This is a genomic window from Roseovarius mucosus (assembly GCF_002080415.1).
GTDB classification, from domain to species: domain Bacteria; phylum Pseudomonadota; class Alphaproteobacteria; order Rhodobacterales; family Rhodobacteraceae; genus Roseovarius; species Roseovarius mucosus_A.
In genome coordinates this window covers 170,198-223,994 of sequence record NZ_CP020474.1, presented here as the reverse complement: position 1 = coordinate 223,994, position 53,797 = coordinate 170,198, and the positions used below count along the sequence as shown (strand labels likewise).

At 60.3% G+C, this 53,797-nt stretch carries 55 protein-coding genes and 1 tRNA gene (2 of these 56 cut by a window edge); 34 read left to right on the top strand and 22 right to left on the bottom strand.

All coding sequences use genetic code 11. The annotated features are described in order from the left end of the window. The 3 genes in view from nuoL to nuoN are tightly spaced (at most 17 nt apart) and all read left to right on the top strand, a layout consistent with a single transcriptional unit that may run on beyond the window. A protein-coding gene (gene nuoL / locus ROSMUCSMR3_RS01085; RefSeq protein ID WP_008280982.1) for an NADH-quinone oxidoreductase subunit L crosses the window boundary here: on the top strand, positions 1–1,406 show its 3' portion. It extends 679 nt beyond the left edge of the window; the window shows 1,406 of its 2,085 coding nt (coding positions 680–2,085); its start codon lies off the left edge, out of view; it ends in the stop codon at positions 1,404–1,406. Then, a complete protein-coding gene (locus ROSMUCSMR3_RS01080; RefSeq protein WP_081506174.1) occupies positions 1,406–2,953 on the top strand; it encodes an NADH-quinone oxidoreductase subunit M in 1,548 nt (515 codons plus the stop codon). Before nuoL ends, ROSMUCSMR3_RS01080 begins: the two co-directional genes overlap by 1 nt. 17 nt (positions 2,954–2,970) lie before the next feature. Then, complete coding sequence (gene nuoN, locus ROSMUCSMR3_RS01075) at positions 2,971–4,404, top strand: NADH-quinone oxidoreductase subunit NuoN (protein WP_008280980.1); 1,434 nt, start codon at positions 2,971–2,973, stop codon at positions 4,402–4,404. A gap of 56 nt (positions 4,405–4,460) precedes the next feature. Here the strand turns inward: nuoN and ROSMUCSMR3_RS01070 are convergent, their stop codons facing one another. The 3 genes from ROSMUCSMR3_RS01070 to ROSMUCSMR3_RS01060 are packed head-to-tail and all read right to left on the bottom strand — an operon-like array spanning position 4,461 to position 7,059. Further along, positions 4,461–4,973 (bottom strand): NADH dehydrogenase, encoded by a 513-nt coding sequence (locus tag ROSMUCSMR3_RS01070; RefSeq protein WP_081506173.1) that lies wholly within the window; start codon positions 4,971–4,973, stop codon positions 4,461–4,463. Between the two features lie 2 nt (positions 4,974–4,975). Next, entirely contained in the window at positions 4,976–5,740 is a 765-nt protein-coding gene (locus ROSMUCSMR3_RS01065) for a DsbA family protein (protein ID WP_008280978.1), read from the bottom strand. Next, complete coding sequence (locus ROSMUCSMR3_RS01060) at positions 5,737–7,059, bottom strand: M48 family metalloprotease (RefSeq protein WP_081506172.1); 1,323 nt, start codon at positions 7,057–7,059, stop codon at positions 5,737–5,739. The genes ROSMUCSMR3_RS01065 and ROSMUCSMR3_RS01060 overlap by 4 nt, the downstream gene beginning before the upstream one ends. 62 nt (positions 7,060–7,121) lie before the next feature. Between ROSMUCSMR3_RS01060 and ROSMUCSMR3_RS01055 the strand changes: the two genes are divergently transcribed. The 5 genes from ROSMUCSMR3_RS01055 (at position 7,122) to fabZ (ending at position 12,107) form a co-directional block, all read left to right on the top strand. Next, positions 7,122–8,288: a pyridoxal phosphate-dependent aminotransferase gene (locus tag ROSMUCSMR3_RS01055; RefSeq protein WP_081506171.1), complete on the top strand. Its 1,167-nt coding sequence runs from the start codon at positions 7,122–7,124 to the stop codon at positions 8,286–8,288. Positions 8,289–8,403: 115 nt separating this feature from the next. Then, positions 8,404–8,529 carry a hypothetical protein gene (locus tag ROSMUCSMR3_RS21765; protein ID WP_257788536.1) on the top strand — a complete coding sequence of 42 codons (126 nt, stop codon included), beginning with the start codon at positions 8,404–8,406 and terminating at the stop codon, positions 8,527–8,529. A 94-nt stretch (positions 8,530–8,623) separates the two neighbouring features. After that, positions 8,624–10,960, top strand: coding sequence for an outer membrane protein assembly factor BamA (gene bamA, locus ROSMUCSMR3_RS01050; protein ID WP_081506170.1), 2,337 nt, complete (start codon positions 8,624–8,626; stop codon positions 10,958–10,960). Positions 10,961–10,962: 2 nt separating this feature from the next. Then, entirely contained in the window at positions 10,963–11,568 is a 606-nt protein-coding gene (locus tag ROSMUCSMR3_RS01045) for an OmpH family outer membrane protein (RefSeq protein ID WP_081506169.1), read from the top strand. A 74-nt stretch (positions 11,569–11,642) separates the two neighbouring features. After that, positions 11,643–12,107: a 3-hydroxyacyl-ACP dehydratase FabZ gene (fabZ, locus tag ROSMUCSMR3_RS01040; protein WP_008280972.1), complete on the top strand. Its 465-nt coding sequence runs from the start codon at positions 11,643–11,645 to the stop codon at positions 12,105–12,107. A 9-nt stretch (positions 12,108–12,116) separates the two neighbouring features. Here the strand turns inward: fabZ and ROSMUCSMR3_RS01035 are convergent, their stop codons facing one another. Next, a complete protein-coding gene (locus ROSMUCSMR3_RS01035) occupies positions 12,117–12,590 on the bottom strand; it encodes a DUF2059 domain-containing protein (protein ID WP_081506168.1) in 474 nt (157 codons plus the stop codon). 158 nt (positions 12,591–12,748) lie between these two features. Between ROSMUCSMR3_RS01035 and ROSMUCSMR3_RS01030 the strand changes: the two genes are divergently transcribed. Beyond that, positions 12,749–13,834, top strand: a complete 1,086-nt coding sequence (locus tag ROSMUCSMR3_RS01030) for an ABC transporter ATP-binding protein (RefSeq protein ID WP_008280969.1) — start codon at positions 12,749–12,751, stop codon at positions 13,832–13,834. A 10-nt stretch (positions 13,835–13,844) separates the two neighbouring features. Here ROSMUCSMR3_RS01030 and ROSMUCSMR3_RS01025 read toward each other — a convergent pair whose 3' ends face one another. Further along, entirely contained in the window at positions 13,845–15,488 is a 1,644-nt protein-coding gene (locus ROSMUCSMR3_RS01025) for a CTP synthase (RefSeq protein ID WP_081506167.1), read from the bottom strand. A gap of 169 nt (positions 15,489–15,657) precedes the next feature. Next, positions 15,658–16,020, bottom strand: a complete 363-nt coding sequence (gene secG, locus ROSMUCSMR3_RS01020; protein WP_008280967.1) for a preprotein translocase subunit SecG — start codon at positions 16,018–16,020, stop codon at positions 15,658–15,660. Between the two features lie 203 nt (positions 16,021–16,223). Here secG and ROSMUCSMR3_RS01015 point away from each other — a divergent pair, with 203 nt between their 5' ends. Both ROSMUCSMR3_RS01015 and ROSMUCSMR3_RS01010 read left to right on the top strand, forming a co-directional pair. Continuing rightward, a complete protein-coding gene (locus tag ROSMUCSMR3_RS01015) occupies positions 16,224–17,519 on the top strand; it encodes an adenylosuccinate synthase (RefSeq protein WP_008280966.1) in 1,296 nt (431 codons plus the stop codon). Positions 17,520–17,528: 9 nt separating this feature from the next. After that, positions 17,529–17,753 (top strand): DUF2842 domain-containing protein, encoded by a 225-nt coding sequence (locus ROSMUCSMR3_RS01010; protein WP_081506166.1) that lies wholly within the window; start codon positions 17,529–17,531, stop codon positions 17,751–17,753. A gap of 73 nt (positions 17,754–17,826) precedes the next feature. Here the strand turns inward: ROSMUCSMR3_RS01010 and ROSMUCSMR3_RS01005 are convergent, their stop codons facing one another. Then, the gene (locus ROSMUCSMR3_RS01005; RefSeq protein WP_081508510.1) at positions 17,827–20,235 is read right to left on the bottom strand and encodes a GcvT family protein; all 2,409 of its coding nucleotides are present in this window, start codon (positions 20,233–20,235) and stop codon (positions 17,827–17,829) included. Between the two features lie 253 nt (positions 20,236–20,488). On the opposite strand from ROSMUCSMR3_RS01005, the gene ROSMUCSMR3_RS01000 reads away from it, so the two are divergent. Beyond that, positions 20,489–20,857, top strand: a complete 369-nt coding sequence (locus ROSMUCSMR3_RS01000; RefSeq protein WP_008280963.1) for a hypothetical protein — start codon at positions 20,489–20,491, stop codon at positions 20,855–20,857. A 184-nt stretch (positions 20,858–21,041) separates the two neighbouring features. Continuing rightward, positions 21,042–23,468: a GcvT family protein gene (locus ROSMUCSMR3_RS00995; protein WP_081506165.1), complete on the top strand. Its 2,427-nt coding sequence runs from the start codon at positions 21,042–21,044 to the stop codon at positions 23,466–23,468. A 4-nt stretch (positions 23,469–23,472) separates the two neighbouring features. Here ROSMUCSMR3_RS00995 and ROSMUCSMR3_RS00990 read toward each other — a convergent pair whose 3' ends face one another. Further along, on the bottom strand, positions 23,473–23,736 hold the full coding sequence (locus ROSMUCSMR3_RS00990; protein WP_081506164.1) for a hypothetical protein: 264 nt from the start codon (positions 23,734–23,736) through the stop codon (positions 23,473–23,475). A 10-nt stretch (positions 23,737–23,746) separates the two neighbouring features. Continuing rightward, entirely contained in the window at positions 23,747–24,400 is a 654-nt protein-coding gene (locus tag ROSMUCSMR3_RS00985) for an alpha/beta hydrolase (RefSeq protein ID WP_008280960.1), read from the bottom strand. Positions 24,401–24,558: 158 nt separating this feature from the next. Here ROSMUCSMR3_RS00985 and ROSMUCSMR3_RS00980 point away from each other — a divergent pair, with 158 nt between their 5' ends. The 11 genes from ROSMUCSMR3_RS00980 to ROSMUCSMR3_RS00930 all read left to right on the top strand — a co-directional run bounded on the left by ROSMUCSMR3_RS00980 (position 24,559) and on the right by ROSMUCSMR3_RS00930 (position 33,117). Next, positions 24,559–25,020, top strand: a complete 462-nt coding sequence (locus ROSMUCSMR3_RS00980; RefSeq protein WP_008280959.1) for an Rrf2 family transcriptional regulator — start codon at positions 24,559–24,561, stop codon at positions 25,018–25,020. Positions 25,021–25,085: 65 nt separating this feature from the next. Next, positions 25,086–26,129: a cysteine desulfurase family protein gene (locus ROSMUCSMR3_RS00975; RefSeq protein ID WP_081506163.1), complete on the top strand. Its 1,044-nt coding sequence runs from the start codon at positions 25,086–25,088 to the stop codon at positions 26,127–26,129. A gap of 17 nt (positions 26,130–26,146) precedes the next feature. After that, positions 26,147–27,670, top strand: coding sequence for a Fe-S cluster assembly protein SufB (sufB, locus tag ROSMUCSMR3_RS00970; protein ID WP_008280957.1), 1,524 nt, complete (start codon positions 26,147–26,149; stop codon positions 27,668–27,670). Positions 27,671–27,693: 23 nt separating this feature from the next. Then, complete coding sequence (locus tag ROSMUCSMR3_RS00965; protein WP_037297626.1) at positions 27,694–28,008, top strand: heavy metal-binding domain-containing protein; 315 nt, start codon at positions 27,694–27,696, stop codon at positions 28,006–28,008. A gap of 1 nt (position 28,009) precedes the next feature. Next, complete coding sequence (locus ROSMUCSMR3_RS00960) at positions 28,010–28,615, top strand: hypothetical protein (RefSeq protein WP_081506162.1); 606 nt, start codon at positions 28,010–28,012, stop codon at positions 28,613–28,615. 32 nt (positions 28,616–28,647) lie between these two features. Continuing rightward, positions 28,648–29,403, top strand: coding sequence for a Fe-S cluster assembly ATPase SufC (sufC, locus tag ROSMUCSMR3_RS00955; RefSeq protein ID WP_008280954.1), 756 nt, complete (start codon positions 28,648–28,650; stop codon positions 29,401–29,403). Then, on the top strand, positions 29,403–30,692 hold the full coding sequence (sufD, locus tag ROSMUCSMR3_RS00950; protein WP_008280953.1) for a Fe-S cluster assembly protein SufD: 1,290 nt from the start codon (positions 29,403–29,405) through the stop codon (positions 30,690–30,692). Before sufC ends, sufD begins: the two co-directional genes overlap by 1 nt. Next, the gene (locus ROSMUCSMR3_RS00945) at positions 30,692–31,177 is read left to right on the top strand and encodes a hypothetical protein (protein ID WP_008280952.1); all 486 of its coding nucleotides are present in this window, start codon (positions 30,692–30,694) and stop codon (positions 31,175–31,177) included. The genes sufD and ROSMUCSMR3_RS00945 overlap by 1 nt, the downstream gene beginning before the upstream one ends. After that, positions 31,174–31,770, top strand: coding sequence for a Yip1 family protein (locus ROSMUCSMR3_RS00940; RefSeq protein ID WP_232279195.1), 597 nt, complete (start codon positions 31,174–31,176; stop codon positions 31,768–31,770). Before ROSMUCSMR3_RS00945 ends, ROSMUCSMR3_RS00940 begins: the two co-directional genes overlap by 4 nt. Before the next feature lies 1 nt (position 31,771). Then, positions 31,772–32,992, top strand: coding sequence for a cysteine desulfurase (locus ROSMUCSMR3_RS00935; RefSeq protein WP_081506161.1), 1,221 nt, complete (start codon positions 31,772–31,774; stop codon positions 32,990–32,992). A 48-nt stretch (positions 32,993–33,040) separates the two neighbouring features. Further along, positions 33,041–33,117: transfer RNA gene (locus ROSMUCSMR3_RS00930), tRNA-Arg, on the top strand. On the opposite strand, the gene hpt is transcribed toward ROSMUCSMR3_RS00930, so the two are convergent. Beyond that, positions 33,118–33,666 carry a hypoxanthine phosphoribosyltransferase gene (hpt, locus tag ROSMUCSMR3_RS00925; RefSeq protein ID WP_081506160.1) on the bottom strand — a complete coding sequence of 183 codons (549 nt, stop codon included), beginning with the start codon at positions 33,664–33,666 and terminating at the stop codon, positions 33,118–33,120. Positions 33,667–33,737: 71 nt separating this feature from the next. Here hpt and ROSMUCSMR3_RS00920 point away from each other — a divergent pair, with 71 nt between their 5' ends. Then, complete coding sequence (locus ROSMUCSMR3_RS00920; RefSeq protein WP_081506159.1) at positions 33,738–34,190, top strand: type II toxin-antitoxin system RatA family toxin; 453 nt, start codon at positions 33,738–33,740, stop codon at positions 34,188–34,190. 15 nt (positions 34,191–34,205) lie between these two features. Here ROSMUCSMR3_RS00920 and ROSMUCSMR3_RS00915 read toward each other — a convergent pair whose 3' ends face one another. Genes ROSMUCSMR3_RS00915 through ROSMUCSMR3_RS00905 form a run of 3 tightly spaced genes read right to left on the bottom strand, consistent with a single transcriptional unit; the run spans position 34,206 to position 36,303 of the window. Then, complete coding sequence (locus tag ROSMUCSMR3_RS00915) at positions 34,206–34,676, bottom strand: CinA family protein (protein ID WP_081506158.1); 471 nt, start codon at positions 34,674–34,676, stop codon at positions 34,206–34,208. Further along, positions 34,673–35,170: a phosphatidylglycerophosphatase A gene (locus ROSMUCSMR3_RS00910; protein ID WP_081506157.1), complete on the bottom strand. Its 498-nt coding sequence runs from the start codon at positions 35,168–35,170 to the stop codon at positions 34,673–34,675. The genes ROSMUCSMR3_RS00915 and ROSMUCSMR3_RS00910 overlap by 4 nt, the downstream gene beginning before the upstream one ends. Next, positions 35,161–36,303, bottom strand: coding sequence for a bifunctional 2-C-methyl-D-erythritol 4-phosphate cytidylyltransferase/2-C-methyl-D-erythritol 2,4-cyclodiphosphate synthase (locus tag ROSMUCSMR3_RS00905; protein WP_081506156.1), 1,143 nt, complete (start codon positions 36,301–36,303; stop codon positions 35,161–35,163). Before ROSMUCSMR3_RS00905 ends, ROSMUCSMR3_RS00910 begins: the two co-directional genes overlap by 10 nt. Before the next feature lie 161 nt (positions 36,304–36,464). Here ROSMUCSMR3_RS00905 and dusB point away from each other — a divergent pair, with 161 nt between their 5' ends. The 8 genes from dusB to ROSMUCSMR3_RS21395 all read left to right on the top strand — a co-directional run bounded on the left by dusB (position 36,465) and on the right by ROSMUCSMR3_RS21395 (position 46,141). Continuing rightward, entirely contained in the window at positions 36,465–37,466 is a 1,002-nt protein-coding gene (dusB, locus tag ROSMUCSMR3_RS00900) for a tRNA dihydrouridine synthase DusB (protein ID WP_081506155.1), read from the top strand. Continuing rightward, the gene (locus ROSMUCSMR3_RS00895) at positions 37,463–38,536 is read left to right on the top strand and encodes a two-component system sensor histidine kinase NtrB (RefSeq protein WP_008280943.1); all 1,074 of its coding nucleotides are present in this window, start codon (positions 37,463–37,465) and stop codon (positions 38,534–38,536) included. Before dusB ends, ROSMUCSMR3_RS00895 begins: the two co-directional genes overlap by 4 nt. A gap of 2 nt (positions 38,537–38,538) precedes the next feature. Then, positions 38,539–39,900: a response regulator gene (locus ROSMUCSMR3_RS00890; RefSeq protein WP_008280942.1), complete on the top strand. Its 1,362-nt coding sequence runs from the start codon at positions 38,539–38,541 to the stop codon at positions 39,898–39,900. Positions 39,901–39,952: 52 nt separating this feature from the next. Next, a complete protein-coding gene (locus tag ROSMUCSMR3_RS00885; RefSeq protein ID WP_420541225.1) occupies positions 39,953–42,268 on the top strand; it encodes an ATP-binding protein in 2,316 nt (771 codons plus the stop codon). 7 nt (positions 42,269–42,275) lie between these two features. Then, on the top strand, positions 42,276–43,685 hold the full coding sequence (locus ROSMUCSMR3_RS00880; RefSeq protein WP_081506153.1) for a sigma-54-dependent transcriptional regulator: 1,410 nt from the start codon (positions 42,276–42,278) through the stop codon (positions 43,683–43,685). A 195-nt stretch (positions 43,686–43,880) separates the two neighbouring features. Further along, a complete protein-coding gene (locus ROSMUCSMR3_RS00875; RefSeq protein WP_037297623.1) occupies positions 43,881–44,822 on the top strand; it encodes a sulfurtransferase in 942 nt (313 codons plus the stop codon). Positions 44,823–44,870: 48 nt separating this feature from the next. Continuing rightward, positions 44,871–45,974 (top strand): YeeE/YedE family protein, encoded by a 1,104-nt coding sequence (locus ROSMUCSMR3_RS00870; RefSeq protein ID WP_081506152.1) that lies wholly within the window; start codon positions 44,871–44,873, stop codon positions 45,972–45,974. Then, positions 45,971–46,141 (top strand): hypothetical protein, encoded by a 171-nt coding sequence (locus ROSMUCSMR3_RS21395; protein WP_008280937.1) that lies wholly within the window; start codon positions 45,971–45,973, stop codon positions 46,139–46,141. Before ROSMUCSMR3_RS00870 ends, ROSMUCSMR3_RS21395 begins: the two co-directional genes overlap by 4 nt. 12 nt (positions 46,142–46,153) lie before the next feature. Here ROSMUCSMR3_RS21395 and ROSMUCSMR3_RS00865 read toward each other — a convergent pair whose 3' ends face one another. From ROSMUCSMR3_RS00865 to ROSMUCSMR3_RS00850, 4 genes are all read right to left on the bottom strand, one after another. Beyond that, the gene (locus tag ROSMUCSMR3_RS00865) at positions 46,154–47,356 is read right to left on the bottom strand and encodes a M23 family metallopeptidase (RefSeq protein ID WP_081506151.1); all 1,203 of its coding nucleotides are present in this window, start codon (positions 47,354–47,356) and stop codon (positions 46,154–46,156) included. A gap of 104 nt (positions 47,357–47,460) precedes the next feature. Then, positions 47,461–48,120 carry a protein-L-isoaspartate(D-aspartate) O-methyltransferase gene (locus tag ROSMUCSMR3_RS00860; RefSeq protein WP_081506150.1) on the bottom strand — a complete coding sequence of 220 codons (660 nt, stop codon included), beginning with the start codon at positions 48,118–48,120 and terminating at the stop codon, positions 47,461–47,463. Further along, positions 48,117–48,899, bottom strand: a complete 783-nt coding sequence (gene surE / locus ROSMUCSMR3_RS00855) for a 5'/3'-nucleotidase SurE (RefSeq protein WP_008280934.1) — start codon at positions 48,897–48,899, stop codon at positions 48,117–48,119. The genes ROSMUCSMR3_RS00860 and surE overlap by 4 nt, the downstream gene beginning before the upstream one ends. Positions 48,900–48,972: 73 nt before the next feature. Continuing rightward, entirely contained in the window at positions 48,973–49,626 is a 654-nt protein-coding gene (locus ROSMUCSMR3_RS00850) for an SDR family NAD(P)-dependent oxidoreductase (protein ID WP_081506149.1), read from the bottom strand. A 107-nt stretch (positions 49,627–49,733) separates the two neighbouring features. On the opposite strand from ROSMUCSMR3_RS00850, the gene ROSMUCSMR3_RS00845 reads away from it, so the two are divergent. Beyond that, positions 49,734–50,303, top strand: a complete 570-nt coding sequence (locus tag ROSMUCSMR3_RS00845; protein WP_008280932.1) for a biotin transporter BioY — start codon at positions 49,734–49,736, stop codon at positions 50,301–50,303. Positions 50,304–50,380: 77 nt separating this feature from the next. On the opposite strand, the gene ROSMUCSMR3_RS00840 is transcribed toward ROSMUCSMR3_RS00845, so the two are convergent. The 5 genes from ROSMUCSMR3_RS00840 to radA all read right to left on the bottom strand — a co-directional run. Beyond that, positions 50,381–50,641 (bottom strand): hypothetical protein, encoded by a 261-nt coding sequence (locus ROSMUCSMR3_RS00840; RefSeq protein WP_081506148.1) that lies wholly within the window; start codon positions 50,639–50,641, stop codon positions 50,381–50,383. A 155-nt stretch (positions 50,642–50,796) separates the two neighbouring features. Next, on the bottom strand, positions 50,797–52,251 hold the full coding sequence (purF, locus tag ROSMUCSMR3_RS00835) for an amidophosphoribosyltransferase (RefSeq protein ID WP_037297727.1): 1,455 nt from the start codon (positions 52,249–52,251) through the stop codon (positions 50,797–50,799). Between the two features lie 123 nt (positions 52,252–52,374). Continuing rightward, entirely contained in the window at positions 52,375–52,824 is a 450-nt protein-coding gene (locus tag ROSMUCSMR3_RS00830) for a DMT family transporter (protein ID WP_008280929.1), read from the bottom strand. 3 nt (positions 52,825–52,827) lie between these two features. Continuing rightward, a complete protein-coding gene (locus ROSMUCSMR3_RS00825; RefSeq protein WP_008280928.1) occupies positions 52,828–53,388 on the bottom strand; it encodes a CvpA family protein in 561 nt (186 codons plus the stop codon). Positions 53,389–53,414: 26 nt separating this feature from the next. After that, a protein-coding gene (gene radA, locus ROSMUCSMR3_RS00820; RefSeq protein WP_081506147.1) for a DNA repair protein RadA crosses the window boundary here: on the bottom strand, positions 53,415–53,797 show its end. It continues 982 nt past the right edge of the window; the window shows 383 of its 1,365 coding nt (coding positions 983–1,365); the start codon falls outside the window, past its right edge — the gene reads right to left on this strand; it ends in the stop codon at positions 53,415–53,417.

The window sequence follows — 53,797 nt, the reverse complement described above, 5'->3', positions numbered from 1 at the left end:
TTGCCGTGTTGCTGTTCATCGGCGCAATGGGTAAATCGGCGCAGCTGTTCCTGCACACCTGGTTGCCGGACGCGATGGAAGGCCCGACCCCGGTGTCGGCCCTTATTCACGCGGCGACAATGGTGACGGCGGGCGTGTTCCTTGTGTGCCGCATGTCGCCGTTGATGGAATACGCGCCGGAAGCGATGACCTTTGTCGTCTTCCTTGGGGCCACCACCGCGTTTTTCGCGGCAACCGTGGGTCTGGTGCAGAATGACATCAAGCGCGTGATCGCATATTCGACCTGCTCTCAGCTTGGCTATATGTTTGTGGCGGCTGGTCTGGGCGTCTATTCGGTGGCGATGTTCCACCTTTTCACGCATGCGTTCTTCAAGGCGATGCTGTTCCTTGGCGCGGGGTCCGTGATCCACGGGATGCATCACGAACAGGACATGCGCAACTATGGCGGTCTGCGCAAGAAGTTGCCCTATACGTTCTGGGCGATGATGATCGGCACGCTGGCCATTACCGGCGTGGGTATTCCCCTGACACATATCGGCTTCGCCGGGTTCCTCAGCAAGGATGCGGTGATCGAGAGCGCGTGGGCGGGCACGGACGGCGGATATGCGTTCTGGATGCTGGTGATCGCGGCGCTGTTCACGTCATTCTATAGCTGGCGTCTGATGTTCCTGACGTTCTTTGGCGAGGCGCGGGGCGACAAGCACACACATGAGCACGCCCATGAAAGCCCGATGGTCATGCTGGTGCCCCTAGGGGTGCTGGCGCTTGGCGCGGTCTTTGCCGGGATGATCTGGTTTAACAGTTTCTTTGGCAGCCATGAGAGTGTGAACAAGTTCTTTGGCATCCCGGCGCATCATGCTGAGGCGTCTGAGGGGCATGGCACAGAGGGTGCTGCGGATCACGCGGAAGAAACGGCAGAGGCGCATGCCCCGGCCATAGGTCAGGGTGAGGCACCTCAGGGGGCCATCTTCATGCATCCCGACAATACCGTGATGGATGACGCGCACCATGCCCCGAAATGGGTCAAGGTCAGCCCCTTTGTTGCGATGCTGACCGGGTTCCTGATGGCAGTTTGGTTCTATATCTGGGATCCGGCGATGCCACGCCGTGTCGCCGAGACAAATCGCCCGCTCTACCTCTTTCTGCTCAACAAGTGGTATTTCGACGAGATCTTTGATTTTCTCTTCGTGCGGCCCTCTAAGGCGCTTGGCCATCTGTTGTGGAAGCGCGGCGATGGCGATGTGATCGACGGGTCGATCAATGGCGTGGCAATGGGGATCATCCCATGGTTCACCCGCCTCGCCGGTCGGGCGCAATCCGGCTACATCTTTACCTATGCCTTTGCCATGGTGATCGGGATCGCGGTTCTGGTGACGTGGATGACGATCTTCGGGGGAGCCAACTGATGGACAACCTGCTTTCCATTGTGACCTTCATCCCGGCGGTCGCGGCGGCCATTCTTGCGGTGTTCCTGCGTGGTTCGGATGAGGCGGCACAGCGCAATGCCAAATGGGTGGCGTTGATTGCCACCACGCTGACATTTGTCGTGTCGCTGTTTATCCTGTTTGATTTTGACGCCTCCAATACCGGGTTTCAGTTCGTTGAAGAGCGCGAGTGGCTTTTGGGCCTGAAATACAAGATGGGCGTGGACGGGATCAGTGTTCTGTTCGTGATGCTCACAACCTTCATGATGCCTCTGACTATCGCGGCGTCGTGGGGTGTGACTACGCGCGTCAAAGAATACATGATCGCCTTCTTGCTTTTGGAAACGCTCATGCTGGGCGTGTTCATGGCGCTGGATCTGGTGCTCTTTTACCTCTTCTTTGAGGCGGGGCTGATCCCGATGTTCCTGATCATCGGGATCTGGGGCGGCAAGGAACGGATTTACGCCTCGTTCAAGTTCTTCCTCTACACCTTCCTTGGTTCTGTGCTGATGTTGGTGGCGATGGTGGCGATGTTCTCGGATGCGGGCACCACGGATATCGTGGCCTTGCTCAAGCATGAATTCGAGAGCGAGACATTCTCGATCCTCGGAGTTCAGGTGATTGGCGGGATGCAGACGCTGATGTTCCTGGCGTTCTTTGCCAGCTTTGCGGTCAAGATGCCGATGTGGCCGGTGCATACCTGGTTGCCGGATGCCCACGTGCAGGCGCCGACCGCCGGGTCGGTTGTGCTGGCGGCGATCCTCTTGAAGATGGGCGGCTATGGGTTCTTGCGCTTTAGCCTGCCGATGTTCCCGGTGGGGGCTGAGGTGCTGACGCCACTGGTGCTGTGGATGAGTGCCATTGCCATTGTCTATACCTCGCTGGTGGCGCTGGCGCAGTCCGATATGAAAAAGCTGATCGCCTATTCGTCGGTGGCGCATATGGGTTACGTGACCATGGGGATTTTCGCGGCCAATCAGCAGGGCGTGGATGGGGCGATTTTCCAGATGCTGAGCCACGGCTTTATCTCGGGCGCGCTCTTTCTTTGCGTCGGCGTGATTTATGACCGGATGCACACGCGCGAGATTGACGCCTATGGCGGTCTGGTGAACCGGATGCCCGCGTATGCGCTGATCTTCATGTTCTTCACCATGGCGAATGTGGGCCTGCCGGGCACCTCTGGCTTTGTGGGTGAATTCTTGACGCTTGTGGGTGTGTTTCAGGTCAATACTTGGGTTGCGGCGGTGGCCACATCGGGTGTGATCCTGTCGGCGGCCTATGCGCTCTGGCTTTATCGCCGGGTGGTGATGGGCGACCTGATCAAGGAGAGCCTGCGCACGATCACCGATATGACCAAACGCGAGCGGGCAATTTTTGCGCCGCTGGTGGTGATGACGCTGTTGCTTGGGGTCTATCCCCGGCTTGTGACCGATATCACCGGCCCCTCGGTTGAGGCGCTGATTTCCAACGTTGAGACGGCACAGGCGATGGCGCAGACCACGACGCAACTTGCCGAAACCTCGCATTGAACCGGAGGCCCTGAGACATGCAGGCTGATCTAACCATAATCCTGCCCGAGATCGTGCTCTCGGTCTATGCGATCTTGGCGCTGTTGGGCGTGGCCTATACCGGGCAAGACCGCATGGCGGGCATGTTGGTCTGGGTGACGGCGGGGCTGTTTGCCTTGTTGGCGATCTGGATCGGTGCGTCGGGCGAGGGCACTCGTACGGCCTTTGGCGGAATGTTCAACGACGATGGCTTTGCGCGCTTTGCCAAGGTTACGATCCTGTTGTCGGCAGCGGCGGTGCTGGTGCTGGGGCAGGATTACATGCAGCGGCGCGGTATCCTGCGGTTTGAGTATCCGCTCTTGGTGGCGCTTGCTGTGGTTGGCATGATGGTCATGGTCAGCGCGGGCGATCTTATGGCGCTTTATATGGGCCTCGAATTGCAATCCCTGTCGCTTTATGTTGTGGCGTCGCTGCGTCGGGACAGCGCCAAATCAACCGAAGCGGGCCTTAAGTATTTCGTTTTGGGCGCGTTGTCGTCGGGCCTCTTGCTCTATGGCGCGTCGCTGACCTATGGCTATGCGGGCACGACGCTGTTTTCCGGGATCATTGCGGCGGCTGAAGGTCAGGCGCCCGTGGGCCTTTTGATAGGTCTGGTGTTCGTCATCTCGGGTCTTGCGTTCAAGATTTCGGCGGTTCCGTTCCATATGTGGACCCCGGATGTTTATGAGGGCGCGCCGACACCCATTACCGCATTCTTCGCCACCGCCCCCAAGATGGCGGCAATGGGGCTATTTGCCCGTGTGGTCCATGATGCATTCGGCGGTGTGGTCGCGGATTGGCAGCAGGTGCTGGCGCTTCTGGCACTGCTGTCGATGTTCCTTGGGGCCTTTGCGGCGATTGGCCAGACCGATATCAAGCGTCTGATGGCCTATTCGTCGATTGCGCATATGGGCTATGCGCTGATGGGGCTGGCGGCAGGCACGGTCTTTGGCGTGCAGGCGATGCTGATCTATATGGCGATCTATGTCACTATGAATGTCGGCACCTTTGCCTTTATCCTTTCGATGGAGCGGGATGGCCAGCCGGTGACGGATATTCGCAGCCTTGCCATGTATTCGCGTGCAGAGCCGGGCCGGGCGCTTGCCATGCTGATCCTGTTGTTCAGCCTTGCCGGTGTGCCACCGCTCTTGGGCTTTTTCGGCAAGCTTTATGTGCTACGCGCCGCCTATGAGGGCGGGTTGGCGTGGTTGGCGATTGCTGGTGTTATCGCCTCGGTGATTGGTGCCTTTTACTATCTGCGGATCGTGTTCTACATGTATTTTGGCGAAGAGGGCGCGGGGCTGCAAACCGGCCGTTCGGCGGTGCAATGGCTGTTCCTGATGGGATCAGCGGCGGTGATGCTGCTTGGTATCGTCAATATGTTCGGGATTGAGGCCATGGCACAGGCAGCGGCAGCGACGCTGGTCAACTAAGCTGTATCTGCCTTACAAGAGACAAAAGGCGCGCCCCGGTGGCGCGCCTTTGGTGTTTATGGGGTGAGGTATTTTTCTAGCACGATAGCGGGCATGGCCCCGCGCAGCAGCATATCCGGCAGGACATAAGAGGGTGCCATATCAAGACCGAGTTCGGCGGCAAGGGCCGTGTCGTTGGCCATATCGAACGTGTTGATGCGCAGGCCAAGCCGGTCTGAAAGCGCTCGCAACTCCGCCTCGGCGCTGGCGCAATCGGCGCAATCCGCCTGCGTAAAGAACGCAAGTGCGGCGGTGGCACCCTTGGGGCCGAAACCGGGCAGGTCAGGTGCAAAGAGGCGCGGCGCAGCGCGTTTGAGAAGGTTCAGATCGCGCGCGGACTCGTCGCCATAAAGATCGGCGGCCGTCAGCGGAATGGGCTCTCGTAAGGGGGCAAGCAGCGAGGGTGTTTCGATCAAGACGTCACGGATCGCTGCGCCCAAGAGGGGGCGTGACTGATCCGGAAGGTCCTGAGCCCATGCAGGTCCAGCGGCCCCAAGAACAAGGGCCGCCCAAAGGGAACGTCGCAGCATGGTTATTGCGCGCGAATCTCGTCGGCAATGCGCTGCATGGCGTCCTGTGGCAGATACCCACGCAGCATCTGATCGCCCATCACGAAAGAGGGCGTGCCGCTGATCTGCATCCGCTGGCCAAGGGCGTGATTGGCGGCGATCACTTGGGTCACCGCGTCACTGTTCATTTCGGCGATGATCGCCGGAGCATCAAGACCGAGTGAATCGGCCAGACGGGTAAAGCCCGTTTCGCTCATGCTGCCCGAATACGCCATCAGGGCGTCATGCACAGATGCATAGGCCTCATCGCCTGCGACCTGACGCGTGGCAATGGCAAAGCGCGAGGCCATAACCGATTCTTCACCCAAGATCGGGAATTCCTTGATGATAAAGCGGATGTTGCCATCGGCGGCCAACAGACCCTTCACGTCTTCATGGGCGCGGCGGCAATAGCTGCAGCGATAGTCCATGAATTCCACAAGGGTCAGATCGCCGTCCAGATTGCCGCCGACCCAAGAGTTGGGATCATTGAACAGCGCCTCGGCATTGACCTTGACCAGATCGCTATCGGCCTCGGCCTGACCTTTGGCCTCGCGCTGTTCCAGCACGGCAACTGCTTCCATGATCACTTCGGGGTTTGCCAGCAGGTATTCGCGAATTTCAGCGCGCAAAAGCGTGCGGTCTGCGTCGCTCAGGCTCTCAAGGTCGAGAGCTGCGGCAGGCTGTGCGAAGGCAAAGCAGAGGCCAAGGCTGGCGGCGGATAGGATCATACGTGGCATCAGGATCATTTTCTCCGTTTTTCTTCGGCTTCTGCAGCGAACAGTACATCCTGTGCTCTTTGCCATGCGGCGGAACCACGGGGCAAGAGGTTGGAGGCGCGTTCGGCGTGTATCTTAGCATCTTTGAGCCGCCCCGCGATGGCATATCGTTCAGCGGTCAGCACTGAGGCCATGCCATTGTTGCCCAGCTTGGCGTTGGCCTGCGCCAGATCACGCAGGATGCGGATATCACGGCCATCGCGGCTTCGTGCGGTTTCGAGAAATTGCACGGCTTTTTGCGTCTGATTGTCGGCCAAGAGGGCGCGCCCATAAGAGCCAAGGATAAGCGCATTGTTGGGGGCAAGGTTTGCCGCGCGGGCATAGGCGGCAACGGCGGGTTTGATCTGGCGGCTTTCCATGAGGATCTGACCGCGCAATTCGTGCAAATAGGGATCGTTGGGCCGAAGGGCCACAGCCCCGTCAATCGCGGCCAGCGCGCGGCGCAAATCTGCCTGCCGGTGATAGGCGATGGCCTGACGCATCAGCTTGATGTCAGCATAGCCAAATTCCCCGGCGCGGGTCAGGGTCCATTTGGGAGAGCGTTGAAAGGCGGAAAGTTTGCTTTTGGCCCGCGCGAACCAATAGGTTGCCTCGGGATCGGGGGCGACGGTGCGGCCCTGTGCTTCGGCCAATTGGGTGATCCGGCGGAACCGGTCGCGCGACAAGGGGTGGGTGCGGGCATAGGCATCCTGTCGGTTCACCGAGAGCGCCTCTTGCCCGTTAAAGAGCTCCATCACCTGGACCGCCCCGCGCAGGTCAATCCCTGCGGCCATGAGAAAGCGCATGCCGCTGGCGTCAGCGGCGTTTTCTTCGGCGCGGGTGTGGGAAAAGAAGCTGCGTAGTGCCGCGCCCTGAAGCCCGGCAGCGGCCCCTACCGCAAACTCTCCGTTGCCCGCCGCGGCCCCAGCGACCGCCGCAAGGGCCGTTCCGAGCGCTGCTGCTGTGCGGGCGTTGCGGGCATTGATCGGGCGGCGCATCAGGTGGCCATTGGCGATATGCGCGGCCTCATGCGCGATCACAGATTGCAGCATGGCCGGTGTATCCATCCGAAGGATCAAGCCGGAATGGATAAAGATGCTGTCAGCATCAATGACAAACGCATTCATGCTCGAATCGTCAATCACGAGGATATCCACCCGCGCCGGGCTAAGCCCCGCCGCCTGAAGCACTGGCGCGGCCAGCGCGCGCAAAGCCTGTTCGATGTCTGGGTCGCGCAAGAGCGTGACGGCACGCGCCGGCAGCGCCAGCGACAGGAGAAGCGAGAGAAGGGCAAGACGGAGAAGCAGCATTGACCTTGGCGGCCTTTTCCAGTGAGACGGGTCACATGTGGGGTCAGTCTAGGAGAAAACCAATGCGGAACTCAACCCGGAGCCAAATTGATCCCTTCATCGTGATGGATGTGATGGAGGCCGCCCGCCGCGCCGAAGCTGCCGGACGTGACATTATCCACATGGAAGTGGGGCAACCCGGCACATCCGCGCCAGAGGGTGCGCGCGCGGCGTTGGCCCGAACCATGGCGACAGAGCCCATGGGCTATACCGTGGCGCTTGGCCTGCCAGCGCTTCGGGCGCGGATCGCGCAGCTTTATGGCGATTGGTATAATCTCGATTTGAACCCGGAACGTGTGGTGATTACGCCCGGTTCGTCCGGGGCCTTCATTCTGGCCTTTACAGCGCTTTTTGACGCGGGCGACCGTGTGGGGATCGGCGCGCCGGGCTATCCCAGCTATCGCCAGATCCTGCGCGCGCTTGATCTTGTGCCGGTGGATATCGAGACGGCGGCGGAAAACCGCCTGCAGCCGGTGCCGGGCGATTTGCAGGGACAGGATTTGCAGGGGCTCTTGGTTGCCAGCCCGGCGAATCCTTCGGGTACGATGCTGGACCGCGCGGCGCTTGGCGGGTTGATTGCGGCGGCAGAGGGGCAGGGCGCGGCATTTATAAGTGACGAGATTTATCACGGCATCGAGTATGAGCGTCGTGCGGTCTCAGCGCTGGAAATCACTGACGATTGTTATGTGATCAATTCTTTCTCAAAGTATTTTTCGATGACGGGCTGGCGGATTGGCTGGATGGTGGTGCCCGAAGATCATGTGCGCGTCATCGAACGGCTGGCGCAGAACCTCTTTATCTGTCCGCCCCATGTCAGTCAGGTGGCGGCCCTTGCGGCGATGGACTGTTCCGAGGAGTTGGAGGCCAATATGGCCGTTTACCGGCGCAACCGGGCGCTGATGCTGGAGGGGCTGCCCAAGGCAGGGTTTGACCGTATCGCGCCGCCCGATGGCGCGTTTTACGTCTATGCCGATGTCAGCCACCTGACCCAAGACAGCCGTGCCTTTGCTGCCGAGATTCTGGAACACGCGGGGGTTGCGGTCACGCCGGGGCTTGATTTTGATCCCTTGCGCGGGGCGGGAACGCTACGGTTTTCCTATGCCCGTGCCACGGCGGATATCGAGGAAGGTTTGACGCGGCTTCGACAGTTCATGGTCAGCCGGGGCATGGCAAGGGCACAAGATATCTAAGGGCGGATTTTGTAAGGGCCGCTTGTCAGAAATTTGCCACATTCTGGGCATGTTGTTGCCGAACAGCTGCGTCACTTTCGTGCCGACTCTGAAACTTTCGATACCGGGGCATGACATGCAACAGATCAGAAATGGCTATCGCGGGGCACGCGTGCTTTTGCATGTGAACGCGGATTTCCTGCTCTATGTGGCGACCCTTGGGGCGGCACTCTTGGCGGCGGCCTATATCGGCACGCTATGAGCCCTGAGGTTGCGCGGCCCGCACTCGCATTTTGACAAGGCCAGACAGACGGGTTACTGACATCCTCAATGGGATGTCTGACTGGGTTTGAGCAATGAATAATCGCGACGTGGATCGGCTAAAGGGCCGCAACCTTTTTCTTGCGGCGCGGATAGGCGCAGGTGGCATCTTCGCGCTCTTCTTTGTTGTTTTTCTGCTTGGAACGGGCCAGCGGGCCGATGCGCAATCCTATCGCTTTTCTTCTGTGGCGATTGAAGGAAACCAACGGATCGAAACCGGAACGATTCTGTCCTATGCGGGCATTGCGCGCAACGAGACCGTCTCGGCGGGGCAGCTGAACGACGCTTATCAAAAAATCCTTGGATCGGGTCTTTTTGAAGATGTGGAACTGGTGCCGCAGGGCAGCAATCTTTTGATCCGCGTGGTCGAGTTTCCGACGATCAACCAGATCGCGTTTGAGGGTAACGACAAGATCAAGGATGAAGACCTTGCCGGGTTCATCCAGAGCAAATCGCGTCAGGTGTTCAGCCCGACACAGGCCGAGCGGGACGCTGGCGTTATCTCTGAGGCCTATAGCCAGAATGGCCGCATCGCTGCGCGGGTGACACCCAAAGTGATCCGCCGGAGCGACAATCGCGTCGATCTGGTGTTTGAAATCTTTGAAGGACGCAAGATCGAGGTTCAGCGCATCGGTTTTGTTGGCAACAAGGCCTTTTCCGACACGCGCCTGCGTCGTGTGGTTGAAAGCAAGCAGACAGGCCTTCTGCGCGCCCTGATCGAACGGGATACATTCGTCGAGGACCGCGTTAATTTTGATCGGCAGGTTCTGAGCGATTTCTACAATTCGCGCGGGTTTGTCGATTTTCGCGTCACCGGCACCAATGCCGAGCTTGCGCGCGAGCGGGATGCCTATTTCGTTACCTTCAACATTCAAGAAGGCCAACAGTTCCGGTTTGGGGAAATCACCACCGTTAGCGAAATTAACGGTGTCGAGGCCGAAATCTATGGTGACACACTCAAGATCAAACCCGGAGTGGTCTATTCACCGACGCTGGTCGAAAGCTCCATCGCCCGGATGGAGCGTTTGGCGCTCAAGAATGGTGTCGATTTCATGCGCGTCGAGCCACGGATCACGCGCAACGACCGGGATTTGACGCTGGATGTTGAATTCGTGATCCAACGTGGTCCGCGCGTATTTGTCGAGCGGATCGACATTGAAGGCAACACCACCACGCTTGACCGCGTGATCCGGCGCCAATTCGATCAGGCCGAGGGTGATCCCTTTAACCCGCGCTCGATCCAACAGGCTGCGGACCGTATCCGGGCTTTGGGCTATTTCGAGGACGTCGACGTGAACGCCCGCGAGGGATCACGCCCCGATCAGGTTGTGATCGAAACAGATGTCGAGGAAACCACAACCGGCACCGTTTCGGTCGGGGCGAGTTTCTCGACCAACTCGGGTCTTGGCGTTTCGCTTGGCTTTTCCGAGCGCAATTTCATCGGGCGCGGTCAGCAACTGACGGCTCAGATTCTCGCGACGGCTGACAACATCAACTACAACTTGGGCTTTGTTGAACCGGCCTTTCTTGGGCGGGACGTGGCGCTTGGTCTCGATTTCTCTTTCCGGGAAACCGAAAGCGACAACAGCCTTTTTGATACGGCAATCGGGACGTTCCGGCCCAGTCTGACGTTTCCGACTGGCGAGAACACGCGCCTGAATGTCTATTACAATACCAGCTACGAGGATATGACCGACTATCAGGGCACGTCCGGCATTCTTCAGAACGAGATCGCCCAAGGCGGGCTATGGACCAGTTCCGTGGGCTATAATTTCAGCTTTGACACGCGGGCCGGTGGGCTAAACCCCAATGCCGGTGTGCTTTTGTCCTTTGGCCAGGAATTCGCTGGACTTGGCGGGGATAACGATTTCATCAAAACCACGGCGCGGCTTGTGGGACAGACCACGGTCTTGAACGAGGATGTGACGCTTCGCGCAATCCTTGAAGGGGGCGCGCTCAACTTCTCTGGGAGCAGGGATAGCCGGTTCCTCAATCGTTTTGGGTCTCAGGTCATTCGCGGGTTTGAGCCGAACGGCATGGGGCCGATCGAAGGCAACGAGCTTTTGGGCGGTGATTTTTTCGCAGCCCTCAAGTTTGAAGCAGAGTTCCCGCTTGGCCTGCCGGATGAATACGGCATCACGGGTGGTGCCTTTTACGATATCGGCTCGATCTGGGGTATTGGAAACCGGGGATCGGTTGCGCCGGGCAATACACTGTCGTCGACAGGGTTCAAGGCGCGCCACGTGATTGGTGTTTCCTTGTTCTGGTCGTCGCCATTTGGTCCGATCCGGATGAACTTTTCCAAGGCCCTCGAAAAGGAACCGGGCGATATCGAGCAGACCTTTGATCTGACCGTTCGCACGGAATTCTGATCATGCGTGCGGCGCTTGCCCGGTTGGGCCTGTGCCTAGGGGTCACTCTTGGCGCGGCCTTTCCTCTCTATGCGCAGCAGATCGGCGTCATCCAGAGCGATGTTTTGGTGATCGACCCCGAGCGCATGCTGCTCGAGTCCGAATATGGCAAGCGTTTGCAACAAGACATTCAGGCCGAGCGGGACCGGCTGATCGCGTATAATGAAACGATCGCGCAGGAGCTGGAAGCGGAAGAGCAGAGGCTGACCGCGTTGCGCGCGACCACGGCACCCAATGCGTTCCGGGACATGGCCGATGCATTTGACCAAAGGGTCGAAGAGCTGCGTCTTGAGAGCGAGCGGCGCTCTCGGGAATTGGAACGGCGGCGCGAATTGATCCCGATTCAGTTCATGCGTGTCGTGCAGCCTGTGCTGTCGGACCTGCTGACCGAGGCCAATGCAATGGTGATGATTGATGCGCGCGCGGTGTTGTTGCACAGCGGCGCAGCAGATGTCACGGACTTGGCAGTGCTGCGGATCAATGAACAGATCGGTGTTGGGCCGCTGGCGCCAGATGCGACGGTGCCCGGCGATCAGACGCCAAGCCAACCCGCCCCAACGAACGATTAGGTAACGCAAGTCATCTTGCCCATAGTCCTGCGGATTGCTACGCACGCGGGGCACGGCACGTGAAAGGACAACCCATGACCGAGTCCCTCAAATCCGCAGATATTCATCTGATTCAGCGGATCATCCCGCATCGTTATCCGTTCTTGCTGGTGGATAAGGTGGTCGACATTGACGGTTATCAATCGGCGCGTGGGATCAAGAATGTGACCATGAACGAGCCGCATTTCCAAGGGCATTTTCCCGGCAAGCCGATCATGCCCGGCGTCACCATCATCGAGGCCATGGCGCAGACGGCTGCCGTAATGGTGGGCACCGCGCTTGAGATGCAGGATCGCAATATGCTGGTCTATTTCATGGCCATCGACAGCGCCAAGTTTCGACGCATGGTGGTGCCGGGCGATGTGCTTGAAATGAAGCTGCACACGACGCGGGGCAAGCCGGGGGGCAAGGTCTGGAAATTCTCGGGGATTGCAGAGGTTGAGGGTGAACTCGCCGCAGAGGCCGAGTTCACCGCTATGATGGACCTGCCCAAAGCCTGAAGCGCAGAGTTATTGAGGCGTGGTGATCGCTTCGATCTTGGGCATGATATCTGGCATTGCGTCTTGAAGCGTGGCTGAAATCATCGGCTGCTGAATTTGTGCCAATTGCGGCATCTTGCGCATGACTGCGCCGCCGTGCTCGGAGGTGTAGAAATCACGCAGGGCGGTCAACTCCTCTAATGTCATGAGGTCGGCCATGACCTCATCTTGCTTGCGCATCACATCGGTCAGGGGCTGTGTCAGGTGATCGAGAAAGAGCTTGTCGATCTCGGCAAGCTGCTCTTCTGACAGTCGCTGACCGTTGGCCGCCATTTGCTGGATCATAGGCTGCCAGAGGCGGCGAATAAATTCCTCGATGTCCGCGTCGGTCACGGTGGCGTCGATATAGTCCTTGGCAATAGCGACACGGGCGGCGCGCTCATCCTGTGCATGCGCAGGTATGGCAAGGCAAAGCGCAACCAAAGCGCCGGTCAAAATCCGCATGGGGAGCAACTCCTGAGGGTGAAAGATCGGTGTAACCAAACAGCTCTGTGCCGGGCTGTCAACGGACGGCCGCCATATGGCTTGCACAGGTGGCGAGGGGTTGATATTTCCAGCGGACAAAACCCGATAGAATTGATCGGATAGACCAAGAGGCCCCGGTGCAGACCCCAATTCCCCGGCTGGAAATCAAGAACCTGATGCGCCGCTACGACGGTCGGCATGTGGTCAATAACGTCTCCTTGCGGGTGATGCCGGGGCATGTGACCTGCCTGCTGGGGCCGTCTGGGTGTGGCAAATCGACGACGCTGCGGATGATCGCAGGGGTCGAGATGCAGGATTCGGGCGAGATTTGGGTGGATGGCTCGCTGGTCTGTGACACGGTCTATCGCGTGCCCCCCGAGCGGCGTCATATCGGTCTGATGTTTCAGGATTTCGCGCTGTTCCCACATCTGAGCGTGGCGCGGAATGTCGGCTTTGGCCTGAGCGGGGATAAGGCCGCCAAGCAACGTCGCATCGAGGAATTGCTCGATCGGGTTGGGCTTTCGCGATATCTTAACGCCTATCCCCATGAACTTTCCGGGGGCGAGCAGCAGCGCGTCGCCCTTGCGCGAGCATTGGCACCCCGCCCCGGTATCATGCTGATGGACGAGCCTTTTTCCGGTCTTGATAACCGTCTGCGCGACGGTATCCGCGACGAGACGCTGGAAATTCTGCGCGAGCAGGATACGGCGGTGCTATTGGTGACGCATGAGCCCGAAGAGGCGATGCGCATGGCTGATGAGATTGCGCTGATGCGCGACGGGCGGATCGTGCAGCAGGGCGCGCCCTATAACGTCTACAACGCCCCTGTGGATCGCAGCGCCATGGCGTTTTTCTCAGAGGTCAATGTGATCCGGGGGCGGGTGCGCGGCTCGCTGGTTGATACCCCGTTTGGTCAGTTCCTCTCGCCGGGGGCCTATGAGGGCAGCGAAGTCGAGATTGTGATCCGGCCACAGCACATCAAGATCGACTTTGACCGCCACGGGCGCGGCCCCAATCCAACCCCACAGGATGGCACGCCCGCGCGCGGTGTGGTCGAGCGCGCGCGCTTCATGGGGTCCGAGAGCCTGGTCGAGTTTCGCATGGATCACGACGGGTCACTGCTCAAGGCCACCGTGCCTAACGTGTTCCTGCCCAGACCGGGCAAGGCGCTCTGGTTGATGATCCGGCGCGACCGCTGTTTCCTCTTCCCCGTTAAGGGCTGAGGCGCGCGTCTTAGACCAGACGCGAGGTTGCAAGCGCCGCGCGCACGAAATCCGCAAAGAGCGGATGCGGCGCGAACGGCTTGGATTTCAGTTCGGGGTGATACTGCACGCCGATGAACCACGGGTGATCCGACCATTCCACAATCTCGGGCAGGCGGCCATCGGGCGACATCCCCGAAAACGTCAGGCCGCAGCCCTCGAGCTTCTCGCGATACTTGGTGTCCACCTCATAGCGGTGGCGGTGACGCTCATCAATCGCGGTGGTGCCATAGATCGCCGCAACCCGCGTGCCGTCCTTGAGCACGGCATCATAGGCCCCAAGACGCATGGTGCCGCCCTTGTCATCGCTGACCTTGCGCTGAACCTTCTCGTTGCCCTGCACCCATTCCTTGAGGTGGTAGACGACCGGCTCGAACCGGCGCTTGCCAGCCTCATGATCGAATTCTTCTGATCCGGCGTCCTTCATGCCGGCCACATTGCGCGCGGCCTCAATCACCGCCATCTGCATGCCAAGGCAAATGCCAAGATAGGGGATTTTGCGGGTGCGGGCGAATTCTGCTGCCTTGATCTTGCCCTCGGTGCCACGTTCGCCAAAGCCGCCGGGCACAAGGATGGCGTGAAACCCCTCAAGGTGGGCGGCGGGGTCTTCCCGCTCGAAAATCTCGGCATCGACCCATTCCACGTTGACCTTGACCCGGTTGGCCATGCCACCATGGATCAGCGCCTCTTTGATCGACTTATAGGCATCCTCAAGCTGCACATATTTGCCGACAATGGCGATATTGACCGCCCCGTCGGTGTTTTGGATGCGGTCCACCACATCAAGCCAGACTGTCAGATCGGGTTTGGGGGCGGGGCTGATTTGAAACACATCGAGCACGGCTTGATCCAGCCCTTCGCGGTGATATGCCAGCGGGGCCTCATAAATGGATTTGAGATCATAGGCCGCGACGACATGCTCTTTGCGGACATTGCAAAACAGCGCAATCTTTTCGCGTTCCTTGTCCGGGATCGGCTGTTCCGAGCGACAGACAAGGATATCAGGCGCGATGCCGATGCTCTGCAATTCCTTGACGCTGTGTTGCGTCGGTTTGGTCTTTAACTCGCCACTGGCGGCAAGATAGGGCAGGAGGGTTAGATGCATGAAAATGCACTGTCCGCGCGGGCGGTCATGGCTGAACTGGCGGATCGCCTCGAAGAAGGGCAACCCCTCGATATCGCCGACAGTACCGCCGATCTCGCAGAGCATGAAATCAACCTCATCCTCACCAATGCTCAGGAAGTCTTTGATTTCATTGGTGACATGCGGCACCACCTGAATGGTTTTGCCGAGGTAATCGCCGCGGCGTTCCTTTTCCAGCACATTGGAATAGATGCGCCCGGAACTGACCGAGTCAGAAATCCGTGCTGGCACGCCGGTGAACCGTTCGTAATGGCCAAGATCAAGATCGGTTTCGGCACCATCATCGGTCACGAAGACTTCGCCATGCTCAAAAGGCGACATCGTGCCGGGATCGACATTGAGATAGGGATCAAGTTTGCGGAGCCGTACTGAGAACCCGCGCGCTTGCAACAGCGCCCCAAGTGCGGCCGAAGCAAGCCCTTTGCCGAGCGAAGACACAACGCCGCCGGTGATGAAAATATATCGTGCCATGCGCTGAGGCCCCCGTGATCTCGTGTTTTTTATGGTCGGTCAAAAAACCCAGAGATGGCCCAAAAGACCACCCTGCCACGGGATTTAACCTCTACAGGATTCGCGAGGATTACGCAAGCCAACCGCTAGATGATGTTGCGTAATCCCGTCGTGCCCTCAAAGAATTGTGTCAGTCCGCTGTCGGTGTCAAAGGTGCCGTATCGCCTGCAGGCGGTGGCATCAATGCGTCAACATCGGGAAGCGCAGGCGTAGTCGTCTCTGCTGCGGGCGGCTGATCGGTCAGACGGTCCAGAACCGAGACCCCAGCGGCATTTTGCGCCGCGATGATGGTCAGCGTGATCGAGGTCACGATGAATGCCGCCGCGAGAATCCATGTCATCTTGCCCAAGGCCGTGGCTGCCGCGCGGCCTGTCATGGCCCCGCCACCACCGCCACCCATGCCAAGCCCGCCGCCCTCGGAGCGTTGCAGCAGCACCACGCCGATAAGGGCGAGCGCGAGAAGAAGATGGACGGTCAGAACGACATTTTCCATGGATCAGGGGGCCTGTGCTTATGTCTCGATCTGCCGCTATCTATGCAATTCCGCGCCCGCCCGCAACCCGGCAATCGGCTCTGGCGTGCCAAATCGGGGAATGTAACGGCGTCTCGGGGGGCTGTGGTGAATTAGATGTTTCACCCGGCGCATCCCCCCGTTATACCGGCGCGCGGTTTGGACCAAATGCCGAGGGGTAAATCATGGCAAATGTCGTCGTCGTCGGGGCCCAGTGGGGGGACGAGGGAAAAGGCAAGATCGTCGATTGGCTGAGTGAACGCGCCGATGTGATCGCGCGCTTTCAGGGTGGCCATAATGCGGGCCATACTCTTGTGATCGACGGCAAGGTCTACAAGCTCAACGCGCTGCCCTCTGGCGTGGTGCGGGGCGGCAAGCTGAGCGTCATCGGCAATGGCGTGGTGCTGGACCCTTGGCATCTGGTCAAAGAGATCGCCTCGATCCGCGAGCAGGGCGTGACGATCACACCCGAGACGCTGATGATTGCCGAAAATACTCCGCTCATTCTGCCGATTCACGGTGAATTGGACCGCGCCCGTGAAGAAGCGGCCAGCAAAGGCACCAAGATCGGCACCACAGGGCGCGGCATTGGGCCTGCCTATGAGGACAAGGTGGGGCGTCGTTCGGTCCGGGTGGCGGATCTGGCGGATGAGGCCACGTTGATCGCGCGCGTGGACCGCGCGCTTCAGCATCACGATCCATTGCGGCGCGGTCTTGGCATCGCCCCGGTTGATCGTGAGGCCCTGATTGCCCAGTTGAAAGACATCGCGGCGCAGATCCTGCCCTATGCCGCTCCGGTCTGGAAGGTGCTGAACGAGCAGCGCCGCGCGGGCAAGCGGATCCTGTTCGAAGGCGCGCAGGGCGCCCTTCTGGATATTGATTTTGGCACCTACCCGTTTGTGACCTCTTCCAATGTGATCGCCGGTCAGGCGGCCACCGGCGTGGGCCTTGGGCCGGGGGCGATTGACTATGTGTTGGGCATCGTCAAGGCCTATACCACGCGCGTGGGCGAAGGGCCGTTTCCGACCGAATTGCACGATGCGGATGGTCAACGCCTTGGCGAGCGCGGGCATGAGTTTGGTACGGTGACGGGGCGCAAGCGGCGCTGCGGCTGGTTTGATGCTTGTCTCGTGCGGCAAACCTGCGTGACCTCTGGCGTCACTGGCATCGCACTCACGAAACTTGATGTGCTTGATGGGTTCGAGACGCTGAAAATCTGCGTGGGCTATGATCTGGACGGCACGCGGTTGGATTATCTGCCGACCGCTGCCGATCAACAGGCGCGGTGCACGCCGATCTATGAAGAGCTGCCGGGTTGGTCGCAATCGACCGAGGGCGCGCGCAGTTGGGCCGATCTGCCCGCCGAGGCCATCAAATATGTGCGCCGCGTCGAAGAGTTGATCGACTGTCCCGTCGCCCTACTATCTACCTCACCCGAGCGCGAGGATACGATCCTCGTGACAGACCCTTTCGCAGATTGAGGAGGACCGATGCCGCTCAGTTACAAGGCCCGGAAACGCTGGTCATTGGTGGTGTTGCTGGTGGGTTTGCCTGCCTATGTGGTGGCGGCAGTGACCCTTGTGAACTGGATGGATCGGCCCTCGATCTGGGTGGAATTGATGATTTACGTGGGGTTGGGATTCCTTTGGATCGTGCCGCTCAAGCGCGTGTTCCTTGGGGTGGGGCAACCTGACCCGGACGCGTCAAAGGATTAAGTTAGCCGTTCATATCTCTGAAAATACGTAAAAAAACCGGCGCTTGCCTCTGAGCATGCGCCGGTTTTCTATTTCAGCCGCGCATCCGCGCCCCGTCCACGTCAAAGAGTGCTTCGGTGAGCATCTTTGCCGCCCGCTTGTGGCCCAAGATTTCGATCTCGGCCTCCAGCCCCGCCTCGGCCAGATCTGCGGGAATGAGGGCGAGCGCGATGGATTTGCCCGCATGGTGCGAATAGCCGCCCGAGGTACAAAAGCCACGCACCTCGCCGTCGATCCAGACCGGTTCGTATCCGTTGACATCGGCGTCCAGCGCTTCGACCTCAAACGCCACCAGTTTACGCGCCGCACCTGTTGCACGCTCCGCCTCGGCCGCCGCGCGACCAAAGAAATCGGTGTTCTTGGTAAAGCTGATGAACCGGTCCATCCCGGTCTCGCCGGGCGTGTAGTCTGGCGAAAACTCGTTGAGCCAAGAGCCAAAGAACCGATCCAGCCGCAGTGACATCATCGCCCGCATCCCAAAGGGCTGCATCCCGTGCTTTTGCCCCGTCGACCAAAGCACATCCCAGAGCGCGCGTTGTGCCATCGGATCACAGAAAATCTCATAACCCAGATCACCGGTATAGCTGACACGCTGCACAAGGCAGTCAACCATCCCCACGGTGGCGCGGCGCACATCCATAAAGCGCATCTCGCCCAGCGGGTCACGGGTGCAGGCCATGAGCACCTCGCGCGCTTTTGGCCCGGCGATTTGAAACCCGTTAAGCCGGTCGGAAATATTCTCAACACGCACGCCTGTCGCCTCGTTCTGCGCGAACCAGCGCATATGGACAGCTTGCGCGCCATAAGAGGCGGTGAGTTGAAAGGTCGTGTCATTGAGACAAGAGACCGTGAAATCGCCCCAGAGCCGCCCCTTGGGCGAGAGCATCGGCGTGAGCGAGAGCCGCCCCGGCTTGGGAATGCGCCCGGCCATGATCCGGTCGAGCCAATCGCGGGCATTTGGCCCGGTGACAAGGTATTTGCCGAAATTATGCACCTCATTGATGCCCACGGCCTCGCGGACGGCTTTGACCTCGCGCGCGGTTGCATCCCATGCGTTGGAGCGGCGGAACGAGGGCGTCTCATAGCGCGGTTCGTCGGCTTTGGCAAAGTAGTTGACCACCTCCAAACCATATTGTGCGCCCCAGACTGCGCCCATACCGTCGAAGACCTCGTACATCGGTGTTTGGCGGAAAGGGCGGGCGGCGGGCAGTTCTTCGTTCGGGTAGCTGACGCTGAACCGTTTCTGATAGTTTTCAATCACTTTCGGGCGGGTGTAGCCCGGTGTGATCCAGTCACCAAAGCGCGCCACATCCATCGCCGTCACGTCGCGTTCGCATTCGCCGTGGATCATCCATTGCGCCAGCATGAGGCCGACGCCACCGCCCTGAGAAAAGCCCGCCATCACGCCGCAGGCCGACCAATAGCCGCGCAGTCCGGGAATGGGGCCGACCAGCGGGTTGCCATCGGGGGCAAAGGTGAAGGGGCCATGAATGACGGATTTGACGCCCGCGTCTTCCAGAACGGGAAAACGACGATAGGCGAATTCGATGCTGGCTTCGATCTTGTCGAGGTTGTCGGGCAAGAGTTCGTGGCCGAAATCCCACGGCGTGCCGTCAACCGCCCATGGCCTGCAAGGCTGTTCATAAAAGCCGATACACAGCCCGCGACCCTCTTGGCGCAGATAGCTTTCGCCGGCCGGGTCCATGACATGCGGATGTTCGGTTTCGCGGTTGTAGATGTCGGGGATTTCGTCGGTGACGATGTACTGATGTTCCATCGGATGCAGCGGCAGGTAGACGCCTGCCATTGCCCCCACCTCGCGCGCCCAGAGGCCGCCCGCGTTGACCACATGCTCGGTGTGGATGGTGCCCTTGTCGGTTACAACATCCCATGTGCCATCGGCGCGCTGTTTGGTTTCACGCACCATGCAATGCGTCTCTATGCTGGCCCCGCCCATGCGCGCAGCCTTTGCATAGGCATGGGTGGTTCCAGACGGGTCAAGATGCCCGTCCAGTGGATCGTAGAGACCGCCGATGATCCCCTCGATATTGGTCACCGGCGCGATCTTGGCGATTTCTTCGGGTGTTACGATATGGGTGTCGAGGCCCATGTAGCGGTGTTTGGCCCGCTCGGCCAAAAGCATGTCAAAGCGGTCCCGGTTGTCGGCAAGCGTCACACCGCCAACATGATGCAGCCCGCAGGACATGCCGGTGATCTCTTCAAGCTCCTTGTAAAGGCGGATGGTATAGCCCTGAAGGGCCGCCATATTGGTATCGCCATTGAGCGTGTGAAACCCGCCCGCAGCGTGCCAGGTAGAGCCGGAGGTTAATTCCGAACGCTCCAACAGCATGACATCTGACCAGCCCAGCTTGGTCAGGTGATAGAGCACGGAACAGCCGACGACACCGCCGCCAATCACGACCACACGGGTGCTGGTCTTCATTTTATAACTCCCTGAGATTTTGCCAGAGCCTGCCAGTGGCGCTGGAAAGATCATGTCTGTTAGCGACAGATTATGCCGTATTTGCCTAGGGCTTTGCGCGGTATGGCACAGAATCCACCAGAGATTGCTTTAACAAATCTTGTCAAAATACAATCATAGGGAGAATCATTGAAAAGATTATCCCTTTAAAGTATTAGTTAATTGCTCGCGTTATTGTGCGGGTAACATCAATTTAACCTAGGAGGCCTTTGAAATGGCACAAGATTTTTATGAATTTGATCAAAGCGCAGTTGATGCCGCCCTTGACGTCGCCCGCCGCAGGCATGAGGGCCATACCGCAGCCAAGAATCTGACCGCACAGTCCGCTCTTCCGGCAGGTGGCGGGCATGTTGCGGTCGCGGCTCAGTGCATCTCTGTCAGCGTGTCAAACCATCAAGTCTGTATCAACCTTCCACTCGGGCTTGGCAAACATTGCCTGCCTCTGCCCGTATCCATCCCCGATGGCACTGCTGCCGAAGCGTGTTTGGACATTTGCACCAAGTTCGGCATCCCGACCGGCGTCAAAGTGTCGGTCAAGGTTGCCGGAAGCACGGTGATCAGCGAGACCTTTGGCATTTGCTGAGGTAGCGCAGCTCTGACTCTTCTGACCGATTTATTTGGTGTGCGGCCTGTCCCTGAGGGGGCAGGCCAATCTTTTGCTCATTGGCGCTGACTTGCATCACAGCGACAGAATATGTCGGGGATCGGCAATCGAATTGCGGTCCACCGCTTCAGGATATGGGCAGAAAATTCCAAAGGGACCCCCCATGAAAACCCATGCACAGGCTGTCGTGATCGGCGGCGGCGTTATCGGATGCTCGATTCTCTACCACCTGACCAAGCTTGGGTGGACCGATGTTGTCCTTTTGGAGCGCAATGAATTGACCAGCGGAAGCACATGGCATGCCGCTGCGAATATCCACGGGCTGCACGACAGTGCCAATATCAGCCGGCTGCAACATTACACGATGAACCTCTATAACGAGTTGGAGGCAGAGACCGGACAAAGCTGTGGCGTGTTCCAGCCCGGCAGTCTCTATCTGGCACAGACCGAGAATCGCGAGCATCAGTTGCGCCTGCAAGCTGCCAAGGCCAAGCTTTACGGCATGAATTTTCATGAAATTGGCCGGGACGAGGCAGAACGCCTGCATCCGCTGGTGAATTTCGACGGTATCCGCTGCATCATGTATGAGCCCGATGGCGGCAATGTTGATCCGTCTGGCGTGACCAATGCCTATGCGGTGGGCGCACGGCAGCGCGGTGCGGAAATCCACCGCTTCACCCCGGTTACGGCGACAGTGCAGCAGGCGGATGGGTCTTGGATCGTCGAGACGCCCAAGGGCAATATCCATACGCCTTGGGTGATCAACGCGGCAGGGCTTTGGGGGCGTGAGGTGGCCAAGCTGGCGGGCATCGAATTGCCGCTGCAACCCACCGAACACCAGTATTTCGTCACCGAAATGATCGCTGAGATTGCGGGCCTGGATCGGCGTTTGCCGTCGGTGGCGGATCGCGACGGGGAATATTACCTGCGCCAAGAGGGCAAGGGCCTGCTGATCGGCGCCTATGAGCGCGATATGCGGTTCTGGGCCGAGGACGGCACGCCACTCGATTTTGCGCATGACCTATTTCCCGACGATCTGGAGCGGATTGAAGAAAACATGCTGCGCGCGATAGACCGGGTGCCTGTGGTGGGCACGGCGGGGATCAAGCGGGTGATCAACGGCCCGATGATCTGGTCACCCGACAGCAACGTGATTCTTGGGCCTGTGCCCGAGCTTAAGGGGTATTTCTGTTGTAATGGCATCATCCCCGGCTTTAGCCAGTCGGCGGGCATGGGCTGGATGGTCGCCGAATGGCTGATCAACGGCGAAATGAAATATGATATGTTTACGTGGGACGTCGCGCGGTTTGGTCTCTGGGCCAATAATCGCGAATTCGTAAAGGCCAAGGTTCGCGATCAATACGCGCATCGCTTTTCGATCCATTTTCCGAATGAAGAGCGCAGCGCGGGGAGGCCTTTGCGGACACGGCCCGTCTATCAGATGCAAAAAGACATGGGCGCGGTGTTTGGCCTGAACTATGGCTGGGAGCATCCGCTGTGGTTCTCGGACGCGCCCGGCACGACTGACACCAACGGGTTTACCCGCCAGAATTGGTGGGGGCCGGTGGGTGAGGAATGCAAGATGCTGCGCGCGCGGGCCGGTATCATCGACATCTCGAATTTTGCCAAATACCGGGTCAAGGGGCCGGGGGCGGAGGAGTGGCTGAACGCGGTCTTTGCCAACCGGATGCCCAAGGCGGTGGGGCGGTCGTGCCTGACGCCGCTGATTGGCGTGCGGGGCGGCATCGCGGGCGATGCCACCGTAACGCGGCTGGCCGAAGACGAGTTCTGGGTTATCTCCTCGGGCATGGCCGAGCGTTATCACAAGCGGTTCTTTGATGCCGTGCCGTTACCGGAAGGGACCACATTCGAGAGCCTGACCGACACAGTCTGTGGGTTCAACGTGGCCGGGCCTAAATCGCGCGAGATGCTGCAACGGCTGACCAATGCCTCATTGGCGACAGAGGATTTCCCCTTTATGCGCTCGGCGCGGATTGAACTGGCTGGGGTCGATTGCGTTGCAATCCGTGTCAGTTTCACCGGCGATCTTGGCTGGGAATTGCATTGTCCCGCCGAGGATCAGGCGCAGCTTTACGCCGCCTTGTTGGCAGCGGGCCGCGAGATTGGGGCCGGGCCTGTGGGCAGCCGGGCGCTGATGAGCCTTCGCATCGAGAAAGGATATGGATCGTGGAGCCGCGAATATAGCCCCGAATATTGGCCGCAAGAGGCGGGGCTTGCCGCGCTGTGCAAGATGGACAAGGATTTTCTCAATAAGCCCGCGCTTGAGGCGGTGATCGGCCAAGAACCCCGTGAGCGGCTGGTGATCTTGCATCTGGAGGAGGCGGATGTAAGCGCATCCAATGCCGATGCCACGGGTGGCGAGCCGATTTTCAAGGATGGTTTGGGCGTGGGGCGCGTGTCTTCGGGGGCTTATGGCTATTCCGTCGGCATGAGTTTGGCGCTTGGCTATGTCAAGGGCGGGGCGATGCCGGGCGATGCGGTGGAAGTGATGGTGCTGGGTCGCCCGCACCGCGCGCATATTCTGCACGCGGCACCGTTCGACCCAGAGGGCGCACGCCTGCGCTCCTGAGGCTTCAGGCGTCGCCGCTGTCGTTTTTAGCGCCAGCGGCGGCCTCTTTTGCGGCCTTCATGCGTTTGAGCTTGTCCACGAGATAGGCCCGCGCCTTGATATTGGCGCGGCGCACACGCACAGCGGTCAAGAACGCCTCTTCGGCGGTTTGTGAGGTGGCCCCGAGGATTTTTTGCACATCGGTGATAATCATCTCATCGCCGGTCGCCTCGACCGCCTTGATCACGTCGCGGGCCAATTCGTCGGCCAAATCCTCGGTCACGCCCATGGTGTGCTCCTTAGCGTGTATTCTCGGTCAAGCGCCGTTTGACATAGGTGCTGACCGATCCGATCATCGTGTCCATATGCGGCTCTTTGAAGAAGTGATCCGCACCCTCGACCTCTTGATGGGTGATGGTGATGCCATGCTGTTCATGCAGCTTGTTCACCAAAGACTTGGTATCCGCAGGCGGGGCCACCCGATCATGACTGCCGTTGATGATCAGGCCAGAGGCGGGGCAGGGTGCCAGAAAGCTGAAATCATACATATTGGCGGGGGGCGACACAGAGATGAAGCCGGTGATCTCGGGCCGCCGCATCAGAAGCTGCATGCCGATCCAAGCGCCAAAGGAAAAGCCTGCGACCCAGCAATGTTTGGAATTGTTGTTCATGGATTGCAGGTAATCAAGCGCCGAGGCTGCATCGGACAATTCACCGATGCCTTGATCGTATTCGCCTTGGCTACGTCCGACCCCGCGGAAGTTAAAGCGCAGCACGGTAAAGCCCATGTTGTAAAAGGCGTAGTGCAGGTTATACACGACCTTGTTGTTCATGGTCCCGCCGAATTGCGGATGCGGATGCAACACGATCGCGATGGGCGCGTCTTTTTCCTTTTGCGGGTGGTAGCGGCCTTCGAGCCGGCCTTCGGGGCCGGGAAAGATAACCTCGGGCATGGGTTCCCTGTGTCCTCTTCATGGGTGAGTGCGATAATCTTGACGACTTCGCTCGGGCACCTTAGAAATGTTCTAAATTGTGATCCGGGCCAGGATGGCTCAGAGCGAGATAAGCCTTGTGTCGCGCAAGGTCAATCTGTTCGCGTGGGGGGACGCCAATGAAACTGAGCACAAAAGGGCGCTATGCGATGGTTGCACTGGTCGATATCGCCTTGCAGCCGGCGGGATCGGTGGTGACTCTTGGCGATATTTCGAGGCGGCAGGATATTTCGCTGCCGTATCTGGAGCAGCTTTTCGTCAAATTGCGGCGGGCAGATCTGGTGAAATCGGTGCGCGGGCCCGGTGGGGGCTATCGTCTGATGCGCCCGGCGTCGGAAATCCGGGTCACGGATATTCTGGCGGCAGTGGATGAGACGATTGATGCGCTGCACAAGGGCGCGGGTGCCTCGGGGGCCGCGAGCGGATCGCGGGCGCAGTCGATGACCAACCGTTTGTGGGAGGGGCTGAGTGCGCATGTCTATGTGTTCTTGCACCAAACGCGGCTGAGCGATGTGGCGGGCAATTCGTTGGCACCCTGTCCGGCGGTGCCGCATCTCTTTGCCGTGGTGGATGACGAGTGATCAGGCCTTTCTAAGGGCTGTGCTGTCGCAGATCCTGCGTATTTCACTTGGAAGAACGGACAATCATGCAGAGAGTCTATCTCGATTATAACGCAACCGCCCCGCTGCGCGTTGAAGCGCGCGAGGCCATGCTGGACGCGATGGATCTGATCGGTAACCCCTCGAGCGTGCATGCCGAGGGGCGCGCCGCCAAAGGGCTGATCGAGCGCGCGCGGGCGCAAGTGGCGACGGCGCTTGGCGCGGATGGGGCTGATGTGATTTTCACCTCTGGGGCGACCGAAGCGGCGGCGCTCGCCTGTATTGGGCGACACCTCCATGGTGCTGCGGTCGAGCATGACGCGCTGACGTCTTGGATCACGCCCGATTTGCCGGCTGATAGCGACGGGCGGGTTGCGGTTGCGGATCCGGCGCAGGCTGTCTTGCAACTGGCCAATTCCGAAACCGGCGTGGTGCAAGCGCTGCCCAATGGGCTGGCCGTTAGCGATATGACCCAGGCCTTTGGCAAGCTGCCGCTGGCCTTTAACTGGTCCGGTGTCGAGATGGCGTTGATTTCGGCGCATAAACTTGGCGGACCGAAAGGGGTAGGGGCGCTGGTGATCAAGCGCGGCACCGATCTTGCGGCGCAGATCCGAGGGGGTGGGCAGGAAATGGGCCGCCGTGCGGGCACCGAGAATGTGGTTGGCATCGCCGGATTCGGGGCTGCGGCAGAGGCGGCCGGGCATGATTTGGCCGAGGGTATCTGGGGCCCCATCGAAAAACTTAGAAACATTCTAGAAAATACCATTGCAGAGTTTTCAAATGAGACTATTTTTGTCGGGAAAGCTGCGCCGCGATTGCCGAACACCAGTTGTTTCATCACGCCCGGATGGAAGGGCGAAACACAGGTGATGGCGATGGACCTTGCCGGGTTTGCGATCTCTGCCGGGAGTGCGTGCTCCAGTGGCAAGGTCAAATCCAGTCGGGTGCTGCGCGCGATGGGGTTTGACGAGGCCATGGCGGGAAGCGCTATCCGCGTATCGCTGGGGCCGCAGACGACCGAGGACGACATTTTACGCTTTGCCGAGAGTTGGCTGAAGCGCTTGCAAAAACATCGTGGCCGTTTGGCCTGAGACGTAAGGAGAGGGGAATGGCTGCTGTGGACAAGGTTCAGGTCAAAGACGGGGTAGACCAGGAAACCGTCGATGCGGTCCGTCAAGTCGGCGAGGCGTATAAATACGGCTGGAATACCGATATCGAGATGGATTACGCGCCGCTTGGCCTGAATGAGGACATCGTGCGGCTGATCTCTTCCAAGAATGAAGAGCCGGAATGGATGACCGAGTGGCGGCTTGAAGCCTATCGTCGCTGGCTGACCAAGACAGAGCCCGAATGGGCGATGGTCGATTACCCCAAGATCGATTTTCAGGCGCAGTATTACTATGCGCGCCCCAAGTCGATGGAGGTCAAGCCCAAGTCATTGGACGAGGTCGATCCCAAGCTGCTGGCAACCTATGAAAAGCTGGGTATTCCGCTTAAGGAGCAGTTGATCCTTGCCGGGGTTGAGGGGGCAGAGGATGCGCCCGCCGAAGGCCGTAAAGTGGCGGTCGACGCGGTGTTTGATTCGGTGTCCGTGGGCACCACCTTTCAAAAGGAACTGCGCCAGGCCGGGGTGATCTTTTGCTCCATCTCCGAGGCGATCCGCGAGCATCCTGAACTGGTCAAGAAATACCTCGGCTCTGTCGTGCCGGTCAGTGACAATTTCTATGCCACGCTGAATTCGGCGGTCTTTTCAGACGGGTCTTTTGTCTATGTGCCGCCCGGCGTGCGCTGCCCGATGGAATTGAGCACCTATTTCCGGATCAATGCCGAGAATACGGGTCAGTTCGAGCGGACGTTGATCATCGCCGACAAGGGATCCTATGTCAGCTATCTTGAAGGCTGCACCGCTCCCAAGCGTGACACCAGCCAGTTGCACGCCGCTGTGGTCGAGATTATCATCGAGGAAGACGCCGAGGTGAAGTATTCCACGGTGCAGAACTGGTATCCGGGCGATGAGAATGGCAAGGGTGGCATCTACAACTTTGTCACCAAGCGCGCCGACTGCCGGGGCGACCGGGCCAAGGTGATGTGGACGCAGGTGGAAACCGGCTCTGCCGTCACTTGGAAATACCCGTCCTGCATCCTGCGCGGCGATGACAGCCAAGGCGAATTCTATTCCATCGCTATCGCCAACAACTATCAGCAGGCCGATACCGGCACCAAGATGATCCATCTGGGCAAGAATACCCGGTCACGCATCGTGTCCAAGGGCATCAGCGCGGGCCATGCACAGAACACCTATCGTGGGTTGGTCAGCATGCACCCCAAGGCCAAGAACAGCCGCAATTACACGCAATGCGACAGCCTGCTCATTGGTGACAAATGCGGCGCGCATACCGTGCCCTATATCGAGGTCAAGAACAACTCGAGCCGGGTAGAGCATGAGGCCACCACCTCCAAGGTGGATGACGATCAGATGTTCTATTGCCGCGCCCGTGGCATGGACGAGGAAGAGGCGGTGGCGCTTGTCGTCAACGGATTCTGCCGTGATGTGTTGCAGGCGCTGCCGATGGAGTTTGCCATGGAAGCGCAGCAGTTGGTGGCGATTTCGTTGGAAGGGTCGGTGGGCTAACGTCCACCCTCGGGGAAAGTGCGATGATTGTAACCACAACTCCGAGTGTAGAAGGCCGCAAGATCGTGGATTATCGCGGCATCGTCGTGGGTGAGGCAATCATGGGGGCCAATATCGTGCGCGATTTCTTTGCGCAGATCACCGATGTGGTGGGCGGTCGGTCTGACTCTTATGAAAGCAAGCTGCGCGAAGCGCGTGAAGTCGCGTTAAGCGAGTTGGAAGAGCGCGCAGCAGAGCTTGGGGCCGATGCCGTGGTTGGCGTCGATCTCGATTACGAGGTGGTGGGCGATTCGATGCTTATGGTCTCGGCCAGCGGCACAGCGGTCGTGCTGGACTGAGATGGTTGGGTCAGACACCATAGACAGGCCGGTTCTTACCCTGCCCGATGCAGAAGCGGCGCACCTGCGCGAGGTGTATGCGCGGGCGGGGGTGATCCTTGAATATGGGTCTGGCGGTTCGACCGTGGTGGCCGCCGAGATGCAGGGCAAGCGGGTCTTTTCGGTCGAAAGCGATCAGGCCTGGGCCGAAATGATGCGTGGTTGGTTTGCACAAAATCCACCCGTGGCAGGCACAGAGGTGGACGTGATCTGGTCTGATGTCGGACCGACCAGGGATTGGGGATTCCCGCGCGATGCGACTGGTTGGAAGACCTATGCGCAATATCCGCTCAAGATATGGGATATGGCAGGTTTCGCGCAACCCGATGTGGTGTTGGTGGACGGACGGTTTCGCACCGGCTGTGCCCTGGCGGCGGCGCTGCGCACTGAGCGACCTGTCACGGTTCTGTTCGACGATTACGCCCCGCGCAAGCATTACCACCGGATCGAGGATTTCATCGGCGCGCCCCGGCGGATGATCGGGCGGATGGCAGAATTCGAGGTGACCCCGCAGGGTGTGAACCCTGCGCACCTCTTGACGATCATAGAGATGATGACGCGGCCCTGATGCCGCCAAGATATATAGAAGGATCATGGAAAATGTTGGAAATCAATAACCTGCACGTCGATCTTGAAGAAGAAGACAAGACCATTCTCAAAGGGGTGAACCTGAGTGTTGAGGCTGGCACAGTGCATGCGATCATGGGGCCCAACGGCTCTGGCAAGTCGACGTTGTCCTATGTGCTTTCGGGGCGCGACGGCTATAAGGTGACGGATGGCAGTGCCACTCTGGCCGGTGTTGATCTGCTCGACATGGACCCAGAAGAGCGCGCGGCGGCGGGGCTGTTTCTGGCGTTTCAATACCCGGTCGAAATTCCGGGCGTGGGTAACATGACCTTTCTGCGTACCGCCGTAAACGCGCAGCGCAAGGCGCGCGGCGAAGAGGAAATGAGTGCGGCAGAGTTCCTTAAGGTCGTCCGGGAAAAAGCGAAGACGCTCCAGATTGACGCCGATATGCTGAAGCGTCCGGTCAATGTGGGTTTCTCCGGGGGTGAGAAAAAGCGCAACGAAATCCTCCAGATGGCGATGCTGGAGCCCAAGATGTGCATTCTCGACGAGACCGATTCGGGCTTGGACGTGGACGCAATGAAACTGGTGTCGGACGGGGTGAATGCGCTGCGCGATGCGGGCCGTGCCTTTCTGGTGATCACGCATTACCAGCGGTTGCTTGACCATATCAAACCGGATGTCGTGCACATCATGTATGACGGGCGCATCATCAAGACCGGCGGGCCTGAACTTGCTCTCGAAGTCGAGCAGAACGGCTATGCCGATATTCTGGCGGAGGTCGCGTGATGGCGCAGCCGCAAGCTAAGCAAACAGCGCTTGAGGCGCGGCTGGAGGCCATGACATTGCCCAAAGGCGGGCTTTGGGCGACGGGCGCGCGTGAGGCGGCGCTGACGCGATTGCAGGCTATGGGCCTGCCGGATCGGCGCGATGAATACTGGAAATTCACTCGCCCCGACAGCCTGGCGCAAGCCGAGGCACCGCATGCGGCGCTGTTTCTCAATGACGATGAGCCGGATAGCTTTGCAGCGGTTGATCGGCTCAAGCTGGTTTTCGTCGATGGCGTGTTCGATGCCGAGGCGAGTGATGATCTGACACTGGAAGGGGTGCGTATCGACCGGCTGAGCATGGCCGCGAAGAGCGATATCCATTGGGTGCGCGATCTCTACGGCGTGCTCGAAGAACGCGGGCAAACGCCTGTGGTGCGTCCGCTCGCCGCTCTGAACACCGCCTATGCCTCGGACGGGGTTCTGATCCATGTGACGGGCCGCCCGAGCAAGCCGATCAATCTGGTTTATGTCCATAAATCAGAGGTTTCTGATGCGATCCTGCATCATGTGATCAAGCTTGATCCCGAGGCCGAAGTTACCATTCTCGAGAATGGCCCCGCCGCCGCGCGGTTTAACAAGGTGATGGAAGTTGACGTCGGCGACGGCGCACGGTTTCACCATATCCGCACGCAGGGACGTGATCACGAGCGGCGCGCCGCGACCCATGTCTTTGCCCGGTTGGGAGCAGAGAGCCTCTTTAAATCCTTCACCCTGACGGCCAATGGGGTGATGACACGCAATGAATGTGTGATTGAGCTGTTGGGCGATGATGCGGTGGCGCATGTGGCAGGGGCCGCCATGGGCGATGGGGATTTCCATCAGGATGACACGGTCTTCGTGACCCATGATGCGCAGCGCTGCGAGAGCCGACAGGTGTTCAAAAAAGTGCTGCGCAACGGGGCGACGGGCGTGTTTCAAGGTAAGATCCTGGTGAAGCCCGGCGCACAAAAGACGGATGGCTATCAGATCAGCCAAGCGCTCTTGTTGGATGAGGACAGCCAGTTCCTGGCCAAGCCGGAACTGGAAATCTATGCCGATGACGTGGCCTGTTCGCATGGCTCGACCTCGGGGGCGATTGACGAGGATGCGCTCTATTACCTGCGGGCGCGGGGCATTCCGCGGCCGATCGCAACCGATCTGCTGACGCTCTCGTTTCTGGCCGAAGCCGTTGAGGAAATCGAGGATGAGGGCCTGCGCGAGGATATCAACAGCCAGCTTGCTGCCTGGCTGGAGCGCAGGCGCCGCTGATGCCGGTCACGACCGATCTTGTGGCCACCTATCGCGGTCCGCGCCGGGTGGTGCGGCGCTTGTTGGCCATGGGCCCGCGTGAAGACCGCGCGCTGGTGATGCTGATTGCGGCCTGTGTGGTGGTGTTTGTCGCGCAATGGCCACGCCTTGCGCGAGAGGCGCATTTGACGGGCCAAGAGCTTAATCCGCTGCTGGGGGCCTCGCTCTTGGCCTGGATTTTTATTGCGCCGTTGATCCTCTATGCACTGGCACTTATGAGCCATGGCATTGCACGGGTGTTGCGTGGCAAAGGAACCGCCTTTGGCGCGCGGATTGCCCTCTTCTGGGCGTTTCTGGCCGCTAGTCCGTTGATCTTGTTACACGGTCTTGTCGCTGGATTCGTCGGGCCTGGGCTTGAATTGCAGGGTGTGGGCCTTTTGTGGTTGCTGGTTTTCCTGTGGTTCTGGGTGTCGGGCTTGATCGAGGCAGAATGGGGCGGGGCATGACGCAGGCAGAGTTCAAGGCGCTGTTGCTGGAAACCTTGTTTCGCCCGCGAGAGGCGGCACGGGCGCTGATCGGGTTTGGCCTGCCGCAGCAGATACTGTGGATGGCACTGGTGCTGATGTCGGTGCTCAATGCGATCGTGTATTCTGTGTCATTGCGCCTTGCGCCGCCGATGGACCCGACCGCGCCAACGCTGATGCCGCCGGCGTTTCATTCGCCGCTGCTTTTCACCCTGTTCTTGTTGGGGGCGCTTGTCATCACGGTCTATGCGCTCTTTTGGGTCGGCGGCATGCTGGGGGGTAAGGCGGCAGTGCAGGATGTTCTGGTGCTGATTTGCTGGTTGCAGGTCCTGCGCCTTATCCTGCAAGCGGCGGTTGCCGTGCTTGTTCTGGCCTTGCCAACGGTGGCAGCCCTGTTGATCTTTGTGTCCTCGGTCTGGGGGATTTATATCCTGACAGGGTTCGTGGATACGGCGCACCGCTATGACAACATGCTGAAATCATTTGGAATTATCATCCTGTCCATTGCCGCAATGGCGGTCGGACTAAGCATTCTGCTAAACCTTGTCGGCGTGGCCGCAATGGGAGGGGCATAAGATGTTCGATGTCGAGAAAATTCGTTCCGATTTCCCAATCCTTGCACGAGAAGTGAACGGTAAACCCTTGGTTTATTTGGATAATGGGGCATCCGCACAAAAGCCGCAGGTGGTGATCGACGCAGTCACTCGGGCGTATTCGATGGAATATGCCAATGTGCATCGCGGGCTGCATTACCTAAGCAACCTCGCCACCGAGAAATACGAGGCGGTGCGCGGGATCGTTGCGCGGTTTCTGGGGGTGGCCGATGAGGATCAGATCATCTTCAACTCTGGCACCACCGAGGGCATCAATATGGTCGCCTATGGCTGGGCGATGCCACGCATGGAAGCCGGTGACGAGATCATCCTGAGCATCATGGAGCATCACGCCAATATCGTGCCGTGGCACTTTCTGCGCGAGCGTCAGGGCGTCGCGCTGAAATGGGTGGATGTGGATGCGCGCGGTTCTCTTGACCCGCAAAAGGTGATTGATGCGATCACGCCCAAGACGAAACTGATTGCAATAACACATCTTTCCAATGTGTTGGGGACCAAGGTTGATGTGAAGGCGATCTGCGATGCTGCCCGGGCGCGCGGTGTGCCGGTGCTGGTTGATGGCTCTCAGGCGGCGGTGCATATGCCGCTCAACCTTGATGAGATGGGGTGTGATTTTTACGCGATCACTGGGCACAAGCTCTATGGGCCGTCGGGATCAGGGGCGATTTTCGTCCGAAAAGACCGGATGGCCGAAATGCGCCCGTTCATGGGCGGCGGCGATATGATCCGCGAGGTGACGCGCGACGGGGTGACCTATAATGATCCGCCAATGAAGTTTGAGGCGGGCACACCGGGCATCGTGCAAACGATTGGCCTAGGGGTCGCCTTGGAGTATATGATGGGCATTGGCATGGGGGCGATCAGCGCCCATGAGGATGATCTGAGCCACTATGCGCAAGAACGTTTGGCGGGGCTCAATTGGATCAATGTGCAAGGCACAGCACCGGATAAGGCGGCGATTTTCTCCTTTACCATGCAAGGCGCTGCGCATGCCCACGACATCTCGACCATTCTCGACAAAAAGGGCGTGGCGGTGCGGGCCGGGCAGCATTGCACCGGCCCGCTGATGGAGCATCTGGGGGTAAGTGCCACCTGCCGCGCGTCTTTTGCCATGTATAACACGCGCGAAGAAGTGGATGTGTTGGTCGAAGCTCTTGAGCTGGCGCATGAGCTTTTCGGCTGATTTTACGATTGCGGGGCCGGTCTGGCCCCGCTATACCACCGCAAAAGTGGACCCATAGCTCAGCTGGATAGAGCGCTGCCCTCCGAAGGCAGAGGCCAGAGGTTCGAATCCTCTTGGGTCCGCCATTATCGCTCCTCAGTGACAAATCTCACTTTGCCGATATAGGGCAGATTACGATTGCGTTGGGCATAGTCGATGCCATAGCCCACGACAAACTCATCGGGGATTTCGAACCCAATCCAGTCGGCCCGAATATCCGCCTCGCGGCGCGAGGGTTTGTCGAGAAGGGCGATGGTTCGGAGCTTATGCGGCCTTCGGCTCTGGAGGAGGTGCAGCACGTGAAAAAGTGTATGACCTGTGTCCACGATATCCTCGACAACAAGCACGTCGCGCCCTTCAATATCGCCACGCAAGTCCTTGAGAATACGCACTTCTCGACTGCTTTCCATGGCGTTTCCATAGGAAGAGGTCTCAACAAAATCAACCTCGACCGGCAGGTCAAGCTCGCGCACGAGATCGGCGATAAAGATGAAAGAGCCGCGCAAGAGGCCCACCACCACCAATTTCTGGGTGCCTGCAAATTCGGCCTCGATCTCATGCGAAAGCGCCTCGATTCGCGCGGCTATGCTCTTGGCCGAGATCATTTTATCGATAACATAGGCGTGCTGCGGCATGTGACCCCCTTGAACATCCCTAGACAGTCTAGGAAAAAGCGACGCACTGTCACGCGGAAACCGGGGGGCGCATGCCAACACATTCAGAAACACGTGTTCTACGCTACACGGCTGAGCAGATGTATACGCTCGTCGCCGATGTGGCGAGCTACCCGCAATTCCTGCCGTGGACGGCGGCCGCGCGGGTGCGATCCGTGCGCCCGCAAGACGATGGGTCTGAAATCATGGAGGCGGATCTTGTGATTAGTTTCAAGGTGTTCCGTGAACGCTTTGGCAGTCGCGTTGTGCTCTGGCCCGAGATGCGGCGGATTGAGACCGAATATCTGGAGGGGCCATTTCACCACATGCGCTCGAACTGGGCGTTTCGCGATGTCGAAGGCGGGTGCGAGGTCAGCTTTGATGTGGATTTTGCGTTCAAAAACAGGTTGTTGCAATCGGCAGCGGATCTGTTTTTCTACGAGGCGATGAAGCGGATCGTGCGGGCCTTTGAGCAGCGGGCACAAGAGCTGTATGGCGCAGCATGAATTATGGACGACACGTTACTCATTTAAAGCGATAAAAAGCATTTTCAAAGCGTGGTCGCGCGCGTTTTCACGAACGGCGCTGCGGCCCAGAGGGCCAAACTCAACCGTTTCAGTTTTGGTCGGGTGGCCCGCCATCGCAAGGCCAAAGCAAACGCGACCTTCGGGTTTGTGCTCGGACCCGCCGGGGCCTGCGATGCCGGTGATGGATACGGCGAGATGGGCGGTGCTATGGCTGAGGGCCCCTTGCGCCATTTCCTGTGCCACCTGCTCTGAGACTGCGCCATAGGTGGCGAGCGTGTGCTCTGACACGCCTAGCATCTCGACTTTCGCAGTATTTGAATAGGTTACAAAGCCACGTTCAACCACAACAGAGGAGCCAGGAACATCGGTCAAGGCGGCGGCCACCAAGCCGCCTGTGCAGCTTTCTGCGGTGGCGATCTTGAGGCCGCGCGCGCTGCAGAGTTTGAGAATTTCGTTTGTGATCATAGGCCTAGAACCCCGTGATAGAATCCCGCGGCCAGCAGCACACAGAGGGCTGCGGCAAGGCCGGCGAGGATGTCATCAAGCATGACGCCAAGTGCGTCATTGCGGCGGTCAGCCCAGCCGATAGGGCCGAGTTTGGTTATGTCGAAGAACCGAAAGGCGACGAAGGAAAAAACAAAACCTGGCCAAAGGCTTAGGAGGTCAGCCCCGGCATGAGACGCCCCAATCGACACTGGCAAAAAGGCAAGCCATTGGCCGGCCACCTCGTCGATCACGATCTCTGACGGGTCGTGGTTATCTTTTCCTTTTGTTTCCAAATGTGTAGCCCACCATCCTAAAGCGAAGGCGAGTACAGTTCCCACGCAGAGGAGGGCGGGGCCACCGACCAGATGTAGCGCCCATGCCACAGGCAGAGCCGCAAGAGACCCCCAGGTGCCCGGAGCTGGGCGCAGGTGGCCCACGTAAAAAAACGTGCAAATCAAATGGGTTAGGCGCATGTCTTGACCAATGTCACAACGGCCTGCGCGGCAATGCCTTCCTCTCGTCCGGTGAAGCCAAGGCGTTCGGAGGTGGTGGCTTTGACGGAAATCCGGTCCGGCGCAATGCCGGTGATCTCGGACAAAGCGGCCTGCATGGCGGGGGCATGGGGCGTTATCTTGGGCCGTTCACAGATTAGAGTGACATCTATATTATTGATTTTAAATCCTAACTCGGATGCCAATGCAACGGCATGACGCAAAAAGATGTGGCTTTCGGCCCCTTTCCATTGGGGATCGCTGGGGGGGAAGTGACGGCCAATGTCGCCCTGCGCCAAACCACCATATATCGCGTCTGCGAGAGCGTGGAGGCCGACATCTGCATCGGAATGGCCTTGCAGACCGCGATCATGGGGGACGGCCACACCGCAGAGCATGCAATGGTCGCCGGGGCCGAAGCGATGCACATCAAAACCTGAGCCGACACGTATATCCATTTGATTTCCAAGTATTTTCTCGGCACGCGCAAAGTCGTGCGGGTGGGTGATCTTGAGATTATCCTCATCGCCGTCGAGGATGGCAACCTTTACGCCTGCGGCGCGGGCCACGGCAACATCGTCGGCGGCGTCGCCTTCATGCGCCTGATGAGCGGCAAGGATAGTTTTGAAATCAAAGGCTTGCGGCGTTTGGGCGCGGTAGAGGCCGGTGCGGTCGCGGGTGCCGGTTACCTGGCCTTCGGCCCCAGTCCAGAGCGCATCTGTGACGGGCAATGCCGGGGCCAATGCGGGCAAGTCGGTGTTGGCGATTTTGTAAGCTATGTAAGCTATGTAAGCTGATTTTGTACAACAGCGCGCGACATCGTGGATAAGCACGTGATCGGGCGGGTCGCTTGCCAGCGCTTCGAGCCCGTTTCGGACCGAAGAGGACCGGGTTGCACCGCCGGTTGTGAACGTGATCCGGGGATGAGGGGCGAGCTGGCCGAGGTCATCGGGATGGAGCACGACCAAAATGCGGTCGATGCCGTCGGCACCCAGAAAGGCGTCGAGCGTCCAGTCGATCACGCGGCGGCCCAGAAGGGGCTGCCATTGCTTGGGGCAGTCCCCGCCTGCGCGGGTGCCACGACCGGCGGCGACGATGAGGGCGGCGGTTGTCATGCCTCTTGATTAGGGCGGGTTTTATCCAAGCGCAATGGCTGAGCATCTGCCTATTTATTAGGCGTTACGTCGCGCTGCGACTGTTATTTGGGCCTGTGATCATTGTTTGACACAGGGTTCACGGGTAGAACCGAGGTTATGCACAAGGATTAGGCAGGGACATGCTCAGGATCGCGGACAAGGCTTTGGCGACACCGGTTCTTTTGGCGCCAATGGCGGGAATCACGGACCTGCCGTTTCGCAACGTGGTGGCGAGCTTTGGCGCGGGGCTTGTGGTAAGTGAAATGGTCGCCAGCCAAGAGATGGTGCAGGCCAAACCCTCGGCACGCGGTAAAGCGGAATTGGGCCTAGGGGCCGAAAGCACGGCGGTGCAACTGGCGGGCTGCGATGCGCAGTGGATGGCAGAGGCGGCGCGCGTCGTTGCGGATCAAGGCGCGCGGATCATCGACATCAATATGGGGTGCCCGGCCAAGAAGGTGGTGAGTGGCAGCGGATCTGGCGCATCGGGCTCGGCCTTGATGCGGGATCCGGATCATGCGCTGCGGCTGATCGAGGCGGTTGTTGGCGCTGTTGATGTGCCGGTGACATTGAAAATGCGCCTAGGGTGGGATCACGATTGTCTCAACGCGCCGGAATTGGCGCGGCGGGCAGAGGCGGCGGGCGTGGCGATGGTTACGGTGCATGGGCGCACGCGCTGTCAGTTTTACACGGGAGCCGCCGATTGGCTGGCAATTTCGGACATTGTTGCGGCTGTTAACATTCCAGTCATCGCCAACGGCGATATTGTCGACACTTCCACGGCACGCAAGGCGGTGGCACAGTCGGGGGCGGCAGGTGTGATGATTGGCCGGGGCGCGCGTGGGCGGCCCTGGGTCTTGGCAGAGGTGGCGGCGGCGATGGGGCGGGGCGCGGCCCCCTTGGTGCCGCAGGGGGTTGCCTTGGCCGATCTTGTGGCGGGGCATTACGAGGCGATGCTCGGCTTTTACGGGGGTGATCTGGGCCTGCGCGTCGCGCGCAAGCATCTGGGTTGGTATATGGATGCGGCGGGCACCGGTGATCGCCTGCGGCGGGCGGTGCTGACGGCGCGCACGCCCGCTGTGGTGCTGGAGCACTTGCCCGAAGCGATGGAGGCGCGGGCAATGGACGCGCGGGCAGCAGCATGAGCGGGGAGGATGCGATCTGGACCTCGCTGCCGGTGCCGGCGATCCTGCTTGATCCGCAGGACCGCATCGCGGGGATCAACCCGGCGGCGGAGGGGTTCATGATGTCGTCGTCACGGGCGCTGATGGGGCAGCCGGTGTGGGACAAGCTGGCGGTCAACGCGCCGCTGGAAGAGGCGTTCGAGCGGGCGCGGGCGAATGATGCCCCGCTTTTTGTCAATGATGTCGATGTGGGCACGGGCGAGCGCGCGCCGATGCAGTGCAATTTACAGGTGGCACCGCTGACGGGCTGTCCGGGGCATATGATCATGCTGATCAGTCCGCGCGAGTTGGCCGGGCGCATGGTGCAGAACAGCAATGTGAAATCGGCGGCGAAATCGGCGATCGGCATGGCGGAAATGCTGGCGCATGAGATCAAGAACCCGCTGGCGGGCATTACGGGTGCGGCGCAGCTTTTGTCGATGACTTTGGGGCCAGAGGATCTGGAATTGACCGATCTGATCGTGAGCGAGAGCCGCCGGATCGTGAGCCTGTTGGAGCGGGTCGAGCAGTTTGGCAATATCAGCGCGCCGGATATGCGGCCGGTCAATGTGCATGATGTGCTCGACCGTGCGCGGCGCTCTGCCATGCTGGGCTTTGCCGCGCATATGGCGCTGATCGAGGATTACGATCCATCGCTGCCTCTGGCGCTTGGCGATAGTGATCAATTGCTGCAGGTGGTGCTGAACCTTTTGAAGAACGCGGCAGAGGCGGCGCGGGGCAGACCCGGCACGATCCGCCTGCATACCTATTATGAACAGTCGCTCAGGGTGCGGCGGGGCGAAGGGCAGGGCAAGGCGCTCCCCCTTCAGATCGAGATCATCGACGATGGCCCCGGTCTGCCGCCAGAGATTGCCGATCAGGTGTTCGATCCCTTTGTTTCGGGGCGCGAGAATGGCACGGGGTTGGGCTTGGCCTTGGCGGCCAAGATCATTTCGGACCATGACGGCTGGATTTCGGTCAATTCCGTGCCGGGACGCACGGTGTTTCGGATTTCGTTGCAACGTGCAGCGGACGCAACCAAGGAGGCTTGAGGATGGATGGCACGGTACTGGTCGCCGATGACGACCGCACGATCCGCACGGTTCTGACGCAGGCGCTGACACGGGCGGGGTGCCGGGTGCATGCCACCTCGAGCCTGACCACGCTGATGCGGTGGGTGGGCGAGGGCAAGGGCGATGTTGTCATCTCGGATGTGATGATGCCCGATGGCAACGGCCTTGAGATGCTGCCCAAGATCGCGCAGGACCGGCCCGGCTTGCCGGTGATCGTGATTTCGGCGCAGAACACGATCATGACAGCGATCAAGGCGGCAGAGGCGGAGGCCTATGATTATCTGCCCAAGCCCTTTGACCTGCCGGACCTGATGAAGCGCACGGCGCGCGCGCTTGAAAGCCGGGCACGGCGGCCCATTCGCGAAGTCGAGGTGGAGCGGCCCGAGGAATTGCCGCTGATCGGGCGGACCACCGCGATGCAGGCGCTTTACCGGGTGGTGGCGCGGATCATGAATACCGATCTGCCGGTGATGATCTGTGGCGAGTCGGGCACGGGGAAATCGCTGATTGCCAAGGCGATCCATGATTTCTCAGACCGTCGCACGTTGCCTTTTGTCACGGTCACGCCGGGGGATTTGCGCGAGCTGGATGGGCCGTCGCGGATCATGGCGCGGGTCAAGGGGGGCACGATTGTGCTCGACGAGGTGACGGATCTGCCGCTTGAGGCGCAGGGCCGGGTGGTGCGGATGATGGATGCGCCGGGCGATCATGTGCCGCGGTTCATGGCCACAAGTCGGGTGCCGCCGGGGCAGGCGCTGGAAGAGGGGACCTTGCGCGAGGATCTTTATTATCGGCTGAGCGGTGCGGTGATCGACGTGCCAAGTTTGCGGGCACGGGTTGAGGATATTCCGCTGTTGGCGGAGCATTTTCTGGCGCGCGACGAGCGGGATGGACAACCCGCGCGGCATCTGTCGGAACAGGCGGCCGAGCTGATGCGCGCCTATAGCTGGCCGGGCAATGTGCGGCAGTTGGAGAATGCCGTGCGGCGAATCGGGTTGACCGCGATGGCAGAGGAAATCAGCCGGACCGAGGTTGAGGCGGTGCTGGGAAATCAGCCGCGCGCCGAGCCGGTGATGCGCGAGGGGCGGGGCGAAAGCCTGACAGCGTCGGTTGCGGGGCATTTGCGGCGGTATTTCGATCTGCATGGCGATGCCTTGCCGCCACCGGGGCTATATACTCGCGTTTTACGGGAAATCGAGCTGCCTTTGATCGAGATTGCCTTGGATGCTACGGCGGGCAATCAGGCGAAATGCGCCGATCTGCTTGGCATCAACCGCAATACGTTGCGCAAGAAGATCACCGATTTGGATATTAACGTGACACGCCGCCGCAAGTTGATGTAAAACTGCAACAGGGCTGTTGCTGGACGGGGGCTTGTGCCCTCTGACAGCCCATATGTTGCGGGGAAGCAGATGCAGCCCCACGAGGGAATGGGGGGTGTGCGTGGCAACGCAGACACGCGGGTTCAGGAGCAGACGATTGTCGTGGGAGGGTGTAAGCCGCCTACGCCGGTTGCAGCGTCTTCAGAATGGGGCGACGCTGAGCCTTGTGCTGTTGGGTCCTGTGCTGGCGCTTGCGACCTATCTTATGATGGGGCCGCTTGATCAGGGGGCCACGTCGAACGGGCTGCGGCTGGTTCTGCTCTGCGACATGATCTATGTGTTGATGGTGGCCGGGCTGGTCATGCAGCGCGTGGCGCGGATGGTGGCGGCGCGGCGCAGTCGCTCGGCGGGATCACGGCTGCACCTGCGGTTGACGGGGGTGTTTGCGCTGATGGCGCTGTTGCCCACGATTACCGTGGCGGTCTTTGCGACATTGTCGGTGAATATGGGCCTGGAGGCGTGGTTTTCCGAACGTGTGGGCCGGGTGGTGGACAGTTCCGTTGCGGCGGCGCAGGCCTATGAAGAGGAACATCGCCGCGATCTGGAGACGGATATTCGCGTGCTGGCGCGGGTGATCAATGCCACCAAACGCGCCGCCGTATTCATGACGGATGGGGATATTCGGCAAGTTCTGTCCTCTGGGCAGCGCGAGATTCAGCGGGGGCTGCGCGAGGCCTTTGTGATTGATGGCACGGGCGAGATCCGGGCCCGCGGTGAGCGGTCGTATCTGTTTGACTATGAGCGCCCGACGGCGGCGCAGATTTCCGAGGCGCAGGCCGAGGGCGTGGTGGTGATCCGGGATTGGGAGAATAACGAGTTTCGCGCGCTGATGCCGCTTGAGGCGTTGCCCGACCGGCTGCTTTACGTGAGCCGCACGGTGGATGGGGCCATTTTGAACCTGCTGGATGAGACCAAGGAAACCGCGAATTTCTACAAGCAGCGCGAGAGTGAGCGGGGGCGGGTTCTGTTTGAATTCGGGCTGCTCTATCTGGGGTTTGCCGTGATCCTGATTCTTGCGGCGATCTGGCTGGGCATGTGGTTTGCCGAGCGGCTGTCACAACCGGTTGGGCGGCTGACCTCTGCGGCGCAGCGTGTGGGCGAGGGGGATCTGGATACGCAGGTGCGCGAAGAGGAGGGCGACGACGAAATTGCGCAACTCAGCACCTATTTCAACCAGATGACGCGGCAATTGAAGGGGCAGCGTGAGGCGCTCTTGACCAATACGCAGCAGATCGAGCGACGGCGGCGGCTGTTTGACTCGGTGCTTGGGTCTGTGTCATCGGGCGTTGTGGGATTGGATGCGGAGGGGCGCGTGACCTTTGTCAACCGCGCTGCCGAGCGGTTGCTGGATTGGTCCGAGGATCAGCAATCGCTGGCACTGAATGCGGTGGTGCCGGAATTTGGTGCGCTGTTTGATCGGCTGCGCACGGTGCCGGGCGGATTTGTGCAAGAAGAAATCAAGGTGATGCGCGGCACGCGGCAGGAAAATTTGCTGGTGCGGATGTCGACCCGGATCAGCGAGGCGGGCACGCGCGAGGGCTATGTGGTGGCGTTTGACGATGTGACCGATCTTGTGAGCGCGCAGCGCATGGCCGCATGGGGGGATGTGGCGCGCCGGATTGCGCATGAAATCAAGAACCCGCTCACGCCCATTCAATTGAGCGCTGAGCGGATCAAGCGCAAGTTTGCCAAGCAGTTGCCGCCCGAAGAGGCGCAGAGCCTGGAGCAATTGACCGATGTGGTGGTGCGCCAGACCAATGATCTGCGTCGGATCGTCGATGAGTTTTCCAAGTTTGCGCGGATGCCAGAGCCGGTGACGCAGCAAGAGAGCCTGAGTCAGGTGTTGCGCGAGGTCGTGCTATTGCAAGAGACTGGGCAGCCGGGGGTTGTGTTCGACCTGCGGTTGGATACGGCACCGCTTAGGGCAGATATTGACGCGGCGATGATCGGGCAGGCCCTAACAAATTTGGTGAAGAACGCCGGGGAAGCGATTGAAACGCTTCAAGAAAAAGGAGCGCCAGACGGGCATCGCCCAACGATTCGGATCGAGAGCGGAATCGAGGAAGACCGCGCCGTGATCCGCATTTCCGACAATGGGATCGGGTTGCCGCAGGACCGCGCGCGGCTGTTCGAGCCTTATGTGACGACGCGCGACAAGGGCACGGGACTTGGCCTGCCCATCGTGAAGAAGATCATCGAAGAGCATGGCGGGACGCTTGTGCTGGTCGATGCCGAACCGTTCGAGGCGGGGGCACATGCAGGGGCGATGGCCGTGGTCAGCCTGCCGCTGGTTGTGCAAGACACTGTAGAGGCCAAATTGGCTGTTTGAGGGACCGATGAGTGATATTCTGATTGTCGATGACGAGCGTGATATTCGAGAGTTGATCTCGGATATTCTGGAGGATGAAGGCTATGCCACCCGTCGGGCGGGCAATTCTGACGAGGCGATGGCAGCGATTGCCGCAGAACAGCCTGGCCTCTTGATCCTCGATATCTGGCTCAAGGATAGCCATATGGACGGGATCGATATCCTCAAGACGGTCAAACGCGAATATCCGGATGTGCCGGTGGTGATCATCTCGGGCCATGGCAATATCGAAATCGCCGTCGCGGCGATCAAGCAGGGCGCCTATGACTTTATCGAAAAACCGTTCAACATTGACCAGTTGATGGTGGTGATCCGGCGCGGCATGGAAACCAGCCGGTTGCGGCGGGAAAATCAGGCGTTGAAGCGGCGGGAAACGGCACCGTCGGAGATGTTGGGCGAGGCTTCGGCGTTTCGGGCGCTGATGGGGCAATTGGACAAGGTGACGAAATCCAACGGCCGCGTCATGCTGTCGGGCCCTGCGGGGGCCGGCAAGGAATTGGCGGCGCGCTATATCCATGCCAATTCGGCGCGCGCTTCGGCACCGTTTGTCACCGTTGGCTGTGCCTCGATCGCGCCGGAGCGGATGGAAGAGGTGCTCTTTGGTCGCGAATCTGACGAGAGTGGCGTGGTGCCGGGCCTGTTGGAAGAGGCCAATGGCGGGGTGATCTATTTTGACGAGGTTGCGGATATGCCGATGGGCACGCAATCCAAGATTTTGCGGGTATTGGTGGATCAGACGTTTTTGCGGGTGGGGGGCAGCAGCAAGATTCAGGTGGATTTGCGGGTGATCTCTTCGACCAGCCGGGATCTGGAAGCGGAGATTGCCGCCGAGCGATTCCGGCGGGAGCTGTTTCATCGGCTGAATGTCGTGCCGATTGCGGTGCCGAGCCTCGAAGAGCGGCGCGAGGATATTCCGGCACTGGCAGAGCATTTCATTGCCATGTTCCACAAGACCCAAGGGCTCGCGCTGCGATCCCTGAGCGAGGAGGCGGCGGCGCTGTTGCAGACGATGCGCTGGCCGGGAAATGTGCGGCAGTTGCGCAATGTGATCGAGCGGGTGTTGATCTTGGGCGAAGGCAGCGGGCCGATTGCGGCGCGCGAATTGCCCAGCGAGAGCAGCGGGCCGGTTGACGAGGGGCGTGTGGTGTTGTCGGGGGCGATTGCCACCATGGCCCTGCGTGAGGCGCGCGAAGCGTTCGAACGGGAATATCTGCTGACACAGATCAACCGCTTTGGCGGCAATATCAGCCGCACGGCGGAGTTTGTGGGCATGGAGCGCAGCGCCTTGCATCGCAAGCTGAAATCCTTGGGCATTGTGACCGGGGCCAAGGGTTCGGGGCGCGGGGACGAGAATGAGGATTTTGAGGCATTCGGATAGAATGATCTGAGTGTTGCGCATGAATTGGAAAAATATTCGTATTTGAGCGGCGTTGTAGTATCTTGATGGGATGACATCCCGCTGACCGGACGATGCGTCTTATTCGCGCGCGAGGCTGCGAAATAGGGGCGGATGTCTTGTTGTTACGCTATGCCGGGCCTAGGTACGGCGTCAGAACATCAAGGGGAGATCACCATGTTTGACAGCTTTAGAAAACTGGGACTGGCGGCGGCGCTGGCTGTAGCACCGCTCACCGCGATGGCGCAATTGGGGCCGCTCACCAACCCGGAGGAGGTGACGCAGGCGCAGGCGACACAAGAGGCGATCGTGCTCGATATTCGCCCCGGTGACGCTTATGAGGCCGGGCATATTCCGGGGGCGATCCCGGCACCTTATGGGCTATTTCGCGGACCGGCCGACAATCCCGGACAAATCGTGCCCGAAGACAAGATGACCGAAGTTCTGCGCAGTCTGGGTGTGACGGCGGGACGGCCCATTGTGGTTGTGCATCAGGGCAGCGATCAGACCGATTTTGGCGCGGCAGCGCGGGTCTATTGGTCGCTCAAGTCGAGTGGGCTGACGGATCTGGCTATTCTCAACGGTGGTATGAACGCGTGGGAACAGGCGGGCAAACCGACCGCGACGGGTGCAGCAGGGGCAATCACCCCGAGCGATATCACTGTGACCTATGATCCGACCTGGACCGCCACGCGCGAGGATGTGAAGGCGATCATCGACGGCAAGGACAGCGCCGAATTGATCGACGCGCGCCCCGAAGCGTTCTGGAAGGGGGAAACCAAGCATGCCGCGGCCACCCAACCGGGCACCTTGCCGCAATCGCGGTATTTCACGCATGACCGTTGGTTCGGGAATGATGAGCCGTCGCTGATCAAGCCGGACCTGATCCGCGAGTTGGCAACGAAAAACGGGTTTGAGGCGGGGGACCGGCTGGTTTCTTTCTGCAACACCGGGCATTGGGCCGCGACCAACTGGTTCGCCCTGAGCGAAGTGGCGGGCATTGAAGGGGTGCGGATGTATCCCGAATCTATGGTCGGCTGGTCGAATGCGGGCTATGACATGGCCAATGTGCCGGGGCTGTTCCAGAATCTGCTGAACAAGATCACCGGCAAATACTGAAATAACACCTGATAGGAGCCCCGCGTGAGCCAAGCCGCTTCTGCCGCGATGTCGTCCTCACCCGGCGCTTTGTCGCGCCTCTTGGCTCTGGCCGCTGTGGCGGCGGTGGTTCTGGCGGTGGCCCTGTTCGCAGGGCCCCGCTATGGTCTTTTGCTGCTGATCGGGCTTGGCTTTGGTTTGGCGCTTGAAGGGTTTCGCTTTGGCTTTACCGGGCCATGGCGACGGATGATCCTTGAGCGGGATGCCTCGGGGTTGTTGGCACAGCTTATTTGCATTGCCCTTGTGGCAAGCGTTGCCTTTCCGCTTTTGGCGGCGAATGGGGCAGAGTTGAAGGGCGCGCATGCGCCGATTGGCGTGGCGATGATCGGCGGTGCCTTTGTCTTCGGCGCGGCGATGCAGATCGTTCTGGGCTGTGGATCGGGCACGCTGGTCAATGCCGGGAGCGGCAATGCCATCGGCGCGGTGGCGCTGCCATTCTTTGCCATTGGAAGTTTTGCTGGCGCCTATCACCTGACATGGTGGACCAATCTGGGCAGTCTACCGGTCGTCGCGCTGTCGGGCGGGCAGGGGTTGGCGATCACGCTGGTGGGTCTGGGCGCAGTCGCGGCCCTTGCCCTGATGGTGGGCAAGCCCGGCTCTTATCGCCTGCCTGCGCGGTATTGGGGGGCAATTCTGGCACTTGCGGGGCTGGCGATCCTGCATCTGGTGGTGGCGGGGCAACCTTGGGGCGTGGTTTACGGCTTGGGTCTTTGGGTGGCCAAGGTGGTGGTGGCCGTGGGGGGCGATCTGTCGGGATCGGCGTTCTGGTCGGCACCGGGCAATCAGGGGCAGGTGGCGGCAAGTGTGCTGACGGATGTGACCTCGCTGACCGATTTCGGATTGATCGGGGGGGCGGCGCTGATGGCGTGGTGGCGGGCCGGTCTCGCCTCGCCGGTGGGTGTTCTGCCTGCGCGGGCCTGGGCTGCGGTGATCATCGCGGGGCTGGTGCTGGGCTATAGTTCGCGGCTGGCGTTTGGTTGCAACATCGGTGCGTTTTTCAGCGGTATCGGCACCGGATCGGCGCATGGCTGGGTGTGGTTCATCGCGGCCTTTGCCGGGTCTTGGGTGGGCGTGCGGTTGCGGCCCTCTTTGGGGTTGGAGGCGCGCAAATGATCCGGGCGCATGTGACAGGTGCAGTGCTGGTGCTGATCGTCGCGATTGTGGCGTTTGATGCCGGGACGGCAGAGCCGCTCAATCCCTATACCGCGCCGCCGATGCTGGCGCTTGGCTCTGGCATGGCGGCGGCGGGGGCGCATTGCGCCGCACCGCCGCCGAAATAAACCCCGAGACAGTTAGCCCCCGAGAAAGCCCATCGGATCGACGCTGTCGAACCCGTCGCGCACCTCGAAATGCAGGGCTGGGGTGCCGGTGCGACGGATCTCGGCCAGCTTTTGGCCGCGTGTCACGCTATCGCCTTTCTTGACGGTCAGACCTTCGACATTGGAATAGACGGTCAAGAGCGAGCCTGCGTGTTTGACCACGATGATCGGGATGCCGTTGGTATCCTCGGTGATGGCGGCGACGGTGCCCGCATCAGCGGCCACGACCGGCGCGCCCGGAGCGGCGGAGATGTCGATGCCATCATTGCGGCCCTTGGCATATTCACGGATGATATCGCCCTTGACCGGGAAGGCCATGCGCGCGCTCGTGGTCTTGGTTTCGGTCTTGCCCAGATCGGGGGCGGCGATTTTCTCGACCGGCGCGGCCTTGGGGGTTGTGACCTCGTCGGGCAGCGGTTTGGAGGCGCTCGGCGGGGTCGGGGTGGGCGTGCCTGCGCCGGGGGGCGTGACGGCGACCACATCCGCCTCGTCAAAGGGTTCGGTTTTCTCGCCCGGAAGCGCCACCGGGATCAGCAGGAATTGTCCCTCGCGCACCGCGAAATCCGGGCCTAGCCCGTTCCAATCGGCCAAGCTGCGGATCGAGACATTGTAGAGCCGGGCGATGGAAAAGGCGGTTTCGCCGCGCTCGACCTTGTGGCGCACGGGTTCTGCGCCGACCTGCGCCGGGGCTGTGGCGGTGCCGGGCGTTGCGGGGGGCAAGGTGGTGGCGGTCACAGTCTGGGAATCCGCGCGGCGGATCGCGCCATCGGCGATGCTGCCGATGTCGACGCCCGAGGGCGATTGGATCGGGCCGCCCAAGGGTTCGGCGACGCGGCCGGGCAGGGCGATGATTTCGCCTTTGCGCAGGGGATCGCCGGTCTGCACGCCGTTGAAGCGGGCAATCTCTCCGGGGTCGGCCCCGATGCGGCGGGCAAGGCTGCCAACGGTATCGCCACGCTCGGCCACGGCGACCTGATAGCCGGGGTAAGAGATGATGCCGCGCGCATCCGGTTGTGGGCGCGGGGCGGTGGCATTACGTGCCGCCTCGGCGGTGCTGGGGGCATTGCCAAAAGCGCCGCGCATGTCGAGATCCAGCGGTTTATCACAGGCCGCCAGAGCGAAGGCCATCGTCGCCAGAAGCGGTGCGGAGCGGGAAAATTTACGCATCTCGATCATCCTCTTGAGTGGTCCCTTGTTGGCCGGGGCCTTGGGTTTACTGTTACTTTACGACGCCGTGGGTCACCGTATTCAGTTGTCATTGTGTTCAGTTGTCACCGTGTTCACCCATCGCGTCCCAGCCCCTCGACCAGAGGGACAAAGCGCACGGGGCGCAATTCGTCATAGTCAAACCCGGATTCGTGCCGGGTTACGCGGATCAGCCGCTGCACGGCATCGGACTGGCCCACGGGCACAACCATGATACCCCCGATCTTGAGCTGGGCCAATAGGGGGCCGGGCGGGTCTTCGGCGGCGGCCGTAACGATTATACGATCAAAGGGGGCCTGATCGGGCAAGCCAAAGCTGCCATCGGCGGTGAGCGCGGTGATATTTGTCAGATCGAGGGCGCGAAAAATCTCGGACGCCTCTGTGACCAGACGTTTATGACGGTCCACGGTGTAGACACGGCGGGCCAACTGGCTGAGGATCGCGGCCTGATAGCCCGATCCAGTGCCCACTTCGAGCACCTTGTCGCGGTTCGTGACCTTGAGGGCCTGCGTCATCAGCCCCACCACAGAGGGTTGGCTGATGGTTTGGCCACAGGCGATGGGCAGCGGCATATCCTCATAGGCGCGCTCTGCGAAGTAGCCCCGGATAAAGGGGCCACGGTCGATCTGCTCCATCGCGGTCAGAACCCGCGCATCGGTCACGCCCTTGGAGCGCAGGGCAAAGAGAAACTGCATTTTGCGTTCGGCGCTGCTGTGATCCTCGTCGTCGGTCATTCGATCGCCTTGAGCGCCTCCAGCGCGTCATGGGCGGTAAGATCCGCGCGCATCGGGGTGACGGATATATAGCCTTGCAGGTTCACATCGGCATCTGATCCGGGGCTGGTGGGCTCGTTCTGGGGCGCGCCCGTGACCCAGAGAAAGCGCCGACCGGATGGGGCGACATGCGGTTCGACGCCAAAGCCCATGTCCCGGCGGAACCCTTGGTGTGCGGCGCGGATACCCTTGACCCCGGAGGCAGGAAAGGGCGGAAAGTTGATGTTGTAGAAGATGCCGTAATCGTCACGTGTCCAGACGCCTTTATCCAGCAGGCGCTTTAATGTGGGCAGGCCGTGCACGCGCGCCGCCTCGAAGGTGTCGTCGAGATCGCGATTGGCGGGGCCGTAATATTGGCTGAGGGCCACGGCGGGCACGCCTTGCAACGCGGCCTCCATCGCGGCACCGACGGTGCCAGAATAGACGGCGTTTTCTGCGGCGTTGTTGCCGCGATTGACGCCCGAGAGCACGAGATCGGGGCGGGCGTCCTTCATCACGTCATGCAGACCTGCGAGAACGCAATCAGCGGGGCTGCCTTCGGCGGCGTAGCGACGCTCTGCCATTTTCGAGATCATCATCGGGCGCGTATAAGAGATGCAATGCCCGACGCCCGATTGTTCAAAGGCGGGGGCCACTGTCCAGACTTCGCCATCTGGACCGGCGAGCGCGTTGGCGATTTCGTCAAGGACAGCCAGACCGGGGGCGTTGATGCCGTCGTCATTGGTGATGAGAATACGCATGTGCCTGCCCTTTGTTTTTGTCTGGTCTCTGTCTAACGGGCGCGGGCGCGGGCGGCAAGCATGGGACGCCGGATCAGGACAAGGCCGCCATCAGGCGCGCTGCCTCGTCCCGCGGAGAGGCGAGACCCTCGCGGTCTTCACCGGGGTGAAAGCGGGCGCGGGTGGCGGTTGGCATGGGGGCCGGTGCCAAGATATGCACGCGCGGGCCGGTTTTGGCGGTTTCTGCCTGCCAAGAGCGCGCGAGCGCAATTTGTGAGGCTTTTGTTGCGCCATAGGCGCCATAGAATTTTTCGCCTGCGCGGGGATCTTCAAAAAACACAGCCTGACCGTCTGTGCCCAGAAGCGGCGCGATGAAAGGGATCAGGATGCCGGTGGCGGTGACGTTGCAGGCCACGGATTTGGCCCAATCCCCCTCAGAGAGATGCGCGACCGGGGTCAAGGGGGCGGCATGCACCGCGGCGTGAACCCATGTTGCAACAGCGCCCCAGCGGTCGTGGATCGAGCGGCACAGCTGCGCCATGGCTCCGGTATTGGTGATGTCCATTGGGGCCAGCGTCGCCTGACCACCTGCGGCCTGAATGCGGTCATCCAGTTCCTCAAGCGCGCCAGTGGTGCGGGCGACCGCGACGACGTGATGGGTTTTGGCCAAGGCTTCGGCCATGGCGGCCCCAAGGCCGCGCGAGGCGCCGGTGACAAGGGCGATCGGGAGGGGTGTGCTTGTGTCCATATAAGGGAAATCCCACCAGTTGCGGGGCAATTCAAGGGCAATCGCTTGACTTTCTCGCGCATGCAGCGAAAAAGTCGTGCCAGAGACATAACAGAGGGACGCGAACCATGCGCGATACAGTTTTGACCAAGGCCGTGATCGGTCACGACACAGTGCTCCGGAAGGTGGGGCTGGTTCTAGGCGGCTCTTTCCTGATTGCTGTGGCGGCACAGATCAGTGTGCCGTTCTATCCGGTGCCGCTCACACTTCAGACGCTGGCGATCCTGATGGTCGGGTTGACCTTTGGCTCGCGTCTGGGTGCGCTGACGCTGCTAGCCTATCTGGCTGAGGGCGCGATGGGCCTGCCGGTGTTTGCAGGTGGATTGAACGGTGTGGCGTTGATGGGGCCGACCGCCGGTTTCCTTTTTGGGTTTGTCGCCATGGCCTATCTGGCCGGTCTTGCGGTCGAGCGTGGTCTGGCGCGCGGCGTCGTATCCACGGCGCTCTGTGGCATGGGCATTTCGGCGCTGCTTTATATTCCGGGGCTTGCATGGCCTGCGGCGATGCTGGGCAAGAGCGCGGATGCGCTGTGGTCGGGGTGGATGGCACCCTTCCTGCTGGGCGATGCGGTCAAGGCTGTGATCGCGGCGATGATCGTGACCGGGGCAACCGTGCTGATCCGCGCGCGCAAGGGCTGAGCCGCGCGCCAAGCGTAAGACGTCAAAGAAACGCCGCCTCTGTAAAAGGGGCGGCGTTTTTCTTTGGGTGCATAGGATCAGGAGGCGGGCAGACTGAGGCGTTCGCTGCGGCCTGCGCGGGCGAGGATCACGACCCCTTCGCCAATGGCGGCGACGGTCGCGCTGCCAAGGTCTGTGCCAACCTCGACGGTGTGGACCGCGCCCCTTACGCGCAACAGCGCACGGGCATGGGACGGGCCGTGCAATGTGCCCAGCAGAACAAGCCCGGCATCGGGCAGAGCGCCGCGCAGGGTTGCGGCCTCTAATGTGGCGGGAGGAGTTTCTGTTTGATCTGTCACCCTGTGCCTCTTTCGTAAGATGCTTTGGGGGCATCTAGACAGGGCAGGGGGCAGGGAGAAGGGGGGCCTGCGCGCATCGGCAAGGAGTTGCCGCAATGCAGCATTTTACGCGCAATTATCCGCTCAGCCGGGTTTCAGGGCTGAGCGGAGCGGTGTTATTCGGCGGCTTTCAGCGCGAAGCCTTTTTCGATCATGTCGGAGGGGGCCACCGGGTATTCGCCCGAGAAGCAGGCATCGCAATATTGCGGGCATTTGGCATTACGCCCGCCGGCCTCGCCTACGGCGCGATAGAGACCGTCGAGCGAGATGAACTTGAGGCTGTCCACCTGCAAGTGATCGCGCATCTCATCCTCGGACATGGTGGCGGCGAGCAGTTTTTCCCGCTGCGGTGTGTCGACCCCGTAAAAGCACGGCCAAGCCGTGGGCGGCGACGCGATCCGGAAATGCACCTCGGCGGCACCGGCATCAAGGATCATCTCTTTGATCTTGCGGCTGGTGGTGCCGCGCACCACGCTGTCATCCACGAGGATGACGCGCTTGCCCTCGATCAGGGCGCGGTTGACGTTGAGTTTGAGGCGCACGCCCATGTTGCGGATCTGTTCGGTGGGTTCGATAAATGTCCGGCCCATGTACTGGTTTCGGATGATCCCCATTGCAAAGGGAATGCCCGATTCGTGGCTATAGCCGATGGCTGCAGGCGTGCCGCTATCGGGGACGGGGCAGACAAGATCGGCATCAACCGGGGCTTCACGCGCCAGTTCCACCCCGATTTGATGGCGGGTTTCATAAACAGAGCGGCCACCGATAATGGAATCGGGGCGCGAGAAATAGACATGCTCGAAGATACAGAAGCGCGAGGATTGGCGGCGGAAGGGAAAATGGCTTTCGACGCCGCTTTTGGCGGAAATCACCACCATTTCGCCGGGCTCGATCTCGCGTACGAAGGTGGCACCGATGATGTCGAGCGCGCAGGTTTCCGAACTGAGCACCCAGCCTTCGCCCAATTGACCCAAGACCAGCGGGCGCACGCCCAAGGGATCGCGCACGCCGATCAGTTTGGAGCGGGTCATGGCGACCACGGAAAACGCCCCCTCGACCCGGCGCAGCGCATCTTCCATCCGTTCGGGGATGTTGCGCTGCAGCGAGCGGGCCATGAGGTGAATGATACATTCCGTGTCCGAACCGGACTGAAAGATCGAGCCGCGTTCGATCAGTTCCTTGCGCAGCGCGATGGCGTTGGTGATGTTGCCATTATGGGCAATCGCCGCACCGCCCATGGAAAACTCGCCAAAGAAGGGCTGCACATCGCGGATGGCGGCCCCTTTGGCCCCGGCGGTGGAGTAGCGCACATGGCCGATAGCCAGCGGGCCGGGCAGGGTTTCCATCAGCGATTGGCTGGTGAAGTTGTCGCGCACATAGCCAAAGCGGCGCACGGAATTGAAACCTTGGTCGGGGCAATGGCTGACAATGCCGCCAGCCTCTTGGCCACGATGTTGCAGGGCATGCAGGCCGAGGGCTACGAAATTGGCCGCGTCGGTCAGACCGATCACGCCAAATATTCCGCATTCCTCCTTCAGCTTGTCATCGTCGAAGGGGTGGGCGGGGGGCATATGTTTGGGCAAAGCGGGCAGCTCCGAATCCATGGATATCGCTTGGGCGTGTCATACGCGCTCAGGCGACGCATGTCACGAAACTATCACAGATAACGTGGGGATGCGATGGGGGCCGCCGCGTCAGAACCGGGAAAGAATAACGCCGGTTCCCACCAAGAGGGCGGCGGTGAGCCGTGTCCAGGAGAGATCGCGCGCCGCGATGCCAAAGGCACCGATGTAATCGAGCACCATGGACCCCACCATTTGGCCAAGAATGAGCGCTGCCGTGGTGGTGAGCACGCCCAGAACCGGCACGCTCCAGAGGGAGGCCCAGACAAAGAAGGCCCCAAGCAGGCCCCCTAGCAAAAGCCAGCGTGGCGCTAGGGCCGCGCGACCAAAAGCGGCGCTATCCCCCGAGAGCGCCACCAAGAGCACCAGTGCCACAAAGCCAACGCCAAAAGAGACAGCCGCCGCCGCGACCGAGCTTTCGATGCTGCGTCCGAGGGCCGAATTGAGCGGAGCCTGAATGGCCACGGCAAGCCCGGCCACGGCCATGAAGAAAAGGGCGAGAACGGGGCTCTGCGGGAGCATGGGTTACTGCGGTGCCTCGCATTTGGCGATCAGCTGTTCGTATTGCCGGGTGATCCAGCCCAAGGCCTCATCGGGGTTGCGGTCTTCGATCTTGCCGGTCAGTTGCGAGAAGACACGGGCCGAGCGGCTATCGTCGATGATCTGGATGGATTGCGAGGATATCACCGTCTGATAGACGAAATAGGCGATGGCAATCAGCAGTACGCCGCGCGCCACGCCAAAGACAAAGCCAAGCCCCTGATCCAATCCGCCCAGAACCGAGCGTTGCACCAGCGACGAAAAGAGCGGTGTGATCAGAGAGGCAATGATCAGCCCCACGGCAAAGACCACCGCGAAGGCCCCGATCATCGAAAGTTCGCAGCTATCGGCGATGAATTCGCCGATTACGGGGATTTCCTTGACCAGCGGTTCCACCTGCGGGGCGAAGATAAAGGCGAGAATGCCCGCCACAACCCAGCCTGCGATGGCCAGAGATTCGCGCACAAAGCCGCGCGAATAGGCGAGCAGTGCCGAGAGCACGATGAACAGCGCTACGACGCCGTCGATGATGGTAAAACCTTCCATATGCCTCTTCCTGTCTCGATAGACGCCTAACCCGCGCCGAAAATGTCACCCACGAATGTGGTCAGATCGCCCATATGGGTAAGTTTGAGACCACTGTCGCCCGTCGTCTTGCCACCCGACGGGGTAATCGCGGCTGTGAAACCAAGTTTTTGCGCCTCTTTCAACCTGTTTTCGGTCTGGCCCACCGGACGCAGCGCGCCAGAGAGGCTGATTTCGCCGAAAACTACGGTTTCTGCGGGGAGGGCGGTATCCTCACGCGCGCTCAAAAGAGCGGCGGCAACGGCCAAATCGGCGGCGGGTTCGCTGATCTTGAGACCACCGGCGACGTTGAGATAGACATCAAGCCCTGCAAAGGGGATGCCGCAGCGCGCCTCGAGCACGGCGAGAATCATCGCAAGCCGCGCGCCGT

Bases quoted from the DNA above. Each gene is read 5' to 3' on its own strand.
- ROSMUCSMR3_RS01080 (WP_081506174.1), top strand. From the start codon at position 1,406: ATGGACAACCTGCTTTCCATTGTGACCTTCATCCCGGCGGTCGCGGCG.
- nuoN (WP_008280980.1), top strand. From the start codon at position 2,971: ATGCAGGCTGATCTAACCATAATCCTGCCCGAGATCGTGCTCTCGGTC.
- ROSMUCSMR3_RS01070 (WP_081506173.1), bottom strand. From the start codon at position 4,973: ATGCTGCGACGTTCCCTTTGGGCGGCCCTTGTTCTTGGGGCCGCTGGA.
- ROSMUCSMR3_RS01065 (WP_008280978.1), bottom strand. From the start codon at position 5,740: ATGATCCTGATGCCACGTATGATCCTATCCGCCGCCAGCCTTGGCCTC.
- ROSMUCSMR3_RS01060 (WP_081506172.1), bottom strand. From the start codon at position 7,059: ATGCTGCTTCTCCGTCTTGCCCTTCTCTCGCTTCTCCTGTCGCTGGCG.
- ROSMUCSMR3_RS01055 (WP_081506171.1), top strand. From the start codon at position 7,122: ATGCGGAACTCAACCCGGAGCCAAATTGATCCCTTCATCGTGATGGAT.
- ROSMUCSMR3_RS21765 (WP_257788536.1), top strand. From the start codon at position 8,404: ATGCAACAGATCAGAAATGGCTATCGCGGGGCACGCGTGCTTTTGCAT.
- bamA (WP_081506170.1), top strand. From the start codon at position 8,624: ATGAATAATCGCGACGTGGATCGGCTAAAGGGCCGCAACCTTTTTCTT.
- ROSMUCSMR3_RS01045 (WP_081506169.1), top strand. From the start codon at position 10,963: ATGCGTGCGGCGCTTGCCCGGTTGGGCCTGTGCCTAGGGGTCACTCTT.
- fabZ (WP_008280972.1), top strand. From the start codon at position 11,643: ATGACCGAGTCCCTCAAATCCGCAGATATTCATCTGATTCAGCGGATC.
- ROSMUCSMR3_RS01035 (WP_081506168.1), bottom strand. From the start codon at position 12,590: ATGCGGATTTTGACCGGCGCTTTGGTTGCGCTTTGCCTTGCCATACCT.
- ROSMUCSMR3_RS01025 (WP_081506167.1), bottom strand. From the start codon at position 15,488: ATGGCACGATATATTTTCATCACCGGCGGCGTTGTGTCTTCGCTCGGC.
- secG (WP_008280967.1), bottom strand. From the start codon at position 16,020: ATGGAAAATGTCGTTCTGACCGTCCATCTTCTTCTCGCGCTCGCCCTT.
- ROSMUCSMR3_RS01015 (WP_008280966.1), top strand. From the start codon at position 16,224: ATGGCAAATGTCGTCGTCGTCGGGGCCCAGTGGGGGGACGAGGGAAAA.
- ROSMUCSMR3_RS01010 (WP_081506166.1), top strand. From the start codon at position 17,529: ATGCCGCTCAGTTACAAGGCCCGGAAACGCTGGTCATTGGTGGTGTTG.
- ROSMUCSMR3_RS01005 (WP_081508510.1), bottom strand. From the start codon at position 20,235: ATGAAGACCAGCACCCGTGTGGTCGTGATTGGCGGCGGTGTCGTCGGC.
- ROSMUCSMR3_RS01000 (WP_008280963.1), top strand. From the start codon at position 20,489: ATGGCACAAGATTTTTATGAATTTGATCAAAGCGCAGTTGATGCCGCC.
- ROSMUCSMR3_RS00995 (WP_081506165.1), top strand. From the start codon at position 21,042: ATGAAAACCCATGCACAGGCTGTCGTGATCGGCGGCGGCGTTATCGGA.
- ROSMUCSMR3_RS00990 (WP_081506164.1), bottom strand. From the start codon at position 23,736: ATGGGCGTGACCGAGGATTTGGCCGACGAATTGGCCCGCGACGTGATC.
- ROSMUCSMR3_RS00985 (WP_008280960.1), bottom strand. From the start codon at position 24,400: ATGCCCGAGGTTATCTTTCCCGGCCCCGAAGGCCGGCTCGAAGGCCGC.
- ROSMUCSMR3_RS00980 (WP_008280959.1), top strand. From the start codon at position 24,559: ATGAAACTGAGCACAAAAGGGCGCTATGCGATGGTTGCACTGGTCGAT.
- ROSMUCSMR3_RS00975 (WP_081506163.1), top strand. From the start codon at position 25,086: ATGCAGAGAGTCTATCTCGATTATAACGCAACCGCCCCGCTGCGCGTT.
- sufB (WP_008280957.1), top strand. From the start codon at position 26,147: ATGGCTGCTGTGGACAAGGTTCAGGTCAAAGACGGGGTAGACCAGGAA.
- ROSMUCSMR3_RS00965 (WP_037297626.1), top strand. From the start codon at position 27,694: ATGATTGTAACCACAACTCCGAGTGTAGAAGGCCGCAAGATCGTGGAT.
- ROSMUCSMR3_RS00960 (WP_081506162.1), top strand. From the start codon at position 28,010: ATGGTTGGGTCAGACACCATAGACAGGCCGGTTCTTACCCTGCCCGAT.
- sufC (WP_008280954.1), top strand. From the start codon at position 28,648: ATGTTGGAAATCAATAACCTGCACGTCGATCTTGAAGAAGAAGACAAG.
- sufD (WP_008280953.1), top strand. From the start codon at position 29,403: ATGGCGCAGCCGCAAGCTAAGCAAACAGCGCTTGAGGCGCGGCTGGAG.
- ROSMUCSMR3_RS00945 (WP_008280952.1), top strand. From the start codon at position 30,692: ATGCCGGTCACGACCGATCTTGTGGCCACCTATCGCGGTCCGCGCCGG.
- ROSMUCSMR3_RS00940 (WP_232279195.1), top strand. From the start codon at position 31,174: ATGACGCAGGCAGAGTTCAAGGCGCTGTTGCTGGAAACCTTGTTTCGC.
- ROSMUCSMR3_RS00935 (WP_081506161.1), top strand. From the start codon at position 31,772: ATGTTCGATGTCGAGAAAATTCGTTCCGATTTCCCAATCCTTGCACGA.
- hpt (WP_081506160.1), bottom strand. From the start codon at position 33,666: ATGCCGCAGCACGCCTATGTTATCGATAAAATGATCTCGGCCAAGAGC.
- ROSMUCSMR3_RS00920 (WP_081506159.1), top strand. From the start codon at position 33,738: ATGCCAACACATTCAGAAACACGTGTTCTACGCTACACGGCTGAGCAG.
- ROSMUCSMR3_RS00915 (WP_081506158.1), bottom strand. From the start codon at position 34,676: ATGATCACAAACGAAATTCTCAAACTCTGCAGCGCGCGCGGCCTCAAG.
- ROSMUCSMR3_RS00910 (WP_081506157.1), bottom strand. From the start codon at position 35,170: ATGCGCCTAACCCATTTGATTTGCACGTTTTTTTACGTGGGCCACCTG.
- ROSMUCSMR3_RS00905 (WP_081506156.1), bottom strand. From the start codon at position 36,303: ATGACAACCGCCGCCCTCATCGTCGCCGCCGGTCGTGGCACCCGCGCA.
- dusB (WP_081506155.1), top strand. From the start codon at position 36,465: ATGCTCAGGATCGCGGACAAGGCTTTGGCGACACCGGTTCTTTTGGCG.
- ROSMUCSMR3_RS00895 (WP_008280943.1), top strand. From the start codon at position 37,463: ATGAGCGGGGAGGATGCGATCTGGACCTCGCTGCCGGTGCCGGCGATC.
- ROSMUCSMR3_RS00890 (WP_008280942.1), top strand. From the start codon at position 38,539: ATGGATGGCACGGTACTGGTCGCCGATGACGACCGCACGATCCGCACG.
- ROSMUCSMR3_RS00885 (WP_420541225.1), top strand. From the start codon at position 39,953: ATGTTGCGGGGAAGCAGATGCAGCCCCACGAGGGAATGGGGGGTGTGC.
- ROSMUCSMR3_RS00880 (WP_081506153.1), top strand. From the start codon at position 42,276: ATGAGTGATATTCTGATTGTCGATGACGAGCGTGATATTCGAGAGTTG.
- ROSMUCSMR3_RS00875 (WP_037297623.1), top strand. From the start codon at position 43,881: ATGTTTGACAGCTTTAGAAAACTGGGACTGGCGGCGGCGCTGGCTGTA.
- ROSMUCSMR3_RS00870 (WP_081506152.1), top strand. From the start codon at position 44,871: ATGTCGTCCTCACCCGGCGCTTTGTCGCGCCTCTTGGCTCTGGCCGCT.
- ROSMUCSMR3_RS21395 (WP_008280937.1), top strand. From the start codon at position 45,971: ATGATCCGGGCGCATGTGACAGGTGCAGTGCTGGTGCTGATCGTCGCG.
- ROSMUCSMR3_RS00865 (WP_081506151.1), bottom strand. From the start codon at position 47,356: ATGATCGAGATGCGTAAATTTTCCCGCTCCGCACCGCTTCTGGCGACG.
- ROSMUCSMR3_RS00860 (WP_081506150.1), bottom strand. From the start codon at position 48,120: ATGACCGACGACGAGGATCACAGCAGCGCCGAACGCAAAATGCAGTTT.
- surE (WP_008280934.1), bottom strand. From the start codon at position 48,899: ATGCGTATTCTCATCACCAATGACGACGGCATCAACGCCCCCGGTCTG.
- ROSMUCSMR3_RS00850 (WP_081506149.1), bottom strand. From the start codon at position 49,626: ATGGACACAAGCACACCCCTCCCGATCGCCCTTGTCACCGGCGCCTCG.
- ROSMUCSMR3_RS00845 (WP_008280932.1), top strand. From the start codon at position 49,734: ATGCGCGATACAGTTTTGACCAAGGCCGTGATCGGTCACGACACAGTG.
- purF (WP_037297727.1), bottom strand. From the start codon at position 52,251: ATGCCCCCCGCCCACCCCTTCGACGATGACAAGCTGAAGGAGGAATGC.
- ROSMUCSMR3_RS00830 (WP_008280929.1), bottom strand. From the start codon at position 52,824: ATGCTCCCGCAGAGCCCCGTTCTCGCCCTTTTCTTCATGGCCGTGGCC.
- ROSMUCSMR3_RS00825 (WP_008280928.1), bottom strand. From the start codon at position 53,388: ATGGAAGGTTTTACCATCATCGACGGCGTCGTAGCGCTGTTCATCGTG.